Annotated in this window: 52 protein-coding genes and 1 tRNA gene (2 of these 53 running past the window's edge); 21 read left to right on the forward strand and 32 right to left on the reverse strand. The window is 38.9% G+C overall.

Going from position 1 to position 57,671, the window contains the following annotated elements:
- On the reverse strand, nt 1-300 hold the 5' portion of the coding sequence (locus FFU37_RS13665; RefSeq protein WP_024597541.1) for a BON domain-containing protein. The gene continues 267 nt to the left of window position 1, outside the view; only the first 300 of its 567 coding nucleotides appear in the window; its start codon is at nt 298-300; its stop codon lies off the left edge, out of view.
- A 328-nt stretch (nt 301-628) separates the two neighbouring features.
- On the opposite strand from FFU37_RS13665, the gene FFU37_RS13670 reads away from it, so the two are divergent.
- A complete protein-coding gene (locus FFU37_RS13670) occupies nt 629-1,297 on the forward strand; it encodes a LiaF domain-containing protein (RefSeq protein WP_039488234.1) in 669 nt (222 codons plus the stop codon).
- 38 nt (nt 1,298-1,335) lie between these two features.
- Here FFU37_RS13670 and FFU37_RS13675 read toward each other — a convergent pair whose 3' ends face one another.
- Entirely contained in the window at nt 1,336-1,752 is a 417-nt protein-coding gene (locus tag FFU37_RS13675) for a VOC family protein (RefSeq protein ID WP_138489720.1), read from the reverse strand.
- A 243-nt stretch (nt 1,753-1,995) separates the two neighbouring features.
- Between FFU37_RS13675 and suhB the strand changes: the two genes are divergently transcribed.
- Nucleotides 1,996-2,799 carry an inositol-1-monophosphatase gene (gene suhB / locus FFU37_RS13680; RefSeq protein WP_002957826.1) on the forward strand — a complete coding sequence of 268 codons (804 nt, stop codon included), beginning with the start codon at nt 1,996-1,998 and terminating at the stop codon, nt 2,797-2,799.
- Nucleotides 2,800-2,852: 53 nt separating this feature from the next.
- Here the strand turns inward: suhB and FFU37_RS13685 are convergent, their stop codons facing one another.
- The 7 genes from FFU37_RS13685 to queA form a co-directional block, all read right to left on the reverse strand.
- Nucleotides 2,853-3,662: a substrate-binding periplasmic protein gene (locus FFU37_RS13685; protein WP_138489721.1), complete on the reverse strand. Its 810-nt coding sequence runs from the start codon at nt 3,660-3,662 to the stop codon at nt 2,853-2,855.
- An 18-nt stretch (nt 3,663-3,680) separates the two neighbouring features.
- The gene (locus tag FFU37_RS13690; protein ID WP_138489722.1) at nt 3,681-5,468 is read right to left on the reverse strand and encodes a GGDEF domain-containing protein; all 1,788 of its coding nucleotides are present in this window, start codon (nt 5,466-5,468) and stop codon (nt 3,681-3,683) included.
- Between the two features lie 129 nt (nt 5,469-5,597).
- Nucleotides 5,598-6,545 carry a protein translocase subunit SecF gene (gene secF, locus FFU37_RS13695; protein WP_002957828.1) on the reverse strand — a complete coding sequence of 316 codons (948 nt, stop codon included), beginning with the start codon at nt 6,543-6,545 and terminating at the stop codon, nt 5,598-5,600.
- A 9-nt stretch (nt 6,546-6,554) separates the two neighbouring features.
- Nucleotides 6,555-8,414 (reverse strand): protein translocase subunit SecD, encoded by a 1,860-nt coding sequence (gene secD / locus FFU37_RS13700; RefSeq protein WP_002957829.1) that lies wholly within the window; start codon nt 8,412-8,414, stop codon nt 6,555-6,557.
- Nucleotides 8,415-8,433: 19 nt separating this feature from the next.
- A complete protein-coding gene (gene yajC, locus FFU37_RS13705) occupies nt 8,434-8,769 on the reverse strand; it encodes a preprotein translocase subunit YajC (RefSeq protein ID WP_002957830.1) in 336 nt (111 codons plus the stop codon).
- A 25-nt stretch (nt 8,770-8,794) separates the two neighbouring features.
- Complete coding sequence (gene tgt / locus FFU37_RS13710; protein ID WP_002957831.1) at nt 8,795-9,922, reverse strand: tRNA guanosine(34) transglycosylase Tgt; 1,128 nt, start codon at nt 9,920-9,922, stop codon at nt 8,795-8,797.
- A 183-nt stretch (nt 9,923-10,105) separates the two neighbouring features.
- Nucleotides 10,106-11,137 (reverse strand): tRNA preQ1(34) S-adenosylmethionine ribosyltransferase-isomerase QueA, encoded by a 1,032-nt coding sequence (queA, locus tag FFU37_RS13715; protein WP_002957832.1) that lies wholly within the window; start codon nt 11,135-11,137, stop codon nt 10,106-10,108.
- 186 nt (nt 11,138-11,323) lie between these two features.
- On the opposite strand from queA, the gene FFU37_RS13720 reads away from it, so the two are divergent.
- On the forward strand, nt 11,324-13,855 hold the full coding sequence (locus tag FFU37_RS13720) for a two-component system response regulator (RefSeq protein ID WP_138489723.1): 2,532 nt from the start codon (nt 11,324-11,326) through the stop codon (nt 13,853-13,855).
- 191 nt (nt 13,856-14,046) lie between these two features.
- Nucleotides 14,047-14,259 (forward strand): hypothetical protein, encoded by a 213-nt coding sequence (locus tag FFU37_RS13725; protein ID WP_002957835.1) that lies wholly within the window; start codon nt 14,047-14,049, stop codon nt 14,257-14,259.
- A gap of 18 nt (nt 14,260-14,277) precedes the next feature.
- On the opposite strand, the gene FFU37_RS13730 is transcribed toward FFU37_RS13725, so the two are convergent.
- The 7 genes from FFU37_RS13730 to FFU37_RS13760 all read right to left on the reverse strand — a co-directional run bounded on the left by FFU37_RS13730 (nt 14,278) and on the right by FFU37_RS13760 (nt 22,925).
- Nucleotides 14,278-15,204 carry a hydrogen peroxide-inducible genes activator gene (locus FFU37_RS13730; RefSeq protein ID WP_002957836.1) on the reverse strand — a complete coding sequence of 309 codons (927 nt, stop codon included), beginning with the start codon at nt 15,202-15,204 and terminating at the stop codon, nt 14,278-14,280.
- Nucleotides 15,205-15,286: 82 nt separating this feature from the next.
- On the reverse strand, nt 15,287-16,555 hold the full coding sequence (locus FFU37_RS13735; protein ID WP_024597536.1) for an inorganic phosphate transporter: 1,269 nt from the start codon (nt 16,553-16,555) through the stop codon (nt 15,287-15,289).
- A 39-nt stretch (nt 16,556-16,594) separates the two neighbouring features.
- Nucleotides 16,595-17,272 carry a TIGR00153 family protein gene (locus FFU37_RS13740; RefSeq protein WP_002957838.1) on the reverse strand — a complete coding sequence of 226 codons (678 nt, stop codon included), beginning with the start codon at nt 17,270-17,272 and terminating at the stop codon, nt 16,595-16,597.
- Nucleotides 17,273-17,422: 150 nt separating this feature from the next.
- Nucleotides 17,423-18,124 (reverse strand): phosphate signaling complex protein PhoU, encoded by a 702-nt coding sequence (gene phoU / locus FFU37_RS13745; protein ID WP_007586465.1) that lies wholly within the window; start codon nt 18,122-18,124, stop codon nt 17,423-17,425.
- A 46-nt stretch (nt 18,125-18,170) separates the two neighbouring features.
- The gene (pstB, locus tag FFU37_RS13750; protein ID WP_002957840.1) at nt 18,171-18,998 is read right to left on the reverse strand and encodes a phosphate ABC transporter ATP-binding protein PstB; all 828 of its coding nucleotides are present in this window, start codon (nt 18,996-18,998) and stop codon (nt 18,171-18,173) included.
- Nucleotides 18,999-19,025: 27 nt separating this feature from the next.
- Entirely contained in the window at nt 19,026-20,675 is a 1,650-nt protein-coding gene (pstA, locus tag FFU37_RS13755) for a phosphate ABC transporter permease PstA (RefSeq protein ID WP_002957841.1), read from the reverse strand.
- 15 nt (nt 20,676-20,690) lie between these two features.
- Nucleotides 20,691-22,925, reverse strand: a complete 2,235-nt coding sequence (locus FFU37_RS13760; RefSeq protein ID WP_033020494.1) for an ABC transporter permease subunit — start codon at nt 22,923-22,925, stop codon at nt 20,691-20,693.
- 381 nt (nt 22,926-23,306) lie between these two features.
- Between FFU37_RS13760 and FFU37_RS13765 the strand changes: the two genes are divergently transcribed.
- Nucleotides 23,307-23,813: a glycine cleavage system transcriptional repressor gene (locus tag FFU37_RS13765; RefSeq protein WP_138489724.1), complete on the forward strand. Its 507-nt coding sequence runs from the start codon at nt 23,307-23,309 to the stop codon at nt 23,811-23,813.
- 136 nt (nt 23,814-23,949) lie between these two features.
- Here the strand turns inward: FFU37_RS13765 and FFU37_RS13770 are convergent, their stop codons facing one another.
- The 7 genes from FFU37_RS13770 to FFU37_RS13800 form a co-directional block, all read right to left on the reverse strand.
- Nucleotides 23,950-24,405 (reverse strand): hypothetical protein, encoded by a 456-nt coding sequence (locus FFU37_RS13770; RefSeq protein WP_002957844.1) that lies wholly within the window; start codon nt 24,403-24,405, stop codon nt 23,950-23,952.
- Between the two features lie 200 nt (nt 24,406-24,605).
- A complete protein-coding gene (locus FFU37_RS13775) occupies nt 24,606-27,725 on the reverse strand; it encodes an efflux RND transporter permease subunit (RefSeq protein WP_138489725.1) in 3,120 nt (1,039 codons plus the stop codon).
- Nucleotides 27,726-27,733: 8 nt separating this feature from the next.
- Entirely contained in the window at nt 27,734-29,296 is a 1,563-nt protein-coding gene (locus FFU37_RS13780) for an efflux RND transporter periplasmic adaptor subunit (RefSeq protein ID WP_138489726.1), read from the reverse strand.
- On the reverse strand, nt 29,286-30,662 hold the full coding sequence (locus FFU37_RS13785; protein ID WP_138489727.1) for a TolC family protein: 1,377 nt from the start codon (nt 30,660-30,662) through the stop codon (nt 29,286-29,288). The genes FFU37_RS13780 and FFU37_RS13785 overlap by 11 nt, the downstream gene beginning before the upstream one ends.
- Before the next feature lie 257 nt (nt 30,663-30,919).
- A complete protein-coding gene (locus FFU37_RS13790) occupies nt 30,920-31,282 on the reverse strand; it encodes a hypothetical protein (protein WP_307734244.1) in 363 nt (120 codons plus the stop codon).
- 94 nt (nt 31,283-31,376) lie between these two features.
- Entirely contained in the window at nt 31,377-31,991 is a 615-nt protein-coding gene (locus FFU37_RS13795) for a paraquat-inducible protein A (protein WP_002957849.1), read from the reverse strand.
- A gap of 2 nt (nt 31,992-31,993) precedes the next feature.
- Entirely contained in the window at nt 31,994-33,259 is a 1,266-nt protein-coding gene (locus tag FFU37_RS13800) for an EAL and HDOD domain-containing protein (RefSeq protein WP_138489728.1), read from the reverse strand.
- A 149-nt stretch (nt 33,260-33,408) separates the two neighbouring features.
- Between FFU37_RS13800 and FFU37_RS13805 the strand changes: the two genes are divergently transcribed.
- From FFU37_RS13805 to FFU37_RS13815, 3 genes are all read left to right on the forward strand, one after another.
- Nucleotides 33,409-34,158: a substrate-binding periplasmic protein gene (locus FFU37_RS13805; RefSeq protein WP_138489729.1), complete on the forward strand. Its 750-nt coding sequence runs from the start codon at nt 33,409-33,411 to the stop codon at nt 34,156-34,158.
- Between the two features lie 78 nt (nt 34,159-34,236).
- Nucleotides 34,237-34,803 (forward strand): PhnA domain-containing protein, encoded by a 567-nt coding sequence (locus FFU37_RS13810; RefSeq protein WP_007586451.1) that lies wholly within the window; start codon nt 34,237-34,239, stop codon nt 34,801-34,803.
- Nucleotides 34,804-34,924: 121 nt separating this feature from the next.
- Nucleotides 34,925-35,743 (forward strand): META domain-containing protein, encoded by an 819-nt coding sequence (locus FFU37_RS13815; protein ID WP_138489730.1) that lies wholly within the window; start codon nt 34,925-34,927, stop codon nt 35,741-35,743.
- A gap of 107 nt (nt 35,744-35,850) precedes the next feature.
- On the opposite strand, the gene FFU37_RS13820 is transcribed toward FFU37_RS13815, so the two are convergent.
- Nucleotides 35,851-36,690 carry a 23S rRNA (adenine(2030)-N(6))-methyltransferase RlmJ gene (locus tag FFU37_RS13820; protein ID WP_138489731.1) on the reverse strand — a complete coding sequence of 280 codons (840 nt, stop codon included), beginning with the start codon at nt 36,688-36,690 and terminating at the stop codon, nt 35,851-35,853.
- A gap of 238 nt (nt 36,691-36,928) precedes the next feature.
- On the opposite strand from FFU37_RS13820, the gene FFU37_RS13825 reads away from it, so the two are divergent.
- The 8 genes from FFU37_RS13825 (at nt 36,929) to FFU37_RS13860 (ending at nt 42,637) form a co-directional block, all read left to right on the forward strand.
- Nucleotides 36,929-37,159, forward strand: coding sequence for a cell division protein ZapB (locus FFU37_RS13825; RefSeq protein ID WP_002957855.1), 231 nt, complete (start codon nt 36,929-36,931; stop codon nt 37,157-37,159).
- On the forward strand, nt 37,159-37,464 hold the full coding sequence (locus FFU37_RS13830; RefSeq protein ID WP_002957856.1) for a cell division protein ZapA: 306 nt from the start codon (nt 37,159-37,161) through the stop codon (nt 37,462-37,464). The genes FFU37_RS13825 and FFU37_RS13830 overlap by 1 nt, the downstream gene beginning before the upstream one ends.
- Before the next feature lie 63 nt (nt 37,465-37,527).
- Nucleotides 37,528-38,550, forward strand: coding sequence for an MBL fold metallo-hydrolase (locus tag FFU37_RS13835; RefSeq protein ID WP_138489732.1), 1,023 nt, complete (start codon nt 37,528-37,530; stop codon nt 38,548-38,550).
- 55 nt (nt 38,551-38,605) lie between these two features.
- Nucleotides 38,606-40,075 carry a LysM peptidoglycan-binding domain-containing protein gene (locus tag FFU37_RS13840; protein ID WP_138489733.1) on the forward strand — a complete coding sequence of 490 codons (1,470 nt, stop codon included), beginning with the start codon at nt 38,606-38,608 and terminating at the stop codon, nt 40,073-40,075.
- 66 nt (nt 40,076-40,141) lie between these two features.
- Nucleotides 40,142-40,630, forward strand: coding sequence for an FKBP-type peptidyl-prolyl cis-trans isomerase (locus tag FFU37_RS13845; RefSeq protein ID WP_002957860.1), 489 nt, complete (start codon nt 40,142-40,144; stop codon nt 40,628-40,630).
- Nucleotides 40,631-40,651: 21 nt separating this feature from the next.
- Nucleotides 40,652-41,380, forward strand: coding sequence for an SDR family NAD(P)-dependent oxidoreductase (locus FFU37_RS13850; protein ID WP_024595817.1), 729 nt, complete (start codon nt 40,652-40,654; stop codon nt 41,378-41,380).
- On the forward strand, nt 41,377-42,216 hold the full coding sequence (locus tag FFU37_RS13855) for an amidohydrolase family protein (protein WP_138489734.1): 840 nt from the start codon (nt 41,377-41,379) through the stop codon (nt 42,214-42,216). The genes FFU37_RS13850 and FFU37_RS13855 overlap by 4 nt, the downstream gene beginning before the upstream one ends.
- A gap of 49 nt (nt 42,217-42,265) precedes the next feature.
- Nucleotides 42,266-42,637, forward strand: coding sequence for a hypothetical protein (locus tag FFU37_RS13860; RefSeq protein WP_138489735.1), 372 nt, complete (start codon nt 42,266-42,268; stop codon nt 42,635-42,637).
- 94 nt (nt 42,638-42,731) lie between these two features.
- On the opposite strand, the gene FFU37_RS13865 is transcribed toward FFU37_RS13860, so the two are convergent.
- The 4 genes from FFU37_RS13865 to FFU37_RS13880 all read right to left on the reverse strand — a co-directional run bounded on the left by FFU37_RS13865 (nt 42,732) and on the right by FFU37_RS13880 (nt 45,913).
- Complete coding sequence (locus FFU37_RS13865; protein WP_007375956.1) at nt 42,732-43,907, reverse strand: mandelate racemase/muconate lactonizing enzyme family protein; 1,176 nt, start codon at nt 43,905-43,907, stop codon at nt 42,732-42,734.
- A gap of 26 nt (nt 43,908-43,933) precedes the next feature.
- Nucleotides 43,934-44,701 (reverse strand): class II aldolase/adducin family protein, encoded by a 768-nt coding sequence (locus FFU37_RS13870; protein WP_010554363.1) that lies wholly within the window; start codon nt 44,699-44,701, stop codon nt 43,934-43,936.
- 165 nt (nt 44,702-44,866) lie between these two features.
- Nucleotides 44,867-45,190 (reverse strand): c-type cytochrome, encoded by a 324-nt coding sequence (locus FFU37_RS13875; protein WP_002957866.1) that lies wholly within the window; start codon nt 45,188-45,190, stop codon nt 44,867-44,869.
- A gap of 183 nt (nt 45,191-45,373) precedes the next feature.
- On the reverse strand, nt 45,374-45,913 hold the full coding sequence (locus FFU37_RS13880; protein ID WP_002957867.1) for a DUF2058 domain-containing protein: 540 nt from the start codon (nt 45,911-45,913) through the stop codon (nt 45,374-45,376).
- A gap of 198 nt (nt 45,914-46,111) precedes the next feature.
- Here FFU37_RS13880 and FFU37_RS13885 point away from each other — a divergent pair, with 198 nt between their 5' ends.
- Nucleotides 46,112-47,260, forward strand: a complete 1,149-nt coding sequence (locus tag FFU37_RS13885) for an MFS transporter (RefSeq protein ID WP_138489736.1) — start codon at nt 46,112-46,114, stop codon at nt 47,258-47,260.
- Here the strand turns inward: FFU37_RS13885 and FFU37_RS13890 are convergent.
- The gene (locus tag FFU37_RS13890; protein ID WP_002957869.1) at nt 47,227-47,727 is read right to left on the reverse strand and encodes a prolyl-tRNA synthetase associated domain-containing protein; all 501 of its coding nucleotides are present in this window, start codon (nt 47,725-47,727) and stop codon (nt 47,227-47,229) included. The two genes, FFU37_RS13885 and FFU37_RS13890, sit on opposite strands and share 34 nt — an antisense overlap.
- A gap of 1 nt (nt 47,728) precedes the next feature.
- Nucleotides 47,729-48,124 carry a putative periplasmic lipoprotein gene (locus FFU37_RS13895; protein ID WP_002957870.1) on the reverse strand — a complete coding sequence of 132 codons (396 nt, stop codon included), beginning with the start codon at nt 48,122-48,124 and terminating at the stop codon, nt 47,729-47,731.
- A 166-nt stretch (nt 48,125-48,290) separates the two neighbouring features.
- On the opposite strand from FFU37_RS13895, the gene FFU37_RS13900 reads away from it, so the two are divergent.
- From FFU37_RS13900 to FFU37_RS13915, 4 genes are all read left to right on the forward strand, one after another.
- Nucleotides 48,291-48,366, forward strand: a tRNA-Ala gene (locus tag FFU37_RS13900).
- Nucleotides 48,367-48,545: 179 nt separating this feature from the next.
- Nucleotides 48,546-49,808, forward strand: a complete 1,263-nt coding sequence (locus FFU37_RS13905) for an ABC transporter substrate-binding protein (protein WP_039489032.1) — start codon at nt 48,546-48,548, stop codon at nt 49,806-49,808.
- Nucleotides 49,808-53,026, forward strand: a complete 3,219-nt coding sequence (locus FFU37_RS13910; RefSeq protein WP_138489737.1) for an ATP-binding protein — start codon at nt 49,808-49,810, stop codon at nt 53,024-53,026. Before FFU37_RS13905 ends, FFU37_RS13910 begins: the two co-directional genes overlap by 1 nt.
- 59 nt (nt 53,027-53,085) lie before the next feature.
- Nucleotides 53,086-55,293, forward strand: a complete 2,208-nt coding sequence (locus FFU37_RS13915) for a two-component system response regulator (protein WP_138489738.1) — start codon at nt 53,086-53,088, stop codon at nt 55,291-55,293.
- Nucleotides 55,294-55,365: 72 nt separating this feature from the next.
- Here FFU37_RS13915 and FFU37_RS13920 read toward each other — a convergent pair whose 3' ends face one another.
- Together FFU37_RS13920 and proB are read right to left on the reverse strand one after the other, a co-directional pair.
- A complete protein-coding gene (locus FFU37_RS13920) occupies nt 55,366-56,613 on the reverse strand; it encodes a glutamate-5-semialdehyde dehydrogenase (RefSeq protein WP_138489739.1) in 1,248 nt (415 codons plus the stop codon).
- Nucleotides 56,610-57,671: the 3' portion of a glutamate 5-kinase gene (proB, locus tag FFU37_RS13925; RefSeq protein WP_002957876.1), read on the reverse strand. It continues 45 nt past the right edge of the window; the window shows 1,062 of its 1,107 coding nt (coding positions 46-1,107); its start codon lies off the right edge, out of view; its stop codon occupies nt 56,610-56,612. The genes FFU37_RS13920 and proB overlap by 4 nt, the downstream gene beginning before the upstream one ends.

Genomic DNA, 57,671 nt, shown 5'->3' on the forward strand with positions numbered 1-57,671 from the left:
GCTTTTAACAACTGTAAGGCTGTTATCAACATCAGTTACACCATCTAGGCTAAGTACAAGTTCTTCTGCTAGCTCTTTATCAAGTTCGCTATTAACTTTACCTGTAAGTACTACCTTGCCATTTTTTACATCAGTGTTAATGTCAAAGTTGTTTAGATTAGTGTTCATAAGTAGAACGGTTTCTGCCTTACCATCAATCCAAGCATCTTTACTTTCGTTTTCCCAGCTGTTTGCTTGGGCACCCATAGCCGTAGTACCAAGAACTAGAGCTGCGATAATAGATTTGTTAAATGTTTTCATAATCTTTCTCCTTTTGATTAAAGACACTTTAACTAATGCGAGCTTCAGGCCAACTTTATTTACACTTAAAATTCAATAACTTGAATTAATTAAGAGATAAAACCTTATCTATGTTTGTGTAACTATTTACAGGCTACTCGGTAAAACTTTCTCAAATAGTGAAAATAGCTAGATAATTGCTCTTTTGGTTAATCTATCGTTAATATAACAAAACAAAAAACACCGTTAAAAAATAACCAATTGATAATTAATGAAATTATATTTGGTACGCGGTTTGCAGCCTAACTACGAGAGCAGTATCAATAGTAAATATAAGAAGGAATAACTCATGTCTGTAAAAGTTGAAGACCGCCCAATAGAGCAAGTACGCGAACAAGTGATTGATCAATTAATTTATAATTACAGTCATGGTGTTATTTCTGTTGATGCATTTGAAAGACGTTTAGATAATGCGATGGATGCACCTAATAACGAAGCACTGCTAGCCTTAGTAGAAGACTTAACACTTAATACCGATCAGCAATATAAAGCAGAAAAACAATCGCAATTTACACCACATTATAGTGCACAGCAAAACAGTGATGATGATTTTACATTACGCAGTATTTTAGGATCTAACGAGCGAAGTGGTCAGTGGGTTGTGCCAAAAAATATATATTTGAGTAACTTTATGGGATCGGTGGTGCTTGATTTTACCGATGCCATTTTTGCGCATCAAAATGTAACTATTCACGTTAACTGTATTTTTGGTAGCGATGAAATTTACGTACCAGAGCATGTCAATGTAGTGTCTAAAATGTTTTGTATTTTAAGTAGCCTTGAAAATAAATCTGTGTCGCTTAACAAACGCCAAGGCCCTACAATTCATATTGAAGGAAAGGCAGTAATGGGCTCGGTTGAGGTGAAAATAAAGCGCACAATTAAAGAAAAATTTATAAGCTTTGCAAATGAGCTAAAAACCCAGTTTGGCACGGGTAATAATAACCGCTCACTATAATTGAGTAGCAGCACTTTAGCGTGCTGCTTAGTATTTTATTATAAATCGTTATTTCGCTCGCTTGGTATATCACTTAAATACTCTACAAACTCAACTTCAAACCCTGCAGGATCAATAAAGTAAACGTTTTTCCTAAATGGATTCTCGCTACCTTGCTTGCTTAGAGTAAAACCCGCTTTATTTAAGCGCATTACTACTGCGCTTAAGTTATTTGTTACATAAGCAAAGTGTGCAAAACCAATTTGATGGCCCGATAAATTTCTGTTTTCACCCTCACCATGATTGCTTATCGCGATGTAATGCGTGTCATCTCCAAAGTGTACCCAGCGTCTTGGTTTTCCATGCCAATCGCCTCTGCCTTCACTTCTGATTGACCAATGTGGAAATACAGCGCGATAAAATGTAAGCATACTATCTATATCACTCGCGACTAAGTTTACGTGCTCTAAATACATAGTGTTATCCTCTCAGTTAAGTTAGGAGTACGATAAAACCTCAAGTTAACTTTAGGTAAAGTGTTATTTAAAATTAATTTATTTAAATGCAGATAATTATTTTTTAAAAATATTTAAACTTTTCAATCTTGTATAAAAAACAAACACAAGTATTTGGGGTTTATTGTTTACTTTATGGCAAAAGTCGCTAAAATACGCCGGCTGAAATATATAAACGTTCTTTTACAACCCAAAGGTAATACCATGCATCCAATGTTAAACATTGCGGTTCGCGCTGCGCGCAACGCAGGCAAAATTTTACTTCGCGCAAGTGAAGATTTATCAAAAGTTGAAGTGCAACAAAAAGGCGCTAACGACTTAGTAACTAACATTGATAAAGAAGCCGAAGCCGTAATTCGTGACACTATTTTACAGTCTTACCCTACTCACTCAATTGTTGGTGAAGAACTAGGTGAGCATAAAGGCAAGGATGATGATTACCAATGGATTGTAGATCCTATCGATGGAACAACTAACTTCATCAAAGGTATCCCTCATTACGCGGTTTCTATCGCACTTAAAGTTAAAGGTCGTTTAGACCAAGCTGTTATTTATGATCCAATTCGTGGTGAGCTTTTCACTGCATCTCGCGGTCAAGGCACTCAGTTAAACAGTAAACGTCTGCGCGTTAGCAAAACTACGGTTCTTGCAGGCACTGTACTTGCTACAGGTTTCCCTTTCAAAAACAAAAACCACATGGATGCATACACCGAAGCGTTTAAAGCATTATTTGTACACACTGCTGATATTCGCCGTGCAGGTTGTTCTGCTTTAGATATGGCATACGTTGCAGCTGGCCGTGTTGATGGATTTTTTGAAATTGGTTTAAAACCTTGGAACTCTGCTGCGGGCGAACTAATGGTTAAAGAAGCGGGCGGTATGGTTGTAGATTTTGCCGGTGGTAATAACTATAACCACAGCGGCAATATTATCTGTGGTTCACCAAAACTGACTCAAGCAATTATTCGCGAAATTCGTCCAGTATTAACTGAGTCGTTACTTCGCTAATTAAATGCTATTAATAGCATACTAAAAAGGAGCCCAGGCTCCTTTTTTTGTGCTTAAAAATAAGGGTTATCGAGCTTAATCTCTATCGTTTTACCTTTTGTATAAGGTAGTGTATTTAAATCCTTTGCGAAGTATTCATTAAATAATGCATCAAACTCGCCGTTTGTCTGCATTAATATTAAGCCCTCCTCTACTGCCTTCGCCAATTCGGGTTTACTCTTAGTCACAAAATAATAAATACCCGTTGGGTAGCTTATATATAAATTAGGCACAACGACTAAGTTACTTTGTTTGTTTTCAATAAGCTCAGAGTTAACCTCAATAAACGAGCGAGGAAAGTAATCTATCCGCCCACGGCTCGTTAAAGTGAACATGGCTTGGTAATTGGTAAGCGGCCTTACACGTAAGCCGTTATAGGACATTATTCTTGTATCTGGCCAGTTGTGACCCTGCACTGCTGAAAACTCTCCTAGCTGCTCTAGGGTTTTTACGTCTTTAAAGCGTGCTACGTTTTGTTTATTAGTGAGTAAAGCCCGCTTTCCTATGTAACCTTTAAATAGTGGTATTTTAATAGCTAAAGCAAGTGCCTCTCGCTCTGGACTACTCATACTCCAATACATATCTAGTTCGTTATCATTTAGGTTTATGAGCTTACGTTTTTGCTGATCTAATATGGGAGTCATCCTAATAACCCCAGGATAGTTAACACTCTCAAGTGCACGTACCAGTAGCTCACTTAAGTACTCTTCTCGTGCGTTTTGAGTATCTTGCTTTTGGGCTACATTAATTATTTGCTCTTGCGCCATAAGTGCAAAACTTGCAAGCAGACCAAGTACACTGGTCGAGATTTTTATTGGCAACATAATAATTACCTATTTTATTTAAATTACCTGCTTATTGCTTGCTAGGCGCACCACTGCGGGAGCAGGCCCTTTACGTTTGCAAATAAACAAATAACTATGGCGATAACGTTTGGCTTCTTTTTTAGCATCAGTTGCGAGTGCTGCAACTTGGTGACTGTTTTTACATTGTTGTAAATCAGGCTCAACTAAGCCAATCGATAACGTTAGTAGCGGCACAAATTGCTTTTCTCCTTCACGATTTGTGGCCCAATACCCTTCGCTCTTTATGTGCTCAGGTGTAAAAAATATACGAGACTGGAGTTGAAATTGCTCAATAATGGTATTACATATATCAACCGCGTTGTGCTGATCAAACACCACCATAAAGTCATCGCCACCTATATGTCCTACAAAGTTAGCACTATTTTTACACGCTTGCACTGTTACATCAGCTAATAGTTTAATTACACTGTCGCCGCTAGCGTAGCCGTATAAGTCATTAAATTGCTTAAAATGATTTAAGTCTATATACGCGAGTGAAAACGGATTACTACCTTTTAATCGCTGCTCTATAGCTTCATTAATTGCCACATTACCAGGGAGCATAGTCAGTGGATTAGCGTGTTGTGCATGGCGTATTTTTTCTTCGGTTATGTGTTTTAAAATATCGCGAAGCGGCGCTAAACCTAAATAAGCGTTTTCTCTGGTTATCACTATATGGCGGCGTATATCAAAGTCCTGCTCAGTTATTTGTTTACTTACGGTATCGAGTAATTGGTTTTCGTCAACGACTAAGGGCTGCTTATCCATCAGTGCAGTAACGGGGCGTTTATCGTAAAGAGCATGCCCATAGGGCGCTGCAAAAACTTCTGTTAATTGATCTCTGTGAAGTAACCCTACTGGCTGGTTTTCAGTATTTAACACTGCAATGCTTATGAGTGATTTATCTTGCTCAAAGAGCTTATGCGCATCTTTACAGCGAGTGTCGCTGCTTATTGCAAGTTGCGTAATCGATAAGCGACCTATGGCCATAGATTGATCAAACAATGTGTTTGATTGCGTAAATGAAATAGCTTTTAGTTGCTCTGAGCTGAAATCTTCACTTGGCTTTATGCTTGGCTTTTCGAGTAAAAACCCTTGTACATTACTAATGCCTAAGTTTTCTACAAATGTAAGCTCTTCTGGACGTTCGATGCCTTCGGCAATAACCTGAGTATTAGTAGCTCTGGCCAAAATAGTAATAGATTTCAAAAACTCTTTTTTAACTTCGCTTTCATCACAATGATCAATAAAATAGCGGTCAATTTTTACAAAATCAGGGCATAGTTCAGACCATTGCTTTAACCCTGAATACCCAGCGCCTAAATCATCTATTGCTATAGTAAAACCGAGATCTCGATAATGGGCTATCGTTTTTAATAACAAGAAGCCATCATCTACTTTTTCTTGCTCAGTAACCTCTATAACTACACGGTTAGCAGCTAAGCCAAATTGCTCTATTAGGTGCAATGTTTCCCCTTTAGGGTGGCAAGGGTCTAGTAGTGTTTTAGGGCTTACATTTAAAAATAATTTACCTTGTAGGTTAAGCCTTACAAAGTTTTCAATCGCTTTAGAGCGACATAGTAATTCAAGCTCAGAAATTAAACATTCCTCATGGGCAACTTTAAATAACGTATTAGGCATTTCTAACGGGCTATTTTTAGGTCCTCGACTAAGTGCTTCGTAACCTAAAATAACTTGATTACTAATATCAAAAATAGGCTGAAACAGCGTTGTTATTTCACCGCTTTTTAAAATGTACTCTAATACTTTGCGCTGAATCGTCACGTATTTGCCTTACAACTATTTTGATTGGAGCAATAAAGTACCAAGTGTGTATGACATTTTTATTGCGCAAAAAAATGCGCTCATAAAAAAACCGCTCATAAGAGCGGTTTTTATTAAGTACAAACCTAGTTACGGCATAGCGTCTTGGTCTGCGCCTTCTTTTTCTATCACTTCAGGTATTAAATCTTCTTTGCTTACGCCCATTGCTATAGCAACAGAGCTTGCAACATAAATCGAAGAATAAGTACCAATAAACACACCAAACAGTAATGCAGTTGCAAAACCATGAATGGTTTGTCCGCCCCATGCAAACAAGGCAATCAATACTAAAATAGTCGTGATTGATGTTACAAGTGTACGGTTAAGTGTTTGCGTAAGTGAAATATCAATAATTTCTATCGTATCGTCAATGCGTACCTTACGGAAGTTTTCACGTATACGGTCTGATACAACAATCGTATCATTGAGTGAATAACCAATTACCGCAAGAATGGCCGCTAATATAGTTAAATCAAACTCTAAACCTAATACCGAAAATAAACCCACAGTAATGATAACATCGTGTAGTAGTGCACCTACCGCACCTACTGCAAAGCGCCATTCAAAACGAAACGCAACGTAGATTAAGATACAAATAAGCGCAGTTAACATGGCAAGGCCACCCTGCTCTTTTAAGTCTTCACCTACACTTGGGCCTACAAACTCAATACGGCGCATTACTACGCTGTCGTCTGCTTTTTTAAGTGCGTCGATTACTTGGTTACCAATCACCTCAGCTTTTACATCGCTACCGCGTGGTGCTAAGCGAACTAAAATTTCTTGGCTTGAACCAAATAGCTGCACTGATGCATCAGCAAAGCCATTATCAGCTAGTGCATCACGTACTTTTTTAAGGTCAGCCGGTTGTGAAAAACCCACTTCTACCGCAGTACCGCCGGTAAAATCTAAACCAAAGTTTAGGCCTTTGATAAAAATTGATGCAAACGACGCTAAAATTAGTAGCGTCGAGAAACCCATAGCCACTTTTCGAAGAGACATGAAACGAAGGGTTCTACTACCCAAACTTAAAATTTGCATGTCTGCTCCTTAAATCGAAAGTTTATCAATGCGTTTACCACCAACAAATAAGTTGATTACCGCACGGGTACCAACGATGGCTGTAAACATTGAAGTTAAAATACCAATCGCAAGTGTCACTGCAAAGCCCGCAATCGGACCAGTGCCCACTGCAAACAGTATAATGGCAGCAATTAGTGTCGTGATGTTGGCATCAAATATAGTGCTAAATGCGCTATCGTAACCAAAATGAATCGCTTGTTGAGGGCTACGGCCATCGGCCAGCTCTTCACGAATACGTTCAAAAATAAGTACGTTAGCATCAACCGCCATACCTACCGTTAATACAATACCGGCAATACCTGGTAGCGTAAGTGTAGCGCCCGGAATTAAAGACATAACACCTACAATTAGTACTAAGTTAGCCGCAAGCGCAAGATTTGCAACCATACCAAAACCTTTGTAGTACACAAGCATAAACACAAGTACAAACGCAAAACCAAGTGCAACCGCAGTCATACCCGCTTCAATATTTTCTTGTCCTAAGCTTGGACCTACTGTGCGCTCTTCAACAATTTGAATTGGCGCTACAAGTGCACCAGCACGAAGTAGTAAGCTTAAGTTATGTGCTTCTGCTGGGTTATCAATGCCGGTAATACGGAACGAGCGATCAAGACGGGCTTGAATCGTTGCTACGTTAATAACTTCTTCAACCTTAATAGGCGGAAGCGCTTTACCGTCTGCATCTTTTTTACCTGATGGCTTGTACTCAATAAATACCGTTGCCATACGCTTACCAATAGCACGCTTGGTAAAGGCATTCATTTTTGCCCCACCTTTGCTATCTAGCGTAATACTTACTTGCGGACGTTGGTATTCATCAGCGCCAGATTGCGCGCCCGTAATATGGCTGCCCTCTAAAATAATACGCTTTTTAAGTACAACAGGGTAACCGTCGCGGCTCATGATCATTTCAGTACCCGCTGGGATACGACCTTGGGCAGCAGCGCTAATATCTGCGTTTTCGTCTACTTCACGAAATTCAAGTGTTGCTGTCGCGCCTAAAATTTCTTTAGCACGTGCAGTATCTTGAATACCTGGTAGTTGAACAATAATACGCTCAGCGCCTTGGCGTTGTACGTTAGGCTCTGCAACACCAATTTGGTTGATACGGTTGCGAATAATCGTTTCATTTTGCTTGATAGCGTAGTCACGAATTTCTTTGAGTTTTTGCTCACTCATTGTCGCAAAAAATGCTTTATCGTTACTGCTGTCATCAATGTAGACATTTAGCGGGTAGCGAGTTTCTAAGAAACTCTCTGCAGCATTTTTGTCTTCTTCGGTACGCATTTCTACACGCATACGATCGGAGCCTGCTACGCGGCGAACACTACGATAACGTAGTTTTTCTTCGCGCAGGTCACTGCGAAAATCTTGTTCCATTTGCTCAAGCTGGTTATCAACCGCTGTTGCCATGTCGATTTCCATGGTGAAATGTACGCCACCACTTAAATCAAGACCTAGCTTCATAGGGTTACCACCAACCGCTTTTAACCAAGCTGGTTGAGCAGGTGCCATATTAATAGCAGAAATGTAATCATCGCTCAGCGAATCACGTAGTAAGTCATGCGCTTTAAGTTGCTCTTCAACATTTTTTAAACGAACTAAAATTTGTCCATCTTCAAGTATTGTCGATTTAGCGGTTACATTATTTGTTTTAAGGATTGCGTTTACTTTGTCTACAACACTGAGATCGACATCAGCGCCTTTAGCACCTGAAACTTGTATGGCCGGATCGCGACCATACAAGTTTGGAGAGGCATATAAAAGGCCAATGGCTACCACAGCTAAAACAAGTAAATACTTCCAAACTGGAAACTTGTTTAACACGGGGTCGTCCTTATTATTTTTATAGCGACTTCATTGTGCCTTTTGGCAATACTGCAGATACTGCAGATTTTTGTACTGTAACTTCTGCTTGCTCGTTTAAAGAGATAACGATGAAATCTTTCTCTTCAGAAATTTTCACAATTTTACCCACTAAACCGCCTTGGGTAAGTACTTCATCACCTTTAGCCATCATACTCATTAAGCTTTTGTGCTCTTTAACGCGCTTAGCTTGTGGGCGGTAGATTAAAAAGTAAAAAACCAAACCGAAAATAGCTAACATTATTAGCATTTCCCAACCACCGCCTGCCGCAGGTTGACCAGCTGCTGCGTGTGCATTTGAAATAAATAAACTCATGATACTTCCTCTTTAATTTTAAAGTTTAATTTTTTATATCTGCTAACTCTGGCACATCTTGGCCTCGGCGAGCATAAAAATCTTGTACAAATTCTTCTAATTTACCTTCGCTAATTGCATTACGTAAACCTTCCATAACACGTTGATAGTAACGTAAGTTATGAATTGTGTTTAGTCGCGCCCCTAAAATTTCGTTACATTTATCAAGGTGATGCAAATAAGCTCGTGAATAGTTTTTACACGTATGGCAATCACACTCAGGGTCAAGTGGCCCTGTATCTGTTTTATGCACTGCGTTACGTATTTTTACTACACCCGTGGTAATAAATAAATGGCCGTTACGCGCATTACGTGTTGGCATAACACAGTCAAACATATCAATACCACGGCGAACCGACTCAACTAAGTCTTCTGGCTTGCCTACACCCATAAGGTAACGAGGCTTGTCTTCTGGCATTTTAAACGCACAATGATCAAGGATATTCATCATTTCGTTTTTAGGCTCACCTACTGATAGGCCGCCTAATGCATAACCGTCAAAACCAATTTCTTCAAGACCAGCTTGTGATTGTGCACGTAATTCTGGGTACATACCACCTTGGATAATACCAAATAAAGCAGATGGATTATCGCCATGCCCTTCTTTTGAGCGCTTAGCCCAACGAAGAGATAACTCCATAGAATCTTTAGCTTCTTTTTCAGTCGCTGGGTATGGCGTACACTCGTCAAAAATCATAACGATGTCTGAACCTAAGTCACGCTGTACTTCCATCGACTTTTCAGGCGACATCATAATTTCATCACCATTTACTGGAGATTGAAATAAAACGCCTTCTTCAGTGATTTTGCGCATTGCGCCTAAGCTAAATACTTGAAAACCGCCTGAGTCAGTTAAAATTGGGAAGTCCCAATTCATAAAGTCGTGTAAATCACCATGTTGTTTAATGATCTCAGTACCTGGGCGAAGCATTAAATGAAAGGTATTACCTAAACATATTTGCGCACCAGTGGCTTTAACTTCATCTGGCGTCATACCTTTTACAGTACCGTAAGTACCAACAGGCATAAAAGCAGGTGTTTCTATTACACCACGGTCAAAAATTAAGCGGCCGCGGCGCGCTTTTCCGTCAGTACAATCTAATTCAAATTTCATATCATCCTCAATGTCGGAAAAACAGTCCAACAAGCTATAATTTAACCGCCTGATTCTACCCTTTTTGCCTCACTAATACTATTAGCTGCGATAAATTCAGTTTTGCCAATTGCCGCAAACAAAAACCCCAGCAACTAAGCTGGGGGTTTTAATATATTCTACTGAGTATTAAATAATATTTTGTTACTTACGTGTTAAAAACATGGCGTCGCCATAACTAAAAAAGCGGTACTGCTGCTCTATTGCAGTATTGTAAGCGCCCATAATATTGTCTTGGCCGCTAAATGCGCTGACTAACATTATAAGCGTTGATTCTGGTAAGTGAAAATTAGTAACCATGGCATCCACAACATTAAATTGATAACCCGGAAAAATAAATATATCAGTATCACCAAAATACGTATCTAACTTGCCGCCGTGAACTTTAGCAGCCGACTCTAATGAGCGAACTGAAGTTGTGCCTACCGCAATTACACGCCCACCATTTGCTTTAGTTTGCGCAACAGCTGCAACTACGTCATCAGGTACTTCTATGTATTCTGAGTGCATTACATGCTCATCAACACTATCAACTCGTACCGGCTGAAAAGTACCAGCGCCAACGTGTAGCGTAACAAAAGCCATATTTACGCCTTTATCTTTGAGTGCTGTCATTAACTTATCGTCAAAATGTAGACCTGCAGTTGGTGCTGCAACTGCACCTGGTTTTTCACCATAAACAGTTTGATAACGCTCACGGTCAGCATCGGTATCAGGTCGGTCAATATAAGGAGGCAGTGGCATATGGCCAATATCATTAAGTATATCTAACACGTTTTGGCTATGATCGAACTCAAGCTCAAATAAAGTATCGTGGCGTGCAACCATTATTGCCTTGGCTTTGCCTTCTAAAATAACTTCGTTACCGACCTTAAGCGACTTGCTTGCCCGTACATGCGCAAGTACGCGATGCTCATCTAATACCCGCTCTACAAGTACTTCAACTTTTCCGCCTGAAGCTTTTTGACCAAACATACGTGCTGGAATAACGCGTGTATTGTTAAAGACCAATAAATCGCCTTCGTTTACTAAATCAAGTATATCGCTAAACACTTTATGTTCTAAAGTTCCGCTTGGGCCATCTAAAGTGAGTAGACGGCTGCTGGTTCTGTCCGCTTTAGGAAAACGAGCTATTAATTCATCAGGTAAGTCAAAGCTAAAGTCAGCCACGCGCATAATTAGTAATCCACATCATTTAAAATCGCGCCAAGTGTATATGTATCGGATATTAAGCTCAAGAAATCAGCCAAACTTATAATGTCTGTTTGCGTGTTTGCCATTAAATTCTCTTGTTCTTATGGTTAAATGTCACTATTCTTGTTCGGCTAAATTATTATAAGTTATATTAGGGGTGTTCAACTCGTGCCAAACCAGCTTAAATTGCTAATATTAAACGCAAGTAGTGCTGAACGTCGCGCGATTAAGGGCACTTTAGATAGCTTAAATGTATTTACCTTTATTGATGCCCAAGACAGCCAACAAGCTTTAAAGCTTTTAAAACAACACCCTGTTGATATTATAATAACGGGCATTAATGTTGGTAAAATTGATGGCTGGCGCTTTTCTAGGATGATCCGCTCAGGATTATTAAAAACACCAAAAAACACACCAATCTTACTTATTCCGCCAATTTACTGTGAGCGGATTGCCGAAACAACAGCCCGAAGCTATGGGATAGATGCTGTACTACCGTTTGAGCACAAAGATATGCTCCCTCAAGTACTTGCGAATGTTTTATCTACTCACTTAGAAAAAAGTAGCCGGCTAAACTTATTATTATTAGAGCCACTTCAAAATACAGCCGACAAAATAAGTGAACAGTTAAAGTTAAACTTTGCTATCACTCACGTAACTTCAGCTAAAGCGGCACTTAACGCTTATAACCAACAGCAGTTTTCAATTGTGCTACTCGATGCCACTACATCAAGTGCAGAGAGCTCGAGTGTACTCGTTGAAGAAATCCTCCAGCACAATTCTAAACAAGCTATTGTTACAATTATAGAAAGTGACGATGCCGATTACGCTGAGCAGCTTTTGCTTTCGGGTGTTACCGACTTTATTAGAGCCCCTTACGATCCTTCATTTTTAAACAAAGTGTGTGACCACGCCGCACGACGTGAAGATTTTATGGTGAGTTATGCTGAATTTGCTTACAAAGTAGAACAATTGAGCGTGAGCGAAGTGCGTTATAAAGAGTTATTTTCAGCCCATCAGCGTATTTTATTGCACTTAAATACAGTTGTTTTAGAGCTCGATCAGCAAGGTAATATTCGTTTTATTAACCCCGCATGGGAAACATTAAGCGGTTTTGGTGTTAAATCATCACTACAAAACCCATTAAGCGCTTATTGTAATAACGAAGATAAAGGAAGGCTTGACTACACTATCAACGATATTTTACACGGTGGTAAGCAACAGCAACAAATAGAAGTAAAGTTAACCCACAAAAATGGCAATTTAATTTGGGTTGAATGCAGATTGCAGCTAATAAAAAATAGTCGTAATAACGCGACTATAACCGCAACTATCGACAATATACACGAACGAAAGCAAGCTGAGATTCAACTACGTCATTTAGCACACCATGACCCATTAACTGGTTTACATAATCGTTATTATTTTGATCAACAGCTTAATAAAATATGCCAAGATAAATACACCTATGATGGCATAGAGCATGCTGTTATTTATATTGATCTCGATCACTTTAAAATAATAAACGACAGTAAAGGCCATCATCAGGGCGATATAGTTTTAAAAGAAGTGGCGCAATTATTTAAAGCAAATATTGGCGACGATCACCTGGTATGCAGAATTGGTGGGGATGAATTTGCAGTCATACTTACCAATATGAATTTACTGGATGCACACCTTATTGCAGAAGGTGTGTGTAGTGCGATAGAAAAACATGCTTTTAAATCAGAAGATCAGATATACACTATTAGCTGCTCTATTGGTTTAACTCAAATCACGACACAAAATAACGACCCTAATGAGTGTTTAAAACAAGCCGATATTGCTTTGTATATTGCCAAAAACCTAGGGCGTAACTTAGTACATTGCTATTCAAAAGAAGATGCTCAAAACAATACACTACAAACAGGGCTTGAATGGGGCCATGAAATTCGCCAAGCACTACAGCAAGATAATATTGAATTGCATTACCAACCTATTTGGGATTTTAAAGAGTGTAAAGTTGCTTATTTTGAAGCGCTTTTACGCTTAAAACTAAAAGGTGAACTCGTATACCCAAATCAGTTTATTCCCTCTTTAGAAATGCTTAACGACACATTTTTGATGGATCAATGCGTTATACGTAATGCTATTGCTTGTGTATCTAAGCACCCAGAGTTAAACCAAGTTGCTATTAATTTGTCAGCACAATCGTTCTTAGATGAACGCTTATTGCCATTAATTGAATCAAACCTTGAAAAGTATAACGTGCCTGCTTCGCGGATAATTTTTGAAATAACTGAATCTGCAAGTATTAATAACCTAAAGGCCACTCGTAAAATGATTGAGAAGCTTAATAGCTTAGGCTGTCATTTTTCTATCGATGATTTTGGAACTGGATTTAGTACATTTAATTATTTAAAACAGCTACCAGCACAGCATGTAAAAATTGATGGCTCATTTGTCAGTGATATGCTCAATGACCCTATAGATTTAGCGTTAGTAAAGGCAATAAATGATATTAGTCGGTCTCTCGATAAGCGCTCTGTAGCTGAGTACGTTGAAAACGAAGATATATTTTTTGCACTAAAAGAAATTGGTGTTGATTATGGGCAAGGCTACTTTATTGCACGCCCAATACCTGTTGAAAAAGTAAAAGATGAACTCGAAAAAATTTCTAAAAATAAAACGTTTTACCAACAACAAGCTAGCCCAAAATAAACAAAATTAAACAATTTTAATCATTTTATTACTACCAATATTACCTTTCTTGCCTATACTTTTAGCATCAAATAAAAAATGTCGTGACTTTTTATGTATTTCACTTTAAAAACATGACATTACCTTTTGGCGGCGTAGTACCGATATTTATAGTGGGTTTCAAAGCTATTTAAGCTTTTAAGGAAGAAGGTATGACACAACTAGTTATGTTATTACTGATTATACATTTTGCAATCGCGTATCAGTGCTACCGCTACGCGAATATTAAAGGCTACCCAGTTAAGGTTTTTACTGTATTAGGCTGCGTGCCTTACTTTAACTTGGTGGTATGGATTTATTTATTATTTTTACCTGAACTTGAGCCTTTTGAAAGTCATCTTCAAAATCAAAAGCAGCCTTTGTAGGCTGCTTTAGTTCACTTATTATTCTGCTTTAGAAAAATCTAAACTACATTGACGCTTTAAAAACACCTCAAGCTGTTGACTAAATAGCCTAAAGTCTCGAATTCGGCCCGTAGTTTTACGCCACAAGATACCAATATCTCTATATGCATCACTTTGTGATGGTGTAGCCACCATATTTTTATTATCTAAAATACCCGCATTAATCGCCATCTGTGGTAAAAAAGTCACCCCGAGCTGATGCTCAACCATGCTTAATAGAGTATGTAAGCTTGCAGCTTCAAATGGGTTAATACAACTGGCACGGTTTAAATGACATGCACTAAGCGCATGGCCCGTCATGCAGTGCTCGCGCTCTAATAAGAATACGCTAGCCTCTGGTAATAGGTTAAAGTCGACTACGCCCTTTGCAGCGCTGTAATCCTTATGGTGCACTAAACTAAACTGATCTTTTGCCAATACTTGTGTATGAAATTTATCTGTTTCGTACGGCAGTGCAAGTAGCGCTAAGTCAATATGCCCATGTTCAAGTTTATCCAGTAGCTTGTCACTCGTATCTTCAATTAATACCAGCTCTAAATCACAAAAGGTTTCTTTACAAAAATGATAAAGCGGAGCCGCTATAAAGCTTGCAATTGTAGGTATAACACCCACAGTCAGCTTACCACTTAGTGGTGTTAAAAAGCTTTTTGTAAGCTCTTTTAAACTAATTGTATCGTTAATTATTTTACGAGAACGCTCAACAACTTCTTCACCAATACTGGTAAACATAAGGCTGCGATTTTCACGCTCAATTAGCTGACAGCCTAGTGTTTCTTCAAGATTTTGAATAGCGCTACTTAAAGTAGATTGTCCTATAAAGCAGGCGCTAGCGGCTCTGCCAAAGTGCTGATGTTGATGAACAGCTAATAAATACTGTAGTTGTTTAATACTTGGAAGGTTAGTCATTTTTTCTTTCCACAAATAAAAAGACCCCAACACCTAGGGCATTGAGATCTTTTCAAGCTAAAAGTCTTTGAGTACTTTTTTATTAAACCCCAAATGCGGTTCTTAGTACGTAGAAAATAACAATAGCAAGGGCAGCGCCAACTGGCAATGTAATTACCCAAGAAACTACAATGTTTCTGATAACACCCATGTTAAGCGCGCCAATTCCACGTGCCATACCTACACCTAATACCGCACCCACTAGGGTTTGAGTAGTAGAGATTGGCATACCAGTACCTGAGGCAATAACAACGGTAGAAGCAGCAGCTAGTTCAGCAGCAAAACCACGGCTAGGTGTTAAATGTGTAATACCTTCACCGATTGTTTTGATTACTTTTTTGCCTAAAATAGCAAGACCAGCAACGATACCAAAACCACCTAGAGGTAGAATCCACCAAGCAATAGCTGCTTTTTTAGCAATTTCACCATTGTTTTCAACAATGTTTACAACAGCTGCTAGTGGACCAATTGCATTAGCAACGTCATTAGAACCATGTGCAAATGCCATACAACATGCTGTTAGTACCATAAGAACAGCAAATACTTTTTCAACATTGTTGAACTGCATTTGTTTATCTGCTTTTGGATCAATATTTAAGCGAGATATGGCAATTTTACCAATCACAGCAACAACTATTGCAACACCTACTGACAGTGCATAGCCTTCAGCTGAGCCTAGGTCTATACCAACGTGCTTTAAGCCCTTTTTAATTGTAACCAATGCCATGATAAAACCTGCTAAGCCCATATAAAGAGGGACATAACGTTTAGCATTTTTTAGTGGTGCATCTGTATTAAAAATAAGCTTTTGTGCACTCATGAATATTAAGTATGCAATAAAGCCTGATATGGCAGGTGTTATAATCCAACTACCTACAATACCACCTACTTTATCCCATTGAATCGCCTCAGTACCTACTGCAACTAACGCAAAACCAATGATTGCACCAATGATTGAGTGAGTTGTAGATACAGGCCAACCCAAGAACGAGGCCATTAATAACCAAGCACCGGCTGCAAATAAAGACGAAATCATACCCAGAACCATTAATTCCGGAATATCTGCAAATGGTGCAGCATCAATAATTCCTTTACGAATTGTTGATGTAACCTCACCACCTGCTAAATAGGCGCCTGCAAATTCAAAAATCATCGCTATAAAAATAGCTTGTTTGATTGTTAGCGCTTTTGAACCTACAGATGTACCCATGGCGTTCGCTACGTCGTTCGCGCCAATACCATAAGCCATAAAAAAGCCGACTGCTGCGGCAATTAAAATTAATACCGTGCCGTAAGATGCAATGATATCCATTGTAAAACCTTAATCTTTCGTGTTTGAACTGATTTTAAATTAACGAGCTAACATCAGCTCAAGACGTGATCCTACGCGCTCTGCAATATCTGCAAGCTCGCCAACCCATTCTATGATTTTGTACAAAAACATAACATCAATTGGATTTAACTCACCCTCTACATCACGTAGCTGGCGGCGTACTTTTATCTGCATTTCGTCCGTGTCTTGTTCTATGGCATCCAATTCAACTAACATTTTTTCTACTAAGGTGACTTCTCGACCTTTAAAACCCGTTTCTAGCAATTCTTCTAATTCGTTAATTGCTTTAGATGCTTGTTTAGTCGCATCTACACAACGGGTTAAGTAAGCTAAGAAATCAGCTTGCATAACTTTTGGAATGGTCATTTCACGACCAATCACTCGCCCTGCAATATCTTTTGCTTTATTGGCAATTTTATCTTGTTGAGTTACTAATTCGAGAAGATCTGTACGCTCTACCGGCATGAATAAACCACGTGGCAATTGTAAGCGTATATCTCTTTTCATATCATCAGCTTCACGTTCTAAATTGCGAATAGTGATGCGAAGCTCTTCAGCTTGTACCCACTCTTCTTTAAATACGTGATTAAAAAAAGGTATCAAGGCTTTACTTGCTTGATGAACCTTCTTGATGTGTTCTTCCATTGGTTTGATAGGAGATTTTGCAAATACTCCTAAAAACGCGTTTGTAGGCATAACTGACCCTTTAATCAAATTGATATGCTTTGCAGCATGAATTTTACAGTATTAACCAAGATTGTGAACGCTTTTTATTACTTCACTAAGGCTTGCAATGCACAAAGCGGCACTAAGCCGCTTTAATAAAAAAGAAAAATAGGTAAAAAATTATAGCGATTTTTCTATATCTTCTTGAGATGTATGACGAATATCTTTGCCATTTACAAAATAAATAATGTATTCCGCAATATTTTGACAGCGATCCCCTATGCGCTCTAATGAACGAACAGACCAAACTAAGTCCATAATTTTAGGGATTGAGCGTGGATCTTCCATCATATAAGTCATTATTTGACGTGTGATAGCTTCATATTCACGGTCAACTTTTGCATCTTCTTTATGTACTTGAAATGCGCGCTGCACATCCATACGTGCAAATGCGTCTAGTACATCATGTAACATCTTTAAAACTTGGCGGCCCATATTCTCAATATTTACTAGCAAGTCTTGTTGATCTTTAGTAAATGAGTCTAGTGCAACTTTAGCAATTCGCTCAGCTTCATCGCCAATACGTTCTAAATCTGCAATAGTTTTTGCAATTGCAATCACTAAACGTAAGTCACTTGCTGCAGGCTGACGACGAGCAATGATACGCGTACATTCTTCATCGATGCTGACTTCCATTGCATTTACTTTGTAATCGTTCTGACGTACCTTTTGAGCAAGCTCAGCATCGTTACGACTCACCGCATCAAGCGCGCTATTTAATTGCTGCTCAACTAAGCCACCCATACTCAATACATGGTTACGTACATTTTCTAGTTCTTGGTTAAAGCGCCCAGAAATATGCTTATTAATATTATGTTCCATAGTTACCTTCTCTCTTAATCTTGTACAACACGCTATAACGGGCTAATTAACCGTAACGACCGGTAATGTAATCTTCAGTCTTTTTCTTCGTTGGTGTAGTAAATAAGGTATTTGTGTCTGAGTATTCAATCAATTCGCCCATATACATAAAGGCTGTTTGATCAGATACACGCGCTGCTTGTTGCATGTTGTGTGTAACAATAACAACGGTAAATTTGTTTTTTAAATCGTTTATTAGCTCTTCGATTACCAAAGTAGAAATAGGGTCGAGTGCTGATGTTGGTTCATCAAGTAAAAGTACCTCAGGCTCAATTGCAATTGAGCGAGCTATAACTAAACGTTGTTGCTGACCACCCGATAAGCCAAACGCGCTATCGTGCAATCTATCTTTTACTTCATCCCACAAAGCAGCACCACGAAGTGATTGCTCTACCACTTCATCTAATTTACGTTTCTCTTTAATGCCTTGTAAGCGCAAGCCATAAACTACATTTTCATAAATTGATTTAGGAAATGGATTAGGGCGCTGAAACACCATGCCTACATTACGACGAAGTGCAGCTACATCTACGCTCTTATCGTAAATATTTTGACCATGGAGTAATATTTCACCTTCAATACGGCAAATATCAACCAAATCATTCATGCGATTAATACAACGCAGTAATGTTGATTTACCACACCCAGACGGCCCGATAAACGCAGTTACTTGGCCTTTAGGAATGTTCATATTTACTTTATTAAGCGCCTGCTTATCACCGTAGTAAAGATCGAGGTCTTTAATCTCTAGCGCTTTTTGATCATCCGTTAAATTTTCTAGGTCTAACTTTTGACCAATATTAGCTTGGTTTACTTGTGGAGCGACTGTAATCATTTTTGTTACCTATAAAATCTTTACTAATTAGTGTTCAAGCGATCTGAATTTTTCACGTAAATGGTTACGTATACCAATGGCCGTTATGTTTAGGGTAATAATCACCGACACCAATAAAAAGGCAGTGGCGTATACCAGCGGACGTGCCGCTTCAACATTAGGGCTTTGGAAGCCAACATCGTATATATGAAAGCCTAAGTGCATGAACTTTCTATCTAAGTGAAAATACGGGAAGTTACCATCAAGTGGTAATGTAGGGGCCATTTTCACAACGCCTACTAACATTAATGGTGCAACTTCACCTGCAGCACGCGCAACTGCCAGTATTAAACCAGTCATAATTGCAGGGCTTGCCATTGGAATAATTATGCGCCATAACGTTTCAACCTTTGTTGCGCCAAGCGCTAGTGAACCGTCACGTACGGTACTTGGAATACGAGATAAGCCCTCTTCAGTCGATACAATAACAACTGGCAAAGTTAATATAGCAAGCGTTAACGCCGACCACATTACACCTGGCGTACCAAATACTGGCGTTGGTGCCGCTTCAGGGTAAAATAATTGGTCTAAGCTACCACCTAACATGTATACAAAAAAGCCGAGGCCAAATACACCGTACACAATTGAAGGCACACCGGCCAAGTTAATCACCGCAATACGAATCATCTTAGTGACTGCATTTTTAGCGGCATACTCGTGTAAGTAAATTGCAGCAACAACACCAAACGGTGTCACTATTACAGCCATCAGCATAACCATAAACACAGTACCAAATATAGCAGGGAAAACACCGCCCTCTGTATTTGCTTCTCGTGGGTCATCAGATACAAACTTACCTAGCTGCACAAAGTAGTGCCCTAGCTTTGCAAAAAAACCCATATCATTTGGAAACCAAACATCAAGTACTTGATACATTGGAATCGTAACTACTTCACCGCGCATATCTTTTACAGTTACGTGGTCACGTTTAGCTTGTTTGCGTAGTGCAAATAAATCTTTTTCAAGTACACCATACTGCGCACGTAATTCAGCACGCTCTTGAGCAAGCTCAGCAACACGTTCATCAGTGAGTGCGTTATCTAGTAAGTAGCCCTTTTCTTTTAAACGAAGACGCTCAAGCTCATAGTTAATATGCCCAATGTCACCATTTTGTAAATCAAGTGCTTCGTCGTTTAAATCCACGGCACGCTCTACAAGTTCATGTAGAGCTTCAATTTTATCGCCTTCGACTGGTTTACCATCTTTAATTACACTTTCAACATAACCATAAAAATTACCGTTTTTACTACGCTCAAATACAGCAAGCGTTGCAGGCGTTGTTTTATTTTTAATGTCGGTTTCTAATATCCAACGAAAGTCTAAATCTACATACTCACGATTACCTGTTTTAATAAGTAAGCGCTCTATTTCTTCTTTTTCAAATCCGCTAACGTCAATACCTGTCGCGGCTAAACGCGTTTTTGGTACTAATTCACGGTCATAAACTTCGCCAATAACGGTTTGTTTTGAAATTGACCCTTCAAGTTCAAACTGCACAACTTCTGAAGGCCAGAAAAAACTTAATCCTTTCCAGGCTATCATTGCTAATAAGCCTAGAACTGAAATTAAACTGATGCTCACTGCACCACCGGTCATCCAAATCCAAGGAGAACCAGACTTAAACCACTGCTTTACCATGTCATGTCTCTCCGCTTACATTGAGCTATATTTTTCACGCAGTTGCTGGCGAACAAATTCAGCGACTGTGTTAAAAATGAATGTGAATATGAATAGTACAAAGGCCGCTAAGAACAATATTCTGTAATGCGAACTACCTACTTCTGACTCAGGCATTTCAACTGCAATATTTGCTGCAAGCGTACGCATACCTTGGAAGATGCTCCAATCCATAATAGGTGTATTACCCGTTGCCATAAGTACAATCATGGTTTCGCCAACAGCGCGGCCAAGTCCCATCATTACCGCAGAGAAAATACCAGGGCTTGCTGTTAGTAATACAACACGTATTAGTGTTTGCCACTGTGTTGCACCTAATGCTAATGAGCCATTTGATAAATGCTTTGGAACACTAAATACGGCGTCTTCTGCAATTGAGAATATAGTTGGAATAACTGCAAACCCCATCGCAATACCTACAACCAGCGAGTTACGTTGATCGAATGTCATACCTAGCTCATTTGTTAAGTACTGACGTACATTGCCGTCAAACATCCAAAGCTCAACAAATTCACTCATCGCAAACGAAAACCAGCCAATAAGTAAAACGACCGGAATAAGGATAATTGAATGAGATCCTTCAGGAATTCGATGACGAATTTTGGTTGGTAATTTAGTCCAAGCTAAACCTGTCGCTAACATACCTAAAGGTAATAATATGAGTAACCCAACAATTGCAGGTAAGTGCTCTTCTATCAATGGAGCTAACCAAAGACCGGCTAAAAAACCTAAAATAACGGTGGGTAATGCTTCCATTATTTCAACAGTAGGCTTAACTACCTTACGTAATTTACTCGACATAAAGTATGCCGTGTAAATTGCCGCCGAAAGCGCAATAGGCACTGCAAATAACATCGCGTAAAGGGCTGCTTTTAATGTACCAAACGAAATTGGAACTAATGAAAACTTAGATTCAAAGTCATCACTGGCTGATGTTGACTGCCATATATAACCTGGCTCTGGGTAACCTTCGTACCATACTTCTTGCCAAAGCGCTGACCAAGTAACTTCTGGATGCTCGTTATGTATTTCTAATACTGTTAGTTTGTTATCCGCTAAAATTAATGCAGCATTTGAACGTGGTGAAATTGCAAAGTTTTGTATTGCGCCTTCACTTACTTTACCTTGCCATAATTTTGCTTCGCTTGTTGTGTAGTACACCCCAAGCTCACCGTTACTGCTGGTCGTAAAAAAAGTACGACGGTAGAACTCTGTAAATACATTTAATTTACTTTGCTTAGTCGTTTCAAATGAACGTATTTTTTGATATTCGCGGCCAGTGTCAGTGTTAACTTCAAACCACTGCGAAACTTCGCCGTTATCATTGGCAAGCATTAATGAGTTTGCACCTGCTAGTAATTGTGCAGATACAATATTGGCATTTTCTTCGTTAGCTGAAAGTAGCTGAATTTGCTCTACATCACTTGGGTCACGTGTATCGTATACATAAACTTGATTAGCAGAACGTACAAAAGTACGGGTTGTATCTGGCGACATTAATAGCTCATCTACACGCCCTTCAACATCTAGCTCTGTGCGCTCAACAACCCACTCAACTTCGCCAGTAAACATATTCTCTTCAGCAACAAAACTGCTAAACAGCACCCGTTTGTCTTCTGTAAGTGCGACAACGGCTGTTCTGTCTTCATAGTGGCTAAATGCAAAGCGTTTAATAGCTGCGCCTTGTTCATCTACTTCCAGAGCCATTTCCCCAAGAGGAAAGTCTAAACGAGGCGTTAATTTACGCTCGTTATTAGGAAAGGTGACCAAAAATTTAGGTGCTACGACCATTACAGTGCCATCTTTTAAACCAAACGCATAATGCCCTTGAAAAGGCGCGCTAGTTGCAAAGCTTGTTGCATCACTTGGTAGCTCGGCGTTTAATGTTTTAAGCTTTTTACCAAAGCTGCCATCTTGCACACTGTAAAAATCAACCTGCCCTTGCTGACTTAATAAATAAGCAACTTCAGTTTGCTCTTCTACACCTAGGCCTGCTATTTGCTGCGAATTAGCGACCTGAAAGCTATCGCGTTTTTCTACTTTTGCTGATTCAAAAATTGGCTGTACTACATAAAGAAGGTAAAAGAATATTAATAGCAGTGCTACCAATACCATTATCCCACCTGCGGTTATACCAAATTTGGCAAACCGATCTTTAAATAGACGGCTTCGATCCGTATTAAAAGTCGGTTTATTCGGATTTGAAGTCATCAAAACACCCTTAAATCTTAACGTTGTATAAATTATATTTCATCAAGATGACAGTAATGTTACAGCAGTAATAATAAGCACGTTAAAACGGTTTTAAATAAAACTAGCGAAGAAAATCGCTAAATAAGTCTCATATAGATGATTTTTAAGTGAACTAAATTATAAAATAATTGGACAAAGCATTTATCGAGGTCAATACTAAAAGAGTACTTACTAAATAAGAATGACTATTAATACCACGTATGGTCAACACAACCATATTCACTTTTATCATTTTAAAATCAACGATTTATAAAAAGTGCAACAACACACAATTTAGATTAGACAATACACTTAATGCCTATGCATTTACTTTCTTTGGGCTTAAAAAGAGAATTATTTATGAAGCAGTTGGTTATAACTATTCTAGGGCAAGATCGCCCTGGTTTAGTAGAGAGTATCTCATCCGTCGTGTTACAAAATCATGGCAACTGGCTAAGCAGTAACTTAAGCCATTTATTAGGTCATTTTGCAGGTATTATTCAACTTGAAGTTGCTGAGGAACACCTTCAATCACTACAAAGCGCTTTAAATAAGTTACCTAAGTTAGACGTTCGAATTGAAACCGGAAACACAGAAATTGAACCATCAACATTAGAACAAATCAATCTGGTTATTACAGGTAACGATCGCCCAGGTATTGTTCAAGAGTTGGCGAGTGTAATACGCCACAAAGGCGCTAACATTACTCATTTAAATTCAAGGCAGCAAAGTGCGCCTAATTGGGGGGTGCCTATTTTTAGTGCTGTTGCTACCGTTACTTTACCCAATGGTATGAATAAAGATGAAGTCATTGAAGCATTGGAATCAATAACAAGTGATTTAATTGTAGATACAGAAGAAGTTTGACATCCCTATGTGCGTGCCACACGTTGACACGCATATTATTCTAGCCACTCTATCAAAGCCCTCTGCGGGTTATTTAACGCAGACATAAAATAAGCCGATACAAGCATCGGCTATTTTAAATGGTTATCTTATAAAGCTACATATCCATATGACGATTCGTACTTTGCATCATTTGCTTTATACCTTGCTTTTCCAGCTCTAGTATTTGTTGCAGCTTTTCTTGGCCACTTTGAGTTTCAGCGCGCTCAAGTAAGTATTCGTATAATTCAATTACCTTTTGATGCTGCTCTGATAAGTAAGCTTGAATAACTTTCTCATCAAATTGCTGGTCTTTACTAATGTCTTCGAAAGTAATTAGCTCAGGATTTTTAGCAAAGTATTCATAACAGTACGTATCGAGCGTATTTATTTCGGTTATCGCTTTAAACCCGACTAAATCTTCAGCGAGTTTTTTTTCGTAATTTAGGTAGTAGTCCACCAGCATTGCATTATGTTCATCGAGTAAATCCTTTACGCTATGAAAATTAGCCGCCATTTGCGTATGAAACAAAACGGTCCAATCGTATACCTCTTTAATTGTTTTAACTTGCATGTGCATTCCTTACTTAGTTGACTGTATAGGTACTACAGTGCGTAAAGCGTGCCAATTAAAAAACCATTTAAAAACAGAAGGTTAATTTTAAAGCGAATATTAATTAGCAATTTAATAGAATAACTTACAAATTATAGGTAATTTTTATAGAGCAATGCGTGAGTAGTAACAGCATTGCTCTGTCGTCTTGTTGCTTTATATTATTTAAGTCCTTGTTTGCGCCACAGCAAGTAAACAGCAGGAATAACAAGTAAGGTGAGTACAATTGCACTACCCATACCGCCAACCATAGGCGCAGCTATTCGACTCATTACTTCGCTTCCGGTGCCCGTGCCATAAAGTACAGGTAATAAACCGATAATAATTGTCGCGACAGTCATCATAACCGGGCGTACTCGAAGCCCTGCACCTTCAATAATAGCTTGCTGTAATTGCACTAAACTAAGTGGCTTACCTGCCTGCTCTGCTTCGATGCATTTTTCTTGATAGGCCTGGTTTAAATACACCAGCATAATGACCCCTATCTCTACCGCTACCCCAGCTAAGGCAATAAAGCCCACACCTACTGCAACTGAAAAGTTAAAGCCCTCTAAATACATTAGCCATACGCCACCAATCATTGCCAGTGGCAACGTAGCCATAATAATAGTGACCTCAGCAAAGCTTCTAAAATTAAGGTAAAGCAACACAATAATTATTGCTAATGTAAGTGGTAATACATAAGTCAGTTTGTCTTTAGCGCGCTGCATGTATTCATACTGCCCAGCCCACGTAATTGAGTAGCCAGCTGGTAGTATTAGGTCTTTATCGAGCACTTGCTGAGCGTGCTCAACGTAAGTACCAATATCAACGCCATCTATATCAATAAAGCTCCAACCGTTTAAACGTGCATTTTCGCTTTTTATACCAGGCGGTCCATCTTCAATAAATACATTGGCTACATCACCAAGTGCTATACGCTGCCCTGTAGGCGTTACAATGGGTAACAACATTAGCTCTTCTGGCGAGTCTCTGTATGCTTGCGGGTAACGCAAATTAACTGGGTAGCGCTCTTGCCCTTCTACGGTTTGTGTTACGTTTGTACCACCAATTGCTGTAGATACAACTTGCTGTACGTCGCTAATGTTTAAACTATAACGCGCCGCTTTTTCTCGGTTTATATCTACTTTTATATAACGCCCACCTGCTACTCGCTCTGAGTAAACCGATGCGGTGCCTTGCACATCTTTTAAAAGCACTTCTATTTGTTGACCAATTTTTTGAATTTCACTCAACTTTGGTCCCGCAACTTTAATGCCCACGGGAGTTTTAATACCGGTTGCGAGCATATCAATACGTGTTTTAATTGGCATTACCCACGCGTTCGTCAACCCCGGAAACTTAACCAAACCGTCGAGTTCTTTTTTTAGTTTTTCAAGAGTCATCCCCTCGCGCCATTCGTTTTTTGGTTTTAACTGAATAAACGTTTCTATCATTGTAAGCGGCGCAGGATCTGTTGCTGTTTCTGCTCGCCCAACTTTACCAAATACTGTTTTAACCTCAGGTACTGTGGCAATTAGCTTGTCGGTTTGCTGTAGTATTTCGCGCGCTTTACCTACCGATAAACCAGGATACGTTGTGGGCATATACATTAAATCGCCCTCATCGAGTGGCGGAATAAATTCACTGCCTATTTTGTTTACCGGATAAAAGCCAATAACAGAAACAACCACCGCGAGTACCAATGTCATCTTTGGAAATTTAAGCACCCAGTTAAGTAGTGGGCGATACGCTGCGACGAGTAATCGGTTAACTGGATTTTTTTGCTCCGAAATAACTTTACCTCTAATAAAGTAACCCATTAATACCGGCACTAAGGTAATCGCAAGCCCAGCAGACGCTGCCATAGCATAGGTTTTAGTGTAAGCCAGTGGCGCAAACATACGTCCTTCTTGCGCTTCTAAAATAAATACCGGCATAAAGCTGACGGTAATAATTAATAAACTAAAAAATAATGCAGGACCCACTTCACTCGCCGATTTAGCCACAACTTCCCAGTGGTTTTCATTGGTAAGTGGCGTTTTTTCCATATGTTTGTGCATATTTTCAATCATGACGATAGCGCCGTCAGTCATTGCGCCTATCGCTATTGCAATTCCCCCTAAAGACATAATGTTGGCGTTAATCCCCTGCCAATACATAATTATAAATGCCGTTAAAATACCAAGCGGTAACGTAATAATCGCCACCAATGATGAGCGCACATGAAACAAAAACACCACACACACTAAAGCAACTACAATCAGCTCTTCAATTAGCTTACTTGTTAGATTATCTACCGCGTTATTAATTAAGTTGGAGCGATCGTACACAGGGACTATTTCAACGCCCTCTGGTAATCCCTTTTTAAGTGATTCTAATTTTGCTTTTACCAGCTCAATAGTTTTTTGTGCGTTTTCGCCATAGCGCATAATAACGATGCCGCCGGTCACTTCGCCTTCGCCATTAAGCTCTGCAATACCACGGCGCATTTGCGGTCCGACTCTAATATCAGCTACATCACGTAATTGCAGCGCAGTACCATTAGCGTTTACGCCAAGCGGAATAGCTTCTAGGTCGGCAACACTTTTAATGTAGCCGGTGCTTGTTACCATGTATTCTGCTTCAGCCATTTCAACTACCGAGGCGCCCATCTCTTGGTTGCCTTGTTGAATAGCCGTTTGAATAAGGCTAAGCGGGATACCATATGCACGTAATTTATCAGGCTCAACATTAACTTGATATTGCTTAACCATGCCACCAACAGCAGCCACTTCAGAGACTCCTGGTACGGTTTGTAGCTCAAACTTTAAAAACCAATCTTGTAAGCTTCGTAGCTGACTAATATCGTGTTTATTTGTTTTATCAACCAGTGCGTATAAGTAAATCCAACCTACGCCTGTTGCATCAGGACCAAGCTCTGGCGTAGCGCTATCGGGTAATCTACTCGCTACTTGGCTTAGGTATTCTTGTACTCGGCTACGCGCCCAATACAAATCAGTTTTTTCATCAAAAATAACGTAAACGTACGAGTCACCAAAAAACGAAAAACCTCTTACGGTTTGCGCACCCGGCACAGAAAGCATTGCTGTGGTGAGGGGAAATGTGACTTGGTCTTGCACTACTTGCGGCGCTTGCCCCGGATAAGTAGTTTTTATAATGACCTGAACATCAGATAAGTCAGGCAAGGCGTCCACGGGCGTATTTTTTATCGCAAACAACCCTCCACCCAGTAAAATTAATGTAAGCAACAACACAAAAAAGCGATTGCCAACAGACCAGCGAATAATGGCAGTTATCATAATGGCTCCTAGTGAGAACTGTGTTGCATAGGTTGCATAGTAGAATGATCAATCAGCTCTGCGTTTTGCGCTTTAGTAATTACAAATTCATCGTTAATAATGCTAAAAGTAAAATTAATATACTGGGCATTTTCAAACTGACTAATATCAATATCTGGCGCTAATACAAAGTCCATTGTGGCGGGTTCTCGATTCCATTTTTCAATGGCTTCTCGACTAATATTTATAATGCGATTTTGTGTATCTATGGCATTAATAGTGCCGTTAACCGTGGCGCTTTGTGGCTGCATATCCATGTTCATATTAGAGCCTGAACCAGAATCCGAGCTCATACCTGAGCTAATGCTAGAACTAGGCATTTCCATTCGTTTAAAGTCGGAGCTCTTACTTGACTCAGAATCTATTAAGAATTGCGCTGAGGTCACTACCGTGTCACCTGTCATTACACCTGACAAAATGACCGCTTCATTACTATTAATTTGCCCAACTTCGACTTCTACCGATTTAAAACGACCCTCACCTAATGCAATAACCACACGGTTTTGATGCTGCGTGCGAATTACCGCTTCTTTAGGGACTGTAAATTGCGCTTTACTCGCTTCAGCGTGAATGCTCACTTGTGCAAACATATTTGGTTTTAACCGATGATCTGCATTTTCAAACCTAAGCCTTACACGCAGCGTTCGGTTTTTAGCATCAAGCGCGGGGTAAATGTAATCAACCTTACCTTCCCACTTTTGACCTTTTAAGTAATCAAGCGTCATTGTTACAGGTAAACCAACGCTCACTTGTTCTGATTGGCGCTCGAACACTTCTGCCTCTACCCAAATTTCATCAAGCTGAGCAATACTCATCATTGATGTGCCTGGTTTAACGTAAAAGCCTTCTCGTACTGTTAGCTCATCTACCACACCACTTTGCTTTGCGTAAAAAGTAATATTTTGCATTATCTTTTTATTTTTTTGTAAACGTTCAATAAATCCATCAGACACATTTAACGACTCTAAACGTGCCTTTGCAGCACGAATTAACACGGTATTATTACGATTCACTGCCAATAAAAACTCTTCCTGTGCATTCACCAATTGTGGTGAATACAAAGTATATAAAGGCTCACCGGCTTTAACTTGTGCACCCTGCGCTTTAACGTACAAGCTTTCAATCCAGCCTTCTACACGCGGATGAATGTGAATAAGTTGGTCTTGGTTATATTGCACATACCCCACAGTATTTATATCGCTGTGAAGTGTTTTAAGCTCTACTTTGGCAGTTCTTACACCCAAGTTATTAATGACTGCAGGCGAAATAGTTACTGCACCTGGTCCATCCTGAGCGTTGCTATCGTTTTCATATACAGGGACTAAATCCATTCCCATTGGCGACAGCCCTGGCGCGTCACGCCTGTAATTACTATCCATAGGGGCTACCCAATATAAGGGCTGTTTTTCAGCGCTTTGCTGTTCATGCATTGCCGAGTTACTAGGTAAAAACTGCATTACTAAGGCGCCAATTAACGCAAATGCGCCCGCACCGACTAAGGCGGCAACAAATAACTTTAAATTAGTATTCACTATGTAATTCTCCAGTTTGTCCTGCCATTACTTGGGGGTCTAAGCTACTTGCATAATAATTAAGGCGAGCGGTAATAATATGCTGATCTACTTGAATATTAAGCGCGTCTATTTTGGCGTTAAGCTCACTAATACGCGCGCGCATCACGTCAGAAAAATCCCCATCGTCGCGCGTATAAGCATTTAGTGTTGCTTGAGATTGCTCTGACATTTGCGGTAATAACGTATTTTGATAAAGCGCATCGCGTTTTTGCAAACGAGCGAGTTGGCTAAACTCCTTAAAGTACATGCCTTTGAGTTTTTGAAGCGCCACCAGCTTTTGTGTTTTAGTAGCTTCTGCACTAGCAATAGCCGATTTAACCTGTTGATCTTGTCTGTTATCAGTAAACAATGGCAAATCAATGCTAAATCCTACTGAAAGTAAATCAGCTCGCGACTCCCCCATAGGCGTATCATCTCGGTAACCATAACCCACATTAACGCCCATTTGAGGTTTGTAACTTTGCTTGGCGAGTGCAACTTCGGTTTGCTTTGCGGTGACGGTTTTATCTATCGCAATAATTGCGGGGTGCGCCATAAGCAACTGTATTAATTTATCAAATTCAAGGTTTTCAAAATCAACAAGCCCTGTGGTTTTAGTAAACTCGGTGTTTAAAGGCTGCATAAGCATATTCATAGGTAACCACTGTGCTAAACGGTTTTTAGCACTTTCAAATTGCTGCTCAAGCATAACCAGCTTATCTTCAAGGCGAGTGAGCTCTAATTGCGCACGAATAATATCTTGCTGGCGTGTTTTACCTAAGGTACTTGCGTAGCTTGCTTCGGTAATTTCAATAAGCTGAGTAAATAACCCTTTATCTTGCTCAATTAAAGCAATACTTCGCTGAGCACGATACGCGTTTAACCACGACTCAATCACAATTGCTTTTACTTGTGCTAAGCGATCGGCGCGCTGCCAAGGATATTGTTGAGCAGACTGAGCTAATGCCTTTTGTTTAAGTGCTAAACTATCCCCTCGGCTAAACTTTTGGCTCAAATCGACTTTAAGCTGCGTCATCCCTTCTTGATCAAACGCATAACCGTTAGTAGGTAAGTTAAGTAAGCCAACCGTTAAAACAGGATCGGGTAAGGTGCCTGCGGCAATACTTTGCGCTATTGTGGCATCTTCTTGGTAGCCACTCGCTTTTAGCCATGGCTCATGCGTTAGTGCATAATTAAGCGCTTGCGTTAAGCTAAGCGTTTGCTCATTGCGGGCTTGCTTTAGCGTATCGATATTTAGGTTATTTGAATTGTTTTGCGCATTAACAGCTGTGCTAAATAACACAACACTACATAATACGGCTTTAATACTTACAGCGTGGTTCATCACCTGCTCCATCTAAAAATAAAAGAAATTCTTAAATTAGGAAGCAAAAAAGGTGTTTAGGAGTTTTACAAAAACCTTTTATATCAATTGCATTGAATTAATGATCTATTATTGCGGTAGGGAAATAGCTCTATAACAAGGAAAAAATTACGCAGTATAGTTGCTTTATATAAGTAATTTTTAACGCAGTTAGAGAGGTATTTAGTTCCTAGAATGAGCATGTTTTCAATAAAATTGATATTACACCTATCCTGCTATTAAGCAGACATGGGAGGGCGGTAGAGTGAACGAGGTATATTAATTTGTGTAGTAAATACACTTATATTTACTTTTTCAGATTCAAGTAAAGTAACGCTAAATAAAGTATCAACATTAAGCATTGAATTAGCAGCGCAGCCACTGATAGGGCATTTGCAATCATTTTGTGGCGTACTTTCGTCGTCGCAACAATCCATCTGCATCATATTTTCAGACATGCTAGCGACAGCTGTTGTATCACTACTTTGTGTCATTGGCATTTGGGCATGCATTGCTGTTTTCGTTGGCATATGTGGCATTTCGCATACCATAGCTACAGACGCAACTGCCTGACCCACAAAAGTGAGCAGTAAAGTTATCATGAGTAAACTAGAGTAAAAACGTTGCAACATTATGCCTTTTAATAAATTTTAAAATGATTGTAAGATAACCTAACGGCAACCACAAATACTTTAATTATGTAGACTGCGGTTTTTCAGGTGTTTTAATTAAGTTACTCGCTATAATTGCAAATATACAATATGCGCTAAAATACCAAAAGCCCTCACCAAATTGGGCATTCATAACAAGTAGCTCACCACTTTTACCATGAGCGTTACCTGCTAGGTAAGTCACTATTAATGCAATAACAAATACATCAACCATGCTCCACTTACTTAATGCACAAATAACCAGACCGAGCTTTTGCTTCAACCCATTCAAAGGTAGGCAACAATAAAGCAATTGTAATAGCAGCTTCAAGCTTGGAATAACAATAGAAAACAAACCCACTAAAGCAGCTACAAATAAATTATTATTGCTAGCAAGCTCTTTAACTGTGCCTAAAATACTTTGTGTTTTGTTATAGGCGCTAATCTCGCCCTCTAACTTATCAAGCCCTAGCATATTCGAGAACATCATTAGCATACTGCGAGTTCGACCATCGCCCTCTTCAGCAAGCATTTCAATGCCCGCTTGCGCTAGTTTTGATTTATCTATGTTGCCCTCTATTGTTAATACTGGTTTTGTAATACCAGGAAACAATAAACAAAGAGCAACCACTACACTTATAACCGACAACCAATTACGCATATTTATTCTGCTATTGCCTCAATAATGTCATCACTGTATAAAACAGCATCCAATAAAAAATTAAATATATCGCCAATATGCAGCTCTGAGTTTATGTTGGCCAAATGGACCATAGCTTCATCTATATTATCTAATTCAAACTCTTTTATAAGCGATAAACAGTTCCCTAAAATGCCGCTCTCTAATAGTAACGCATCAGATATTGCAGCATCTAAAGTAAACTCTTTAACTATATCTTTTAATTCAGCATCTAAAATAGCATCAAGCACCGAGAACAAACCCACCAGATACCCTTGCTCGGTCAACTCTTTATTATTTTGCTCCAATATTAGCGACATAAATTGAGCCCGCGTTAAAGCAAGCTTAGTTAATTCGGTTGGTTTTTCGACCCCCAACTCACTAATTGCTAATACGCGAACAAATTGTCTTATTGTGTCCTCACCTAAATAAATAACCGCTTGTGAAATAGACGTAATGACTAAATTTGCTTTGCCTGAACGCGCGTTAGCTAGCTTTAAAACCCTCGCTGTTATGGCGACATCTCTGGCCACTCGTTGATGAACTTCTTTAAAGCAAAGTGTTTCTTTTGCTGTAAAACGCAATAGATCAAAAACGGTTAGCTTTGAAGGCTCTACACCTTTATACGTAATCATTTCTGGGCGAGAAAAAAAGAACCCCTGAAATAAATCGCAGCCAGCCAATTTTAATACATTAAATTGTTCATGCGTCTCTATTCGTTCAACAATTATTTTTGCATGTGGATTTGCGCGTTTTATTTTTTTAATGCGCATATTGGTTTTAATAACCGGATCATCTATCTCAATTTTTATGTAATCAACATGTGCTAACAGTGGCTCCCATTTTGGATCGCCATCGTAATCATCAAGTGCAAAAACATAGCCTTCTTTTTTAAGTTCTTGCACACGCTCAGCCACCAGAGGAATATTACCCGTGCGCTCCACTATTTCAATAACACTATTTTCTGGCAATAAAAGTTTGGGGAAGTTATCGAGAATAGTTTCTGATGACAAGTTTATAAAAGCTAAATGATGTGCGGTAAGTCTATCTAAACCAACCAACATTAAAGCATTAAAAAATAGGCGGCTTGTCGCATGGACATCAGAAGTGCCTACAGGAAACGCATTATTGGCTGAGTCTCTATAAAGCAATTCGTACGAGAAAACATTTTGGTCTATATCAAAAATAGGTTGCCGCGCAACAAACTGAGTTATTTTTTGTACTTCATCAGGTATGTTATGTAATTTCACTTGGCTCTAAACCTATAAATAAAAGATGGCAAAACAGCCAATAATATTTGTACTTTAATGCAACACGCATAAGATAAATATAGTCGTCATTGCAAAAATGTTAAAATTACACAACACTAATATAAAATATTAATATAAAAGGTAGAGATTTGACTAACTTTATTCGATTATTAGTACTGAGCCCTCTGCTATTTGTATTTTTTAGCTATGCCAGCATTAATCCTACTCCCCTCAAATATAATGTTAGCGCGTCAGGGAGTCATTATCCATATTATACAAATGATCCAGAAAAGCCTGGCATATTACCCGAAATTATTGAAAAAGTACTCGATGATGCCAATATTGCAGCTTCTCATATCGGCCTACCTACAAAGCGTATTACCAAATATTTACAAGATGAAATAATCGATTTTGATGTTATTTCATTAGAATGGCTCTCAAAGAGTGAGAGAAATGACCCTCGTTATGTTTTTTCAGAGCCGCTCATTTATGCCACAGAAATGATTGTTACCTTGCCTAAAAATGCCCAGCACTGGCAAAGCGTTGATAGCTTGAAGGGTAAAAATATAGGAACGGTACTAGGTTACTATTACTTTAATGACAACACCTTTGAGCGTGTTGACTTTCCATCCGAAAAAGAACTTATGACAGCTCTATCAAGAAACCGTGTAGAAGCGGCACTAGTAGGTAAGTTAACTGCGCTCTATTGGGCAAAGCAGTTAGGGATAAACATTGCCTTTGGCGCACAGCATTCCCATGGTTTTTTAAGAATTCGCTTATTGAGCAAACATAAAGAATTATTGCCCCAAATAAACCTAGCAATTAAAAACCTTCACGCTCAAGGATATATAAAAACTATTGAAGATAAGTATATGAGTAATATACCCAGACAAAATTAAGGGACTAATGGCGCAGAGCTCGTGTTTTGGAGTACAATAGCAGCAAATGTTAACTCGACCAGAATCAGAAAGAGCCCCATGAGTATTGAAAAAGCCTTAATCGAACGTAGTAATAATCAATGTGAATTGTGTGCAGCCACCGAGAACTTATCTGTTTATGAAGTACCACCGGTAACTGAAACCCACTCAGATAAATGTATTTACACGTGTCAAACATGTAAAGATCAAATCGAGAATAACAGCGAAATAACGCCTACGCATTGGCACTGTTTAAACGATAGCATGTGGAGCCAAACTCCTGCAGTACAAGTTGTAGCTTACAGAATGCTTTCGCGTTTAGCGCCTGATAATGGCTGGGCACAAGATGCGCTAGACATGATTTACCTTGAAGAAGATACGCTAACGTGGGCTAAAAAAGCACTTGCTGAAGATGACGATTTAAAGCATGTAGATAGCAACGGTGTAGTACTTCAAGCAGGCGATACTGTTACCCTAATTAAAGACTTAGACGTTAAAGGTAGTAGCCTTACAGCTAAACGCGGAACAGCTGTTCGTAATATTGGCCTAACCAGCAACCCTGAACATATTGAAGGGCGAGTTGACGGCCAGCGCATAGTTATTTTAACTAAGTTTGTTAAAAAATAATCGTTTGTTTTTAATTATTAAAGGCGCTAATGCGCCTTTTTTTATGTTTAAAATAAGTTAAGGAATGATTAAGTCACTAGGTAATACACTAGGGGGATAATATTGAGTAAGGATAACAAACATGGAAAAGCATCAAGCAGTACATTCACGTAAAAAAGCACTTACAGGACTTAGTTTATTAGCACTGAGCGCTTTTGCTATAACCGGTTGTGATCAACAAACAAAGCCGACTGAAAATACAGAGCAAGCAAAATCAATATCTACTCTAACTACCCAAGTTAGCTACAAAGATCGCAGTATGCTTCGCCCCGGTTCACAGTTAATAGTTACGCTTTCGGATGTATCTAAAATGGATGTAAAAGCAGATATAATAACCCAAGAAGTGATTGATATAACCCAAGCCCCACCATTTACTGTAGAGCTAACTTATGATGCCAGTAAAGTTAACGATAAACACCGCTATAGCCTAAGCGCCAGAATCATAAATAAAGACAAAGTACTTTACACAAGTACCACAAATAACGACCCATTTAGAGAATCACAGCTAACTGGCCCTTATAAAATTGAGCTTTCAAAAGTATCCGTTGAAAAGCCAGACGTAACGCTTACAAACACGTACTGGAAAGCAATAACAATCAATGCTCAAACAGTAAATGTTACAACTAAAGAGCCGTTTATTCAGTTCGATAAAGACTACCGTGTTAATGGCTTTTTAGGCTGTAATAATTTTAGCGGAAGTTATAGCACCGAGCAGCACACAATTACACTTAGTCAATTAGCGAGTACAAAAAAGATGTGTTCGGAGAATATGGACCAAGAGGCAGCTATGTCTAACGTACTTAACAATACTTCAAAGTGGGAAATTACAGGCGAGTCACTAAAACTTAAAAACAACAGCGGTAATACGCTTGCTACTTTTAACGCTGTTTATTTTAATTAATATTTAGCTCCCTAATATATGTGTTACCTAACACATTCGTATTGATTTTAAATAAAATGCCCAGCAAAGCTGGGCATTTTATCATTCATTATAAGCGCTATTTAAAGCTACTCATCAACGAGTTGTTCACTTCTGTAAAAACCACTTGGCTCACTTAACAAATCAACAAGTTCAGGCATTATTGCATCCATTGTTTGCTTTAGCTTCCATGGAGGGTTAATTACAATCATGCCCGATGCTGTCATGCCGTGTACGTCAGTATCCGCTTCAGTGCCTAATTCAAATAACTGAATGTTGCGCATTCCTGAATCAATTAAGCCCTGCTCCATATTATCAATGCGTTCTCTGTCTACTACCGGATACCAAATCATATAAGTACCTGTAGCAAAACGCTGATGAGCTTTAACTAAGGTTTTTACAACCGTTTCGTAGTCATCTTTAATTTCGTACGGTGGGTCAATTAATACACACGCTCTGCGAGATGCTGGTGGTAATAATCCTACTAAGCCGGTAAAGCCATCTTCTCCGCGCACACGAATGGAGCGCTTACCTTGCATATTTTCTTCAAGTAATAATAAATCGCGCGGGTGCAGCTCAAAAAACCAGCCCTTATCTTGGCGGCGCAAGTAATGCTCTGCAATTTTTGGTGAACCTGGATAAAATTCAAGTTCGTCAGTGTCGTTAAATGACTTAATTAATTCAATGTACTCATTAAGCTCAGCATGTTCACTTTTATGTTGCCAAAGTTTTTCAATACCATCTTGATACTCTTGCGTCTTTTGCGCATCAGCAGCTGCCAGTTCAAAAAAGCCAGCACCTGAATGCGTGTCTATATAATCAAGCGGTTTATCTTTAATTGTTTGATAATTTAGTACTTGTGCCAGTACTAAATGTTTAAGTACATCGGCAGGATTACCCGCATGAAATGAGTGTCTGTAACTAAGCATTATTTATTTTCGCCATACGCAATTTAATATCGTAAGTGAACCATAAGCACTAGGCTTTGGCAACTCACACCAAGATAAGAGAGTGTTAAAGTGAACCATTTCTGAATGAAAAAGCTCATATGCTGAATTATCCCTTAACGCAGAAGAAAAATCAGCTAAAACCACCGTAAATGCTGGCAAATCAACACACTTTGCTTTACATTTGCATGACATTAATTACAGTTATATGAGCGCCTTTATGAACAACACTACTCTTCAACAACTCGAACAACTGATCGATTCTTTAATCGAACGTAATAATCAATTACAAACAGATGTTGCTACTTTAAAAGAACAGAACACTAAACTAAGCGATGAAAACGAATTACTACAGCTTGAAGCTTTAGAAAATGAAGAAAAGCAAAAAGATGCCAGCACTACTTTATCTGGTCTTCTTGATAAATTACAAAGCGCACAACAGGCTAGCTAATGTCTGAGCTGCAAAACCAGCGGGTCACTGTTGAGTTGCTAGGTAAAGAGCAGCAATTTGCTTGCCCCGAAGGGCAGGAAGATGCATTAATAGCAGCAGCTAAAAATCTAAATGACTTAGTTGAGCAAATGAAACAACGCTCAACCGTTAGAAACGATCAAAAAGCCCTACTAATGGCAGCATTAAACTTAAGCCACGAATTGCTAGAAGCAAAAACACAGGCTACAGTTGAACAACAGCATCAAGACCAATTGATTGATAAACTCAGTCAGCATTTGGCTAATGACCCCAAACACCAAAAATAAAAAGCGCATACTGCGCTTTTTGTTTATTATTAAAGTAATTAAACCTCAGCGTAGAGATAATAAATGAAGTTAAAACTTTCAAACATAACCTCTTCATGTAAGCACTTACTATTGGCATGCACTTTATTATCAATAGCACCTAGCACCTACGCTGCCGTTACTTGGAATACAATAAACCCTCATGTTCAGTTTTTAAAGCAACAAGACAAGCTTCGCTTTTACGACTCTAACCAAGTATTAATTGAAGGCGAAAAATGTGCCCTACTGGTTGATACGAGTGCCAATTTTGCTGCAGTTGAACAACTTGCTGAAGATCTAAAAAAACGCCTTAAAACACCTTTATGCTATTTGGTTGCCACGCATTACCATGACGATCACTTGCTAGGTATGGCGGTTATGCAAAATTTTTATCCTGATGCCAAGCTCGTTGTTCATCAGCAAGTAAATAAAAATTTTAGCCTTTACCAAACAGCATATACCGACAAACTAGACACCTATGAAAAGAGCATTGAGCTGAGCTACCAACGATTAGCGAATGTCCCTAAAGAAGAGCAAGCTAAATGGCGTGATAAGTTAAAGCTTGCAAAAAAGCGACTTTTTCGCTGGCAGGAGTATCAGCTTAGCAAACCCGAAATAGTCATTAATAGTCGTAAAATTATCGACCTTGGTGGTTTTGAGGTAACGCTTGAGCCGCAGCAAGCCCATACTAACGGTGATTTAACTATTACTACTAATAATGGCAGTGTGCTGATTGGTGGCGATATCGTTGACTGGCTTCCTTACCCTGGTCACGGCGAACTTAATAGTTGGCAAACGTTGCTTAAGCGATATATTAACGATGAAAAGCTCGCTACTATTATACCTGGTCACGGCGGCACATTAACAAAAGAGCAGCTGAAACAGCCACTATCATTTTTAACAGCCATAACAGAGCATGTTAAAAACAATAAAGATCAAAGTATTGAGCAATTAATGCTGTCGTTTCCTGAATCAGTTATTGAGCCTTATAAACAAGAAGCGCTTAATATAAAATCGAGTAACTTTTTTTTACAAGCAGGCCTAAATCGCGTAAAAAGCGCAGAATAACTCAACACAACGGATTGTGTTAAAATAATAAAAGGAATTTACAAAAGTGATCACTATGCGCAGTTTGGTTTTATGTTGTTTGGGTATTTTGTTATTTGGTTGTCAATCAACGGAGCAAGAACCACAAGACGCTCCACAAATATTTACTCATTTTGAGCCTGACTATACTTATGATATTGACGAGGGAGTAGCTCAAACGCCTCAAGTTAATGAGCTAGTTACGCCACTTCAATTCAAAAAAACAATCGTAAAAAAGCGCCCACCAAAAACCACCGATCTGTGGGTGCATATAGCCAATAATCTACACTTTACGATTTATCAAAATCGCGCTTTAAAAAAGCGTATCAGCTGGTATGCAAAGCAACCTAACTACTTACAAACGGTGAGCAAACGTGCAGCGCCTTACCTGTATCACATCGTAAAAAAAATTGAGCAAAAGCAATTACCTATGGAGCTCGCATTACTACCATTTGTAGAAAGCGATTTTAGACCAACAATAGCCTCATCACAGCAAGCTGTTGGTGTTTGGCAGTTAGTTGGCGCAACGGCGCATCACTTTGGTGTTAAGTCAGACCAATGGTATGACGGGCGCCAAGACGTACTTGCTTCAACCGATGCTGCGCTTGATTACTTAAGTTACTTACATAAACGCTTTGATGGTAATTGGCTACATGCTTTGGCCGCTTATAATAGTGGTGAAGGCCGTGTTAAACGTGCAATCGAAAAAAACAAAAAACGCGGTAAAAGCACCGATTACTGGTCGCTCAGTCTGCCAAAAGAAACCGCTGACTATGTACCCAAATTACTCGCTTTAAGCCATTTAGTTAAACACCCACAAAAGGGCATTAAACGCCCAAAGCTTGCATATAAACCATTTACAACACAGATGAACATAGGCCAGCAGTTTGACTTTTCAGTCATTGCCAAGCTCTCTGGTATAGGTTCAAAGCAGTTACATGCTATTAATCAGGGATATTTAAAAAATCAAAGCTCACCTAACGGGCCGCACACTTTACTGCTGCCTATAGGACAAGAAACATTATTAAAAAGTCAGTTCTTCAAATCAAATTTTGCTGGAGAGTACATCGTTAAACAAAACGATACGCTTTACAGTATCGCCAGGCGTTTTAGTATGTCTGTAAAAGCTTTAAAACAACTTAATAATAAAAATAATAATTTAATAGGTGTTGGAGAAAAGTTATTAGTTGGGCAACCTAAAACTCTGCCAAGCACATTAACTGTTGATTACAAAATCAGCCCTTATTTAGAACACCAAGAGATTGCGATCCCCACCATTGAAATAGATTACGAAGTTAAGTCGGGCGATAGCCTTTGGAGTATAAGTCAGCTTTACGATGTACCTCATAGCGACTTGGCAAAATGGAACAAACTCTCTGCATCGAGCATTTTAAAGCCTGGCACTCAATTAGTACTGTTTATACCACAGGCTGAAAAGCAAAAAGCAGCACCAATAAAAAAAGATTTACTGCTAGATTTACAAAAAACACTAAATCAGCCACGTTAAGTTTATAAACAAGTATATTTCGCGTAAAATTGCGCCCTAACATAGTTATTATTTGAAGAGACAAGCATGCAAATTAGCAAAAATTCAGCAGTTGAATTTCATTACACCCTTAGCGAAGCGGGCGAACAAATTGAAAGTAGCACAAACGAAGCGCCACTTACTTACATTCATGGCAGCGAAGGCATGCTTCCTGGTTTAGAAAAAGCACTTGAAGGCAAAGAAGCTGGCGAAAAATTTAGTGTAACTCTAGAACCAAGTGAATCGTACGGCGAGCGTGTTGATGACTTAATTCAACGTATTCCGCTTAAGCACCTACAAGGCGACGTTAAAGTATGGAAACCAGGTATGACAGCAATGGTTAGCTCTAACCAAGGTCGTCATCAGGTTACTATTGTTAAGGTTGGTCGTTTTAACGCAGATTGTGATTTAAACCACCCATTTGCGGGCAAAACACTAACGTTTGACGTTGAAGTTGTATCTGTACGTGAAGCGACGAGTGAAGAAGTTTCTCACGGACATGTGCACGCTGAAGGCGGCTGCGGTCACTCTCACTAGTTAGCAATAAAGGAAGTAAGTATGTCTAAAGTTGCAGTAGTTACAGGTGGTACAAAAGGAATTGGTCTAGCCGTTGTAAAGCGTTTGCTAAGTAATGGCTATAAAGTACATAACCTTGATATAGAGCCAAGCGAAACTGGTATATTTCATCAGTGTGATGTAAGTGATGTATCGGCGGTACAAAGCTGCATCAACGCTATCTGTGAACAAAGCAAACGTATTGATGTACTCGTTTCTAATGCTGGAAAACACTTAAGCGCAAATATAGAAAGCACCGATGAGCAAACTCTCGATGCACTTTTTGCGCTTAATGTTAAAGGCGCCTATGCCGCAGTACAAAGCGTATTGCCAAGCATGAAAGCGCAAAATAGCGGCGCTATTATATTAGTCGCATCCGATCAAGCAATTATAGGTAAGCAAAACTCTTTTGCGTATAACCTAACAAAACATGCCCTTGCCTCAATGGCCAAAACAACGGCGCTTGATTACGCGAGCTTTAATATTAGAGTAAATGCGGTATGCCCTGGCACAATAGAAACCCCGCTATTTCATAACGCGATAGATGCGTACTGCGCAAAAAGTGGCGCAAACAAAGCTGAAATAGTTGCCGAGGAAGCAAGTCTTCAACCGCTTAACCGATTAGGTCAAGCCGATGAGGTTGCTGCCCTTGTGAGCTTTTTAGCAAGTGACGATGCCAGTTTTATAACAGGCAGCCTACAAAGTATTGATGGTGGTTACACTGCCCAATGAGCATGCAAATTATTGACCCTCATGTGCATTTTTTTAATCTTGCCGAGGGGCAATATACTTGGCTACAAGGCGAAAACCCACCAGCATGGCCTAACCTAGAAAAAATTAAACAACCAATAAGTGCAGAGCAACTTGTTAAAAGTACTGATTTTGAACTTGCGGGTATTGTGCACATTGAGGCTGGGTTTGATAATCAATCACCTATAAACGAGTTAAACTGGCTAAGCTCGCATTTAAAAAACCTTTCATTTAAGGCTATTAGTTACAACCAAATTGATGCGCCCGCAGAGCAATTTAATCACGCGCTAAATGCACTGGCTCATTCAAGCCTTTGTGGTATAAGAGATATAACCGAAGACGATGATGCAGTGAGACTAAAAAGCCCTCATTGTATTAATAACCTTAATTTATTGGCTACAAATAAACTGCATTTTGAAGCTCAATTTGATATTGAAAATAGCGAAATAACCAAACAAATAGCTTACTACGCTAAGCAGCTACCGCAGCTTCAAATTATAATTAATCATGCAGGACTGCCAAGTAATTTAAATGACTGGCAACAAGGTGCTGAGTTACTTGCTGAGCACGACAACATAGCAATTAAATTCTCTGGTTTTGAATTACTACAACTTACCAGTGAGCAACAAGCCGCGTGTTTTAATTTTCTTTTTAATCACTTTGGCCAGCAGCGTATTATGTTTGCTAGCAACTTCCCTGTGTGCCAAATAAATACAAGCTACAACAACCTATGGCACTGCCATAAGGCGCTATGCTCAAACGATAAGACATGGCATGACCTTAGCTATGCAAACGCTAAGCACTACTACCAAGTTTAAGTAAAACTAGTTATATTAAACTCTCTTTTTATAATAATACGGCCAATTTATGAAAATGTACTTTTTACTAATCGTTGTATTTTCTGCGTTTTTTCTCAATGGCTGCATATCTCAAAATCCAGACCCTACACCTAAGCTGCAACATGCTCTACTGGCAAAGCCAAATAAAACAGCCGTTAGCAAAGCAATTAAAACACTTGTACATATACAAGAAACTCAATTAGCTGAGAATGTATTTACTACCAGCAGCACAGTAACCCTTAGCAATGTGGGTGGTAATAATATTATCGACACGCAAAGTCGCAATACACCCGATCAGTTTGAATTGATGATTAAAGGCAAGCAATGCTATATACGCCACCTTGATAGTAAAGCCACTATTGAGCTTAAAGACGTAGAATGTAGAATTAACGAGTTATAACAAGCTAAAACTTTACCAAACAAGTAAAAGCCGGTAAGTGACTAATCACTTACCGGCTTTTTAATGCATGACCTAAAGTTAGGTTAAAAGACTATTATTTTATTTCTACGCGTTGAGAACGCATAACAATCTCATCATTTAATTCAATACCCAACCCTGGCTCTTCTGACACTTCAAAGAAACCATTTTTAGGTTGTGGGTCTTGTAAACATAACTCGCGGTTCCACTTTTTAATCGCATAAGTGTGGTGCTCATGAATCAAAAAGTTAGGGATAGCCGTTTCTAAGTGCAGTGATGCTGCTGTTGCAACAGGCCCGCCACATACGTGAGCTTGAATACGCACATCAAAGATATCTGCGTAATCACACACTTTTTTGGTTTCGGTAAAACCACCACATAAACCAATATCAGGTTGCAGAACATCAATACTTTGATCTTCTAAATACGGGCGCACACCCCAACGATTATACAAACGTTCACCACCAGCAATTGGCACATTAACTTTATCTGCTACTTTTGCATGTAATGAATGGTTTAAATAGTTAACTGGCTCTTCAAAGTACATACAGTCAAATTCTTCTGCAATTTCACCCAACTGAATGGCTGTTGTCACGCCTGGTAAACTGTGGCATTCAAAAATAATATCCACTTCGTCGCCTACTGCTTCGCGAATAGCTTGCATACGTGCACGGTATAGCTTCATTTCAGTGCGTGAGATTATTTTTGTACGGTCGTAATAAGTATTGCCGTCTTTATCGTACTGAATTGGATCTACTTTTACTGCATCGTAACCTTCGGCCATCGCCTTTAAAGCCGCTTCTGCATATTCTTGCGGTTGTACTAGCGCTTTAAATTCGCTATCCCAGTCAAACTGTAATTGCGATGCGTAAGTGCGTAGTTTGTCGTTAACTTTACCGCCTAATAACTGGTATACAGGTAAACCAAGCGCTTTACCTTTTATATCCCAAAGTGCGGTATCAATTGCGCTCATTGCAGCATATACAACAGGTCCGCCGCCTAAACCCCAAAAACTCTCACGTAACATGCGTGACCATAGTTTTTCTGTTTGAAAAGGGTCGTGGCCGATTAAAAAGGCGTCGGCCATTTCTTTAATCATAGCCGCTGCAGCACTGTGACCTAAATCGTATGCAAGGCCCGCTTCGCCAACACCACTAATACCTTCGTCAGTATGAATACGTACAAACACAGGTGTCCAAGAAGGTCTATCAGGACAGTGAATATCAAATACTTCAACGCGATTTACTTTCATTAAAATTCCTTATTAACCGCTATGGGTTATTTTGCAAAACTAGGGTCAAGTCGATACGCTTTACGTAACATCGCAGGCCACGCAAGTTGCCCGCCAGTGCTACCACTGTGTACTACGTTTGCTTGATTATAAATATTGTCGATTATAGGTTGCGGTACTTCAATCACCTCTTGCGAGCTTGATTGTAGCGCTAGTTGAATTTCACACGCTCGCTGTAAATCATAAAAGCGCATAAACGCATCGCCTACCGTTGGGCCTACTGTTAAGCCACCGTGATTTACCAATAACATATGGTTAGTGCTGCCCAAATCATCTTGCAGCACTTTTCGCTCGTCGTCGTTTACTGCAAGCCCTTCGTAGCCATGATAAGAAAGCGATGGCAGTGAAAACATTGAATATTGGCTAAGCGGTAATAAACCATTTTTTTGTGTAGCGACTGCGATTGTTTCTTTAGTATGAAGGTGAATAACACAATGAGCGTCTTCGCGTACCTCGTGAATCGCACTGTGAATAGTAAATCCAGCTGGATTAATACTAAATGGCGTATCGTCAATAATGTTGCCGTCTAAGTCGACCTTTACTAAATTAGAGGCAGTTACTTCATCAAAGGTTAAACCAAACGCATTCACTAAGTAGTGGTCGGTGCCAGGCAAACGTGCTGATAAATGCGTATAGATTAAATCCCCCCAACGAAAGTGCTCTACCAGTCTATAACACGCGGCTAAATCAACACGAAGTTGCCACTCTTGTGCTGATACTTTATTTTTTAAATCGAGTTGGGGTAAATCAAACATAATAAGCCTTTTAAAAACGTACATTATTAACCTGTACGAACAGATGTTTAGAAGTCTAAAGCAGTCTCTATTTTATAGCAAACACCAAACAAAACAGCCACACTATTGTGTGGCTGTTTATAAAACTAAAATACCAATTGCATTAAAATGGTATAACTGCGTAAATTATTTTACGTTAGCTAGGTAATCTGCAATTGCTTCAAACTCTTCATCAGTTACCGTTGCAACCATTGCTTTCATAGCCATGGTCATACCGTTATTACGTGCACCTGACTTAATATCTTTCATTTGCGCTACTAAATAGTCTTTGTTTTGACCGTTTAGTTTAGGGTACATACCCATAATTGGTGCTTTACCTTCAGCGCCATGACAAGTTTGACAATTTTTAGCGGTATAAAGTGCAGCGCCATCGGCAGCAGCTGCATTAAACGAGAAGCTTGCGGCTAAAGTAATACCCGCGCCTAATAGTAGTGTTTTCATCTTGCTCATTGTATTTACTCTTCTTTTTTGACGGTTAGAAAAACTGTTCTATTGATTGTAGTAAACAATCAAATAAAAAGCATACGTACGAAACGACGCTAGACGATCAACTTAACCAAAAACCGCTAACTCGTTTCTGTCTCACTTTTATATACTTTAGCAAATAAAAATGAGCTTACCCTTAATAACTTATTACCACACTATATCATCTGGTACTTCAAAGTCTGCGTACGGGTCATCTTCATCTTTTGGTTTGTTTTCTGGCTCTACATGAAAAACAATATACTTTTCGTCAACTTCAGCCACTTTGCGTGCTGGTTCGTCGTCTAATACGTAAAACTGCCCTTCTAGTACACAAATAGCTAAACGACCGCCCGATAACGCTTTTTGCGTTTTCTCGTTCACGTCGATATTTTTTACTTTATTTTGATAAGTAAAATTAAATGTGCGCTCACCACGAATAGCGTCTTGGTTGTGGTGCTCTAAAATTTGTTTAACACGCGCTTCTTGTTCGCGCTGCTTTAAGCTCACTTGGCGTGTTTGGTTAAGCTCTTCAGCTTTTTTTTGCTGCTCTAGCTTGGTTTGTTGAATATGCTTTTGCAGATCACTTGGGTTGCTAGTAGCCCCTTTCTTTTGCTTTTTTTGTTGCTTACGCTTTTCTGATTTAGCAACTTTAGCATTATGCGATGTTGTTAATCCTGCTTGAAGCAATTGGTCTTGTAATGAACCCATGACTTTGTTCCACTAAAAACTAATATTATCGCTATTTTAATCACCAACGAGTTCAAATAACAGCGCTATCGACATTAATCTAGCAAACTAGTTAAAACAAACCATGATATAGCGCAATGGCTATGGTTTTAATTATGAATTAAAAGCAATTTTTAATACAATACCAGACAACCAATCAGCAAATGCACAAGCCATATAATGCGTTTACCTCATCTACTCGTTTGCTCGGTATTTATATTTTTTGTGCTTTATGCACCGCAACCCCTACTTAGCCTTTTTGCGAGCGAATTTAATGTAGCACCTGCGGTAGCTGGCAGCTTAATGACTGCAACTATGCTGCCTTTAGCCATTGCCCCGCTCGTTTATGGTTTATTTTTAGCAAAAATAAATCCACTACTCATACTACGTATTGCAATGGTACTTTTAGGGCTTAGCTGCTTACTTTTTATTTATGTACCTAGCTTTGAGCTTTTATTATTAGTCAGATTTTTACAAGGTTTAACGCTCCCCGCAGCTTTAACAGCAATGACTAGCTATATAGGCATGAGTTATAGCGCCGATACACTTCAAAAAAATATGACCCTTTATATTGGTAGCAGTATAGTTGGTGGTTACTTTGGACGTGTGCTTGCCGCTTTGTTCAGCGACTTATGGAATTGGCAGAGCTTTTATTACGTAATTGCTTTTATGCTTATTTGCTTAGCTTTGACAATTAAGCATTCTCGCTTTACAAACCCAGCTAAACAGTCGCAGCTCTCCCCACTCGATTACATTAAACAACTTAAAGAAGGCGCTGTACTTAAAGTTTACGGCTCCGTTTTTTGTATGTTCTTTTGTTTCGCTGCACTACTTAATTACTTACCGTTTATATTACAAAACACATTTTTAATTACCAATACTCGTGACATAGGTTTAGTTTACAGTGGTTATTTAATTGGTGCCCTCGCCTCTATTGCTGCACCTTGGTTACTTAAAAAAGTCCCTTCGCCTTGGCATTTATTAACTGCGGTATTTAGTTTTTATAGTGTGAGTATTATTTTATTAATGAGCCATCAGCTTAGCTTATTTTTAATCGCATTTACTTTGTTTTGTGGTGCTATGTTTGTGATTCATTCAACTGCCGCACCGCTCGTTAATAAAATCAGTAAAGCCCCACCAAGTGTAACCAATGGCGGATATGTATCGTTTTATTACAGTGGCGGTGCATTGGGGTCGTTATTACCCGGTGTGGTATACCAACATCATGGGCAAACAGCGTTTATGTTTACGATGCTCGCGGTTTGTTTATGCGGTTTATCGTTAATTATGTGGGCTTATTTTGAGGGTAAAAATACAACGCGCGGTTGATGCTTTGTGTGATTAAAAAATATTTCTAAGTCAGCTTTACTAAGCAACCATGTTTGGGTGTTTTCAAACGGATGACAATGAAACAAATCACCGTGCCAAATATCTTGGTCAACCCATAAGCTCACTTCGTTTTGCTTATCATTTAAAAGAGCCAGCATAGATACACACCCAGGAGCCACTTTTAAATACGTTGCTAAGCGTTCACTCGATGCAAACCCTAAACGCGAAAGCCCTTGTTGCTTTGATAGTGCCTTTAAATCGAGTTGCTTATTGTGCGCTGTAATAACTAAAAAGTGTCGCTTGCCTTCGTTATCGCGTAAAAATAGGTTTTTAAGACGAGTACCTGGGCGCTCAATCATAAACTCATCTGCCGCTAAGCTAGTATGTAGCGGCGGATGCTCTATTACATCGTAATTAATATCTAGGTGCGCCAAAAGCTCTGCTAACTTAGTTTTATCAGCCAACATATTACAAACAACGCCCTCTTAGTTGTACACTCAAATCTCGCCATAAAACATCATTAACTTCATGCTTGTTGTCGCAATACTTACGATCTTTTAGCTCTTGATTTAATAATTCAACTGCTTGGTCTTCTAGCTGTAACTTCAGAATGCTCGATTCTTCAAAATGCTCTTTCTCTATATACTGCTTAACCTCACCACGACTTGGTCTCTTATTAGGACCACGGTCTAAGTTAAAGTTTTCACGATGCTTAGCTTTTACCGAAACAACATAAGCAAAAAGCTTATTACCTTGCTCATCTTGTTTTTCGTGAAACTGTTTATTATTTATTTCAAAAGGCGGCTCATCATTTGAGGCACAGCCAGCGAGTAAAACCATAAGCGCTAGAACACATTTTTTCATTGTTTTTTATCGTTTTAGTTTTGAATTAAGCCGAGTCTAACAAAAATTGACGTAAACAGTGAAAATTTACGAAAAAATACTTGACCAAATTTATAAAAAAACTTAAAGTTCGTCCCGCTTGGAACTCAGCAGTCAAGCAGTTACATTATATGTAACTTAGGAATGTGGGGCTATAGCTCAGCTGGGAGAGCGCCTGCCTTGCACGCAGGAGGTCAGCAGTTCGATCCTGCTTAGCTCCACCACTTTCCTACTCCTTTTCAAATTCGTTCTACTCTTCTATTTTTCCATTGTTTTTATTATTTTTTGACACCCTAATATTCTAATTTTTCATTCTATATAATTTTAAATCTATCCATTCAACTTGTGTCTTTACAAGTTCTTAGCTATACATAATGTCATACATTAGTACTTTAGGCTTAACATGGACAACCCTAAGCGTTCAACGCTAAAAAAGCTAGCTGCAATAGGTTTAACAGCTGGTGCAATAACACATGCGCCTTATGTTTTTGCCCGAAAAAAAGTCACATTAAGAGTGCTTGGTACGCATGTAACACTCCAAGAGGCTATCCGCAAGCAAGCGATGAGTGACTTGGGTATTAATATAGAATTTACTCCCGCAGGCAGCGCTGCTGTTTTGCAAAAGGCATCAATGGACCCTAGCTCCTTTGATTTATACGAACAATGGTCAGACAGCATTAATGTGCTTTGGGATGCAGGTTCCATTCAGCCAATAGAAAAAAAACGACTCACCTACTTTAATGAGATAAATCCACTCACTAAAACGGGAAAACTAACCGAAACTGCAAGTATTGGTGCAGGTGATGCCCCCTATAAATTATTAAATGTTCAACCCGATGGCACATTAAGCGCACAAGAAAGCGATCATCTTAGCTTTTTACCTTATGTGCATAATGTTGACTCTTTTGGTTACAACACCGACTTTATTAAGCCCGGTATAGCATACGAAACAGAAAGCTGGAGTTGGCTGCTTAATGACGAGAACAGAGGTAAAGTAGCTATTGTAAATGCGCCTACCATTGGATTATTTGACCTAGCCCTAGCAGCACAAAGTAAAGGGCTTATAAAGTTTAACGATATAGGTGCAATGACCCGTTCAGAACTTGATAGATTGTTTAGTATATTACTCGATTTTAAACGCCAAGGTCACTTTAGTGGCTATTGGAACTCGGTTCCTGAGTCGATTGAATTTATGAAAAGTAAACGAGCCCACATAGAAAGTATGTTTTCGCCTGCAGTTTCTGCATTAAACAGCCAAAATATTAATGTACGATTTGCCGCGCCAAAAGAAGGCTACCGAGGCTGGCATGGTGTTATGTGTTTATCGTCACAAATACAAAGTAGCGCAAAAGATGCTGCGTACGATTATATGAATTGGTGGCTTTCAGGCTGGCCTGGTGCATTTATTGCTCGCCAAGGTTATTACATTAGTAACCCGCAGCGCTCTAAACTACTCCTATCTCCGCCGGAATGGGATTACTGGTACGGTGGAAAAGCAACAAACATAGATTTATTAAATACCAATGGCGATGTAGCAGTAAAAGCAGGTGGGCAACGTAATGGCGGTAGTTACCATAAGCGCTTTAGTAATGTAGCAGTGTGGAATACAGTTATGCCAACCTATGACTACAGCCTGCAAAAATGGTATGAGTTGATTAGCCGATAATGATAATAAACTCAATTAAATCAAAAATAATATTAGCTCTGTGTTCGCTGATTGGATTACTTCTTTTACAGAGCTATTTGTTTAACTATTCGCAAACGTCTTTACTTAACTTGCAAAAATCGCAGCATAACGCACTTATTCAAAGTGAAGCTGTAACTAACTTAGAAAACGATATTATCTCCCTGCAAGCGCATGCTGTCTCATTTATTGACAATGCAAATGAAAATACGATTACCAAATTTAATTTTTATTTAAATAAGGCAAACTTAAATCTTGAGCAGCTAAAAACAAACACTCTAAACCTGACCCCTGAGTATCAAAATTCACTAATACGCCTTGGCGAATATTTAAATAATTACCAAGATACATTTGGCCAAGTTGTCATAAACAGACAAAAACGCGAACACCTTTACACCACTCAGTTCAAAAAACCTATTGATGACTTACAAGTAACAATTATTGATTTAGAAGAGTCTTCAAACAATGACAATAAAGTTATTTTTAACGATGTTTTACTCACAATAAGTAATTTAAAGCACGCTGCTGTAAGCTACCTTTATAAGCCTAACTTTGATGAAGCGCAAAATGTAAAACAAAACCTAGATTACTTACATAAAAAACTAACGAGTACGTCTGTAATAAATGAGTCCCTCTCCAATAAAGCAATAAGCTTAAAACAAGCTTATAACAAACTTGTATTGCTTACCCGCAGCTACACTTTTTCTGTAAATGTAGTGCTAACAGGCATAGAAAACGAATTGCTGTATTTAACTAATGAAATTAAAAATATAGAAAAAAATAAACTAACCGAAACAGAAGAGCTACTAAGTAGCCACTTAACAAAAAATACAGAACAGGCAAATATATTTGCCGTTTTAATTATGTTAATCATTTTATTATTAAGCTATTTTATTTTTAGATCGGTTATAAAACCGATTACCCAGCTCACTTTATTACTTAAAGATATGAATAGCGAAAAGCCAGTAATTATTTCAAATACCAGCCAAAATCAAACTGAAATAGCATCGGTAATAAAAGCAGCCAACGCTTTATATTTAAAAAATAAGCAAACCAAAGAGCTACTCAATGAAACCCGCGTATTAAATTCCCAAATGGAAGCAATGAATGCCGACTTGACGAGCGCTATGGAGCAAACCGATAAAGCCAATAAAACAAAAATAGATTTTGTAGCCAATATGAGTCATGAACTTCGCACTCCAATGAATGGCATATTAGGTATGTTGCAGCTTTTACAAAGCAGTGAGCTTCCCTCAAGGCAAAAACATTATGCTGATAAAGCTTTTTCAAGTGCTCAAAATTTGTTGCAGATTTTAAATAATATTCTGGATTTTTCTAAACTAGAATCGGAAAAAGTCCAGTTAGAGCAAATCCCTTTTACCTTACATACTATTGTTTCTAACGTTCAAAATTTATTCTCAACAAATGCCAAGCAAAAAGGCTTGCTACTAAATTTTACTTTACACGTTGATGCAGGACTTGAACTTATTGGCGACCCAATGCACTTAAGCCAAATAATAAATAACTGTGTAGGTAACGCAATTAAGTTTACTGAGCATGGTGAAATATCATTAATTATAGAAGCGACATCTCAACACGAAAAAACAATAAACCTTCGCTTTAGTATAAAAGACACGGGTATTGGGATGACTGAAGAGCAATCAAAAATTATATTCCAGTCTTTCTCGCAAGGCGACTCAAGCACAACAAGAAAGTATGGTGGGACCGGTTTAGGACTCACTATAAGCAAACAATTAACTAAATTGCTAGGCGGAGATATACAAGTAAGGAGCACGATTAATCAAGGTAGCGAGTTTTTCTTTACTCTACCCTTTACTTTATCTGAGCAACAAAAGCTTAAAAAACACGCCTTATTAATTAGCCCCGATAATGAGCAAATTAAAAAATTAATGGACTTGCTAAGTGGTATAGACATAACGACAGAAACAACAAAAGAACCATTAAGAGCCATTGCAAAAATGTCTCAGCCTAGTAGCCCATTTAGTATTGTAATATTGTCGGTAGAAAAAAAAGAGCTCAACGATAACTTTATTTTACAACAACTGTATGCTCAAAATAAAAACGGTAATGAAAAATTGACACTTATTTTATTAATTACCGATGAAGAGTCTCCAGAACCAATTGCAAAAAATGAAAATATAAACATTATAATTATTGGTAATAAAAATAGTGAAGTAGAAATTTTAAGAGCACTCGCACCAAATAATTTTAAAGAAAAGCAATTAAAGCCCCATCCTAAATTCTCAGGTTTTAATGCATTAGTTGTTGACGACAATAAAATTAATCAAGAAATAGCTTCCGCTCTTTTAGCCAGATTAGATATGACCGTGATCATTGCTGATAATGGACATGATGCATTAGATAAAGTAGAGACAAATGACATCGATATTATTTTTATGGATGTTCAAATGCCAGTTATGGATGGGCTTGAAGCAACAAACATATTAAGAGAGCGAGGCTATAAAACTCCCATAATTGCCATTACGGCAGCCGCAGATCCTAATGATAAAAAAGCAGCGTTTAGAGCGGGTATGGATGGTTTCTTAGTAAAACCGATTATTTTTGATGCACTTTACGAAAGTATAGAAAAGCATCTGCAAAGTAGTGAACCTCTGAGCACTATAAATCGGCCTTTAGCAAAGGAAAACCTAGAAAACAATGACAAATTGTTAAGAAAATTATTTACGCAGTTTGTAAACGATTACAATGACTTTTCGATTAAAGCTGATATATTAATCAAAAATGGAGAGTTAGAAGGCTTAATTCGACTAGTACATACACTCAAAGGCTTGGCCGGCACATTAGGCTTGGAGCTACTACAACAAAGCGCGCAAAGTGTTGAGAAAAGCTTAATAGATAATAAAAGTATTAACTTATCTCATTTTAACGAACAATTAACACTTACACTTGTTGCCGTAAAACAATTTTTGATAGCTGATAACTTTAAAAAAGAACATATACAGCTACATCAACTAGAAAACGAAGACTCGGTTATCGATAATATATACTCATTAGCACTAACGGCTCGCCCCGTACCTAGCAGTTTGGTTAGACAGCTAGAAATGAATCAATATGAGAGAGGCCACTCTCTATTTAAGCTCAAAGAAGCAATTGATCATTTTAACTACGCGCTAGTAATAGAGCTGATTGATAAATATAGAAACGATAATAAAAATTAGGCATAACCACTAACCTGAACTAGATTTAATATTGCAAAGAGCGCAAAGAAGGATAGATAGTGCATTCAAATTATCTCGCAAACAGTAATGGATTAACTACAGAGAAAAAGCATAAACCTTTAATTCTTATTGTTGATGACGAACCTAGTAATTTACACGTATTAGTAGAAGGGCTTTTAACTGACTACGATGTACGTATTTCTACTAGTGGCGAACAAGCATTAGTATTTGTTGAGTCAACTCGGCCTGACTTGATTTTATTAGACATAATGATGCCCGGCATGGACGGCTACGAAGTATGTAATATACTCAAAGCGAAACAAAATACCAAAGGGATCCCTGTCATATTTGTAACAGCGCTTACAGAAGAAGAGTCTGAAGAAAAAGGCTTTGCTATGGGCGCAATTGATTACATACATAAGCCTTACAAACTAGCTCTAGTTAGAGCACGCATTCGCACTCATATTACAGCGCAAGGCATGCTAGACAGGTTAATAGAAAAAAACTTTGATCTGCACGACAAGCTACTCGAAATAGAATCGCTAATACAAGAGCTAAGCCAGCGTGAAGAAGAGCTAAAAGAACTCTCATCAAAACAAAAGTTATTTTACCAAGCCCTAACGGGAACCGCCGATGGTGTTGTTATTACCGATAGTAATGGCAAAATTATAGCCGTAAACCCTTCATTTTGCCGTATAACCGGTTACTGTGAATCAGACTCACTGCAAATGCAGTTGCACGATATTAAACAAAATAACCATCCTAGTATTAGCTTTGACCAAGTCTGGGAACATGCGAATCAAGCAGGCTATTGGAGTGGTGAGCTTGTAACCAGACGAAAAAATGGCGAACTTTATCCAGAGCTACTAACTCTCAGTATGGTTAAAGGCGATCAAGATACTAACGTGCACTATATTGGTGTATTTAGTGATATTTCGAGCGTTAAAGTAACCCAAGAAAGAATTCATTACCTTACATGGCATGATGAACTTACGGGTTTACCAAACCGAAATGGGTTTTTAAAGCAGTTAGAGCAGCAACTTCAGGTTTATAGTACCGAAAATAGTTATGCCTATATTTATATTATTGATATAGACAGCTTCCACTCAATTAATGATGGATTAGGCTTACTCGCTGGCGATTACATTCTTAAAGAATTAACTAAACGAATTCATTCTAAGGTGAGTAAAAAAGATGTTATTGCTCGCTTAGGCAGTGATGAGTTTGCAGTGCTGTGTACAGTTGAAAAAGGTGTGGGCAGAGCTAGAGCTCAAGCTATGGCTGAAAATAAAGCCCAAGAGCTACTTATAGGTATAAACCATCCATTTAAAGTGGATGAGCAAGAGGTTAGCTTAACGGTCAGTATTGGTACGTATATTTTTCCACGAGAAGATCAATGGGAAAGCGCTATTGAGACTATTCGTAACTGTGAAGCGGCCTGTTACAAAGCAAAAGAGAAAGGCGGCAATAGAGTTACCTTTTTTGATACTTCATTTGGCGAGCAAGCAAAACGCCGTTTTGAAATAGAACAAGATTTACGTAAAGCTATTTCTAATAATGAACTATCGCTATATTTACAATCCCAATTTGATCGAAACCAAACCCTTAAGGGCGCTGAGGTTCTATTAAGATGGGAGCACCCTCAAAAAGGCTTTATTAGCCCTGGTGAGTTTATATCTATAGCTGAAGAGTCAGATATAATTTATGATTTAGATTGCTGGGTAACTTCAAATGCACTTGAAATACTAACGCAACTTAGTAAAACCCACCCTGAGTTAAACTTATCAATTAATATAAGTGGCAGGCACTTTCATGAAGCGCGTTTTTTAAACTTTATTAGCCAACAGATAAAGCAACATAACATTAATCCTCAACAACTCACTATTGAGATAATTGAAGGTACGTTACTTAATCATATGGAAGCGGCTATTGAAGCTGTTCACTTTCTCAAGAAGCTAGGTATTAGAGTATCAATTGATGACTTTGGTACTGGATATTCGAGCTTAACCTACCTAAAACAATTACCAATACAAGAACTTAAAATTGATCGTTCTTTTGTTTTAGAGGCACCTACCGATAACAACGATAAACTAATTATTGATATGATTGTAAGCTTAGGTCGTTTATTTGAACTCGAGATAGTTGCTGAGGGCGTAGAGAACCAGTCCCACTTTGATTTACTACAGGAGTATCCTGAGGTTATTCTGCAAGGCTATTATTTACATAGACCTGAACCTGCAAGTGATTGGTTTAAAAGGTTAAAGTAACTGTAGAGTGATTTATAAACTTAAAAGCCGAGCATGAATATGCTCGGCTTTTTATGGACTTAATTTTTGCGGTTACTCGCGAACTTGGCCAACTCCATTAACTAAATACTTTTCGGTCGTTAGTGACTCGAGGCCCATAGGACCGTATGCATGTAGCTTGGAGGTCGCTATACCAATCTCTGCGCCTAGACCCAATTGTGAGCCATCAGAAAAGCGAGATGATGCGTTAACCATTACTACGGAAGCATCAACACTACGTTGGAATAACTCTGCAGCAGCTTCATTTTTAGTACAAATTACTTCTGTATGGTTTGAACCAAACTGTGCAATGTGTTCAACCGCTGCCGTAAAGTTTGGAACAACGCGAATAGCGATTTCTAAGTCTAGGTACTCTTCACCAAACTCGTTATCAGCTAGGACTGTTGCGTTATCAAAGTATTTAGCTGCAAAGCTGTCAGCATTTATTTTTACACCTTCTTGGCGTAATACAACTGCACACAGATTTAAAAACTCATTTGCCACATCTTGATGCACAACTAAACCTTCTAGTGCATTACAAACACCGGTACGCTGCGTTTTACCGTTAAGCAGTAAGTTAAGCGCAATTTCTAGGTCGGCATCTTTATCTACATATAGATGACAAACGCCTTTGTAATGCTGAATTACTGGGATCGTACTGTTTTCAGTAACAAAGTTAATTAAACCCTCGCCGCCGCGTGGAATGATTAAATCAATGCTTTCACGTTGCTGCATTAGTTCCATTAGTAGCGCACGGTCTGGATCTGGAATCACTGAAATAAGTGATACCGGTAAGTTGTGCTTCTCAAGTACGCTGTGCATTACACTTGCGATAGCTTGTGAACTTCTAAGTGCTTCTTTGCCGCCACGTAAAATTACGCCATTACCTGATTTAAAACATAATGCACCAGCGTCTGCTGTCACATTCGGGCGTGCTTCGTAAATCATACATACAACGCCAAGAGGTACTCGCATTTTGCGAATTTTAATACCATTTGGGCGCTCAGTAATATCACGCAGCTGACCAACAGGATCATCAAGGCTTACGATTACTTCAATACCTTCTGCCATTGCTTCAATACGCTCATCGTTTAACGTTAAGCGGTCGATCATTGAGGCTGCTAAGTTATTGTCGCGTGCTGCGCTTAAATCACTTTCATTTTCTTTTATTATAAATGCTTTTTGCTCTCTTAGTGCCGCTGCCATTTCAACTAATACTTGGTTTTTAGTCTCGGTATCGAGTAAAGCAAGTGTATGTGCAGCTTTAGCTGCCTGACGTGAAATGTCCGTAATTAAACTCATGACTTCTCCAATAATGCGATATGTTTTTCAGATATAACTGGTCCAATTGAATCCTGCATTTTTTCGCTGAACTCACTCTGTTCGTTGTCTGCAATAAAGTTTAACAAACAGCTACTATAATTTGCGGTCGCTTTAGCTAAACGCGTACCGTCTTCACTTCGTACTAAAATGGTATCACCCACGGCAAATTCACCGTGAACTTCCATGATTTCGTCACCACGAATACATCCACTTTCACCTTCAAGAGATTCATCAAATGATCCATCAACAACAACTTCACCTTGCTCATTTGCTGTATGTGTCATCCAATGAATAGAGTCCTGCATCGGTTTTTCGTACGGTAAAAATACACTACCTGGGTTTTCCCCAGCTAGCAGTTTTGTAAATGTTTCTTCTTTAAAGCCATTTATAATATAAGTCGCTATACCATGTGACGTTGCTTTTTCTGCCGCTTCTATTTTAGTTTTCATACCACCAGTACCTACCGCACTTGTAGCACATCCTGCCATAGCATAAATAGATTCATCAATTGATTTTATTTCAGGCAGTAACACCGCATCGTCATGTAAGTTAGGGTTTTTATCATATAGCCCATCAACGTCTGAAAATATTAATAAAGCATCGGCATCGGCAGCTGCTGCGACCATTGCTGATAAGTTATCGTTGTCACCTACTCGTAAATCGTCGGTGGTTACGGCATCGTTTTCATTAATGATAGGAAGTACACCATGTTCAAGTAAAGTGAACACGGTTTCGCGAATGCTCTGGTAACGCTCGCGGTCACGTAAATCGCCATGCGTTAATAATAGCTGCGCAGATGGAAAGTCAAAAAAGCGGTCCCACATGGCAATCATTTCTGTTTGACCTGCTGCCGCCATTGCTTTTTTCATTACCACAGAGCGTGGTTTGTCTGATGGGAATAAATGCGCGCCAGCCGCTACAGAACCCGATGATACTAAAATCACCTCGATTCCACGGGCACGACAACGAACAATGAACTGTGCGATGGTTAATATGTAACGCGAACGGCAGCCATCTTGATCTGGTGCAATTAATGC

Source organism: Pseudoalteromonas distincta (assembly GCF_005877035.1).
Lineage (GTDB): Bacteria > Pseudomonadota > Gammaproteobacteria > Enterobacterales > Alteromonadaceae > Pseudoalteromonas > Pseudoalteromonas distincta.

Excerpts from the sequence above, each read along its gene's own strand:
- FFU37_RS13670 (WP_039488234.1), top strand. The coding sequence starts at position 629 with ATGTCTGTAAAAGTTGAAGACCGCCCAATAGAGCAAGTACGCGAACAA.
- FFU37_RS13675 (WP_138489720.1), bottom strand. The coding sequence starts at position 1,752 with ATGTATTTAGAGCACGTAAACTTAGTCGCGAGTGATATAGATAGTATG.
- suhB (WP_002957826.1), top strand. The coding sequence starts at position 1,996 with ATGCATCCAATGTTAAACATTGCGGTTCGCGCTGCGCGCAACGCAGGC.
- FFU37_RS13685 (WP_138489721.1), bottom strand. The coding sequence starts at position 3,662 with ATGTTGCCAATAAAAATCTCGACCAGTGTACTTGGTCTGCTTGCAAGT.
- secF (WP_002957828.1), bottom strand. The coding sequence starts at position 6,545 with ATGCAAATTTTAAGTTTGGGTAGTAGAACCCTTCGTTTCATGTCTCTT.
- yajC (WP_002957830.1), bottom strand. The coding sequence starts at position 8,769 with ATGAGTTTATTTATTTCAAATGCACACGCAGCAGCTGGTCAACCTGCG.
- tgt (WP_002957831.1), bottom strand. The coding sequence starts at position 9,922 with ATGAAATTTGAATTAGATTGTACTGACGGAAAAGCGCGCCGCGGCCGC.
- queA (WP_002957832.1), bottom strand. The coding sequence starts at position 11,137 with ATGCGCGTGGCTGACTTTAGCTTTGACTTACCTGATGAATTAATAGCT.
- FFU37_RS13725 (WP_002957835.1), top strand. The coding sequence starts at position 14,047 with ATGACACAACTAGTTATGTTATTACTGATTATACATTTTGCAATCGCG.
- FFU37_RS13730 (WP_002957836.1), bottom strand. The coding sequence starts at position 15,204 with ATGACTAACCTTCCAAGTATTAAACAACTACAGTATTTATTAGCTGTT.
- FFU37_RS13735 (WP_024597536.1), bottom strand. The coding sequence starts at position 16,555 with ATGGATATCATTGCATCTTACGGCACGGTATTAATTTTAATTGCCGCA.
- FFU37_RS13740 (WP_002957838.1), bottom strand. The coding sequence starts at position 17,272 with ATGCCTACAAACGCGTTTTTAGGAGTATTTGCAAAATCTCCTATCAAA.
- phoU (WP_007586465.1), bottom strand. The coding sequence starts at position 18,124 with ATGGAACATAATATTAATAAGCATATTTCTGGGCGCTTTAACCAAGAA.
- pstB (WP_002957840.1), bottom strand. The coding sequence starts at position 18,998 with ATGATTACAGTCGCTCCACAAGTAAACCAAGCTAATATTGGTCAAAAG.
- pstA (WP_002957841.1), bottom strand. The coding sequence starts at position 20,675 with ATGGTAAAGCAGTGGTTTAAGTCTGGTTCTCCTTGGATTTGGATGACC.
- FFU37_RS13760 (WP_033020494.1), bottom strand. The coding sequence starts at position 22,925 with ATGACTTCAAATCCGAATAAACCGACTTTTAATACGGATCGAAGCCGT.
- FFU37_RS13765 (WP_138489724.1), top strand. The coding sequence starts at position 23,307 with ATGAAGCAGTTGGTTATAACTATTCTAGGGCAAGATCGCCCTGGTTTA.
- FFU37_RS13770 (WP_002957844.1), bottom strand. The coding sequence starts at position 24,405 with ATGCAAGTTAAAACAATTAAAGAGGTATACGATTGGACCGTTTTGTTT.
- FFU37_RS13775 (WP_138489725.1), bottom strand. The coding sequence starts at position 27,725 with ATGATAACTGCCATTATTCGCTGGTCTGTTGGCAATCGCTTTTTTGTG.
- FFU37_RS13785 (WP_138489727.1), bottom strand. The coding sequence starts at position 30,662 with ATGAACCACGCTGTAAGTATTAAAGCCGTATTATGTAGTGTTGTGTTA.
- FFU37_RS13790 (WP_307734244.1), bottom strand. The coding sequence starts at position 31,282 with ATGATAACTTTACTGCTCACTTTTGTGGGTCAGGCAGTTGCGTCTGTA.
- FFU37_RS13795 (WP_002957849.1), bottom strand. The coding sequence starts at position 31,991 with ATGCGTAATTGGTTGTCGGTTATAAGTGTAGTGGTTGCTCTTTGTTTA.
- FFU37_RS13810 (WP_007586451.1), top strand. The coding sequence starts at position 34,237 with ATGAGTATTGAAAAAGCCTTAATCGAACGTAGTAATAATCAATGTGAA.
- FFU37_RS13815 (WP_138489730.1), top strand. The coding sequence starts at position 34,925 with ATGGAAAAGCATCAAGCAGTACATTCACGTAAAAAAGCACTTACAGGA.
- FFU37_RS13820 (WP_138489731.1), bottom strand. The coding sequence starts at position 36,690 with ATGCTTAGTTACAGACACTCATTTCATGCGGGTAATCCTGCCGATGTA.
- FFU37_RS13825 (WP_002957855.1), top strand. The coding sequence starts at position 36,929 with ATGAACAACACTACTCTTCAACAACTCGAACAACTGATCGATTCTTTA.
- FFU37_RS13830 (WP_002957856.1), top strand. The coding sequence starts at position 37,159 with ATGTCTGAGCTGCAAAACCAGCGGGTCACTGTTGAGTTGCTAGGTAAA.
- FFU37_RS13835 (WP_138489732.1), top strand. The coding sequence starts at position 37,528 with ATGAAGTTAAAACTTTCAAACATAACCTCTTCATGTAAGCACTTACTA.
- FFU37_RS13840 (WP_138489733.1), top strand. The coding sequence starts at position 38,606 with ATGCGCAGTTTGGTTTTATGTTGTTTGGGTATTTTGTTATTTGGTTGT.
- FFU37_RS13845 (WP_002957860.1), top strand. The coding sequence starts at position 40,142 with ATGCAAATTAGCAAAAATTCAGCAGTTGAATTTCATTACACCCTTAGC.
- FFU37_RS13850 (WP_024595817.1), top strand. The coding sequence starts at position 40,652 with ATGTCTAAAGTTGCAGTAGTTACAGGTGGTACAAAAGGAATTGGTCTA.
- FFU37_RS13855 (WP_138489734.1), top strand. The coding sequence starts at position 41,377 with ATGAGCATGCAAATTATTGACCCTCATGTGCATTTTTTTAATCTTGCC.
- FFU37_RS13860 (WP_138489735.1), top strand. The coding sequence starts at position 42,266 with ATGAAAATGTACTTTTTACTAATCGTTGTATTTTCTGCGTTTTTTCTC.
- FFU37_RS13865 (WP_007375956.1), bottom strand. The coding sequence starts at position 43,907 with ATGAAAGTAAATCGCGTTGAAGTATTTGATATTCACTGTCCTGATAGA.
- FFU37_RS13870 (WP_010554363.1), bottom strand. The coding sequence starts at position 44,701 with ATGTTTGATTTACCCCAACTCGATTTAAAAAATAAAGTATCAGCACAA.
- FFU37_RS13875 (WP_002957866.1), bottom strand. The coding sequence starts at position 45,190 with ATGAGCAAGATGAAAACACTACTATTAGGCGCGGGTATTACTTTAGCC.
- FFU37_RS13880 (WP_002957867.1), bottom strand. The coding sequence starts at position 45,913 with ATGGGTTCATTACAAGACCAATTGCTTCAAGCAGGATTAACAACATCG.
- FFU37_RS13885 (WP_138489736.1), top strand. The coding sequence starts at position 46,112 with ATGCGTTTACCTCATCTACTCGTTTGCTCGGTATTTATATTTTTTGTG.
- FFU37_RS13890 (WP_002957869.1), bottom strand. The coding sequence starts at position 47,727 with ATGTTGGCTGATAAAACTAAGTTAGCAGAGCTTTTGGCGCACCTAGAT.
- FFU37_RS13895 (WP_002957870.1), bottom strand. The coding sequence starts at position 48,124 with ATGAAAAAATGTGTTCTAGCGCTTATGGTTTTACTCGCTGGCTGTGCC.
- FFU37_RS13905 (WP_039489032.1), top strand. The coding sequence starts at position 48,546 with ATGGACAACCCTAAGCGTTCAACGCTAAAAAAGCTAGCTGCAATAGGT.
- FFU37_RS13910 (WP_138489737.1), top strand. The coding sequence starts at position 49,808 with ATGATAATAAACTCAATTAAATCAAAAATAATATTAGCTCTGTGTTCG.
- FFU37_RS13920 (WP_138489739.1), bottom strand. The coding sequence starts at position 56,613 with ATGAGTTTAATTACGGACATTTCACGTCAGGCAGCTAAAGCTGCACAT.